General features: G+C 60.9%; 51 protein-coding genes (1 of these 51 cut by a window edge). 28 read left to right on the forward strand and 23 right to left on the reverse strand.

The features are described from left to right. From C5J26_RS16245 to C5J26_RS16290, 10 genes are all read left to right on the forward strand, one after another. On the forward strand, positions 1-520 hold the 3' portion of the coding sequence (locus C5J26_RS16245; protein ID WP_205412833.1) for an SARP family transcriptional regulator. Its footprint begins 1,433 nt before the window's first position; only the last 520 of its 1,953 coding nucleotides appear in the window; the start codon falls outside the window, past its left edge; its stop codon occupies positions 518-520. Positions 521-559: 39 nt separating this feature from the next. Further along, positions 560-1,585: a phosphatase PAP2 family protein gene (locus C5J26_RS16250; RefSeq protein ID WP_105402695.1), complete on the forward strand. Its 1,026-nt coding sequence runs from the start codon at positions 560-562 to the stop codon at positions 1,583-1,585. A 33-nt stretch (positions 1,586-1,618) separates the two neighbouring features. Further along, entirely contained in the window at positions 1,619-3,316 is a 1,698-nt protein-coding gene (locus C5J26_RS16255) for a S8 family serine peptidase (protein ID WP_245441185.1), read from the forward strand. Positions 3,317-3,586: 270 nt separating this feature from the next. After that, positions 3,587-5,035, forward strand: a complete 1,449-nt coding sequence (locus C5J26_RS16260) for an HEXXH motif-containing putative peptide modification protein (RefSeq protein ID WP_105402696.1) — start codon at positions 3,587-3,589, stop codon at positions 5,033-5,035. A gap of 64 nt (positions 5,036-5,099) precedes the next feature. After that, positions 5,100-5,816 (forward strand): ThiF family adenylyltransferase, encoded by a 717-nt coding sequence (locus tag C5J26_RS16265; protein WP_105402697.1) that lies wholly within the window; start codon positions 5,100-5,102, stop codon positions 5,814-5,816. Beyond that, the gene (locus C5J26_RS16270; protein ID WP_105402698.1) at positions 5,813-6,724 is read left to right on the forward strand and encodes a bifunctional 2-polyprenyl-6-hydroxyphenol methylase/3-demethylubiquinol 3-O-methyltransferase UbiG; all 912 of its coding nucleotides are present in this window, start codon (positions 5,813-5,815) and stop codon (positions 6,722-6,724) included. Before C5J26_RS16265 ends, C5J26_RS16270 begins: the two co-directional genes overlap by 4 nt. An 872-nt stretch (positions 6,725-7,596) precedes the next feature. After that, the gene (locus C5J26_RS16275; RefSeq protein WP_105402699.1) at positions 7,597-7,833 is read left to right on the forward strand and encodes a hypothetical protein; all 237 of its coding nucleotides are present in this window, start codon (positions 7,597-7,599) and stop codon (positions 7,831-7,833) included. Positions 7,834-7,926: 93 nt separating this feature from the next. Then, complete coding sequence (locus tag C5J26_RS16280) at positions 7,927-8,193, forward strand: hypothetical protein (RefSeq protein ID WP_105402700.1); 267 nt, start codon at positions 7,927-7,929, stop codon at positions 8,191-8,193. Positions 8,194-8,465: 272 nt separating this feature from the next. After that, entirely contained in the window at positions 8,466-8,699 is a 234-nt protein-coding gene (locus tag C5J26_RS16285) for an AbrB/MazE/SpoVT family DNA-binding domain-containing protein (protein ID WP_105402798.1), read from the forward strand. Continuing rightward, positions 8,696-9,100: a type II toxin-antitoxin system VapC family toxin gene (locus tag C5J26_RS16290; RefSeq protein WP_105402701.1), complete on the forward strand. Its 405-nt coding sequence runs from the start codon at positions 8,696-8,698 to the stop codon at positions 9,098-9,100. Before C5J26_RS16285 ends, C5J26_RS16290 begins: the two co-directional genes overlap by 4 nt. Positions 9,101-9,238: 138 nt before the next feature. Here C5J26_RS16290 and C5J26_RS16295 read toward each other — a convergent pair whose 3' ends face one another. Genes C5J26_RS16295 through C5J26_RS16315 form a run of 5 tightly spaced genes read right to left on the reverse strand, consistent with a single transcriptional unit; the run spans position 9,239 to position 14,303 of the window. Beyond that, on the reverse strand, positions 9,239-9,976 hold the full coding sequence (locus C5J26_RS16295) for an ABC transporter ATP-binding protein (RefSeq protein ID WP_105402702.1): 738 nt from the start codon (positions 9,974-9,976) through the stop codon (positions 9,239-9,241). Next, on the reverse strand, positions 9,973-10,818 hold the full coding sequence (locus C5J26_RS16300) for an ABC transporter ATP-binding protein (RefSeq protein WP_105402703.1): 846 nt from the start codon (positions 10,816-10,818) through the stop codon (positions 9,973-9,975). The genes C5J26_RS16295 and C5J26_RS16300 overlap by 4 nt, the downstream gene beginning before the upstream one ends. After that, positions 10,805-11,707 (reverse strand): ABC transporter permease, encoded by a 903-nt coding sequence (locus C5J26_RS16305; RefSeq protein ID WP_105402704.1) that lies wholly within the window; start codon positions 11,705-11,707, stop codon positions 10,805-10,807. The genes C5J26_RS16300 and C5J26_RS16305 overlap by 14 nt, the downstream gene beginning before the upstream one ends. Continuing rightward, positions 11,704-12,732: an ABC transporter permease gene (locus C5J26_RS16310; RefSeq protein ID WP_105402705.1), complete on the reverse strand. Its 1,029-nt coding sequence runs from the start codon at positions 12,730-12,732 to the stop codon at positions 11,704-11,706. The genes C5J26_RS16305 and C5J26_RS16310 overlap by 4 nt, the downstream gene beginning before the upstream one ends. A gap of 26 nt (positions 12,733-12,758) precedes the next feature. Next, positions 12,759-14,303, reverse strand: a complete 1,545-nt coding sequence (locus C5J26_RS16315; protein ID WP_371674241.1) for an ABC transporter substrate-binding protein — start codon at positions 14,301-14,303, stop codon at positions 12,759-12,761. A 385-nt stretch (positions 14,304-14,688) separates the two neighbouring features. Between C5J26_RS16315 and C5J26_RS16320 the strand changes: the two genes are divergently transcribed. Next, on the forward strand, positions 14,689-15,657 hold the full coding sequence (locus C5J26_RS16320; RefSeq protein ID WP_105402707.1) for a mannonate dehydratase: 969 nt from the start codon (positions 14,689-14,691) through the stop codon (positions 15,655-15,657). Between the two features lie 110 nt (positions 15,658-15,767). Here the strand turns inward: C5J26_RS16320 and C5J26_RS16325 are convergent, their stop codons facing one another. Both C5J26_RS16325 and C5J26_RS16330 read right to left on the reverse strand, forming a co-directional pair. Further along, a complete protein-coding gene (locus C5J26_RS16325) occupies positions 15,768-17,339 on the reverse strand; it encodes a sorbosone dehydrogenase family protein (protein ID WP_105402708.1) in 1,572 nt (523 codons plus the stop codon). Further along, entirely contained in the window at positions 17,339-17,776 is a 438-nt protein-coding gene (locus tag C5J26_RS16330; RefSeq protein WP_105402709.1) for a DUF2231 domain-containing protein, read from the reverse strand. Before C5J26_RS16330 ends, C5J26_RS16325 begins: the two co-directional genes overlap by 1 nt. A gap of 258 nt (positions 17,777-18,034) precedes the next feature. On the opposite strand from C5J26_RS16330, the gene C5J26_RS16335 reads away from it, so the two are divergent. From C5J26_RS16335 to C5J26_RS16350, 4 genes are all read left to right on the forward strand, one after another. Then, a complete protein-coding gene (locus C5J26_RS16335; protein WP_080955010.1) occupies positions 18,035-18,286 on the forward strand; it encodes a glycine zipper family protein in 252 nt (83 codons plus the stop codon). Between the two features lie 279 nt (positions 18,287-18,565). Then, positions 18,566-18,751, forward strand: a complete 186-nt coding sequence (locus tag C5J26_RS16340; RefSeq protein WP_205836934.1) for a hypothetical protein — start codon at positions 18,566-18,568, stop codon at positions 18,749-18,751. A gap of 37 nt (positions 18,752-18,788) precedes the next feature. Then, positions 18,789-18,986 carry a hypothetical protein gene (locus C5J26_RS16345; RefSeq protein ID WP_105402711.1) on the forward strand — a complete coding sequence of 66 codons (198 nt, stop codon included), beginning with the start codon at positions 18,789-18,791 and terminating at the stop codon, positions 18,984-18,986. 60 nt (positions 18,987-19,046) lie between these two features. Continuing rightward, positions 19,047-21,041 carry a protein-L-isoaspartate(D-aspartate) O-methyltransferase gene (locus C5J26_RS16350; protein WP_105402712.1) on the forward strand — a complete coding sequence of 665 codons (1,995 nt, stop codon included), beginning with the start codon at positions 19,047-19,049 and terminating at the stop codon, positions 21,039-21,041. 13 nt (positions 21,042-21,054) lie between these two features. Here the strand turns inward: C5J26_RS16350 and C5J26_RS16355 are convergent, their stop codons facing one another. From C5J26_RS16355 to C5J26_RS16375, 5 genes are all read right to left on the reverse strand, one after another. Continuing rightward, a complete protein-coding gene (locus C5J26_RS16355; protein ID WP_105402713.1) occupies positions 21,055-21,414 on the reverse strand; it encodes a hypothetical protein in 360 nt (119 codons plus the stop codon). A gap of 34 nt (positions 21,415-21,448) precedes the next feature. Continuing rightward, entirely contained in the window at positions 21,449-23,449 is a 2,001-nt protein-coding gene (gene fhuB, locus C5J26_RS16360; protein WP_105402714.1) for a Fe(3+)-hydroxamate ABC transporter permease FhuB, read from the reverse strand. Then, entirely contained in the window at positions 23,433-24,317 is an 885-nt protein-coding gene (locus C5J26_RS16365; RefSeq protein WP_105402715.1) for an ABC transporter substrate-binding protein, read from the reverse strand. The genes fhuB and C5J26_RS16365 overlap by 17 nt, the downstream gene beginning before the upstream one ends. A gap of 64 nt (positions 24,318-24,381) precedes the next feature. Then, the gene (locus tag C5J26_RS16370) at positions 24,382-26,535 is read right to left on the reverse strand and encodes a TonB-dependent siderophore receptor (RefSeq protein WP_172745875.1); all 2,154 of its coding nucleotides are present in this window, start codon (positions 26,533-26,535) and stop codon (positions 24,382-24,384) included. A 161-nt stretch (positions 26,536-26,696) separates the two neighbouring features. Further along, the gene (locus C5J26_RS16375) at positions 26,697-27,581 is read right to left on the reverse strand and encodes a helix-turn-helix domain-containing protein (RefSeq protein ID WP_105402716.1); all 885 of its coding nucleotides are present in this window, start codon (positions 27,579-27,581) and stop codon (positions 26,697-26,699) included. A 242-nt stretch (positions 27,582-27,823) separates the two neighbouring features. On the opposite strand from C5J26_RS16375, the gene C5J26_RS16380 reads away from it, so the two are divergent. Next, positions 27,824-28,639: an ATP-binding cassette domain-containing protein gene (locus C5J26_RS16380; protein WP_105402717.1), complete on the forward strand. Its 816-nt coding sequence runs from the start codon at positions 27,824-27,826 to the stop codon at positions 28,637-28,639. A 98-nt stretch (positions 28,640-28,737) separates the two neighbouring features. Here C5J26_RS16380 and C5J26_RS16385 read toward each other — a convergent pair whose 3' ends face one another. The 4 genes from C5J26_RS16385 to C5J26_RS16400 form a co-directional block, all read right to left on the reverse strand. Continuing rightward, a complete protein-coding gene (locus C5J26_RS16385; RefSeq protein WP_105402800.1) occupies positions 28,738-29,583 on the reverse strand; it encodes a MipA/OmpV family protein in 846 nt (281 codons plus the stop codon). Positions 29,584-29,988: 405 nt separating this feature from the next. Then, positions 29,989-30,876, reverse strand: coding sequence for a DUF3313 domain-containing protein (locus tag C5J26_RS16390; protein ID WP_371674092.1), 888 nt, complete (start codon positions 30,874-30,876; stop codon positions 29,989-29,991). Between the two features lie 100 nt (positions 30,877-30,976). Next, on the reverse strand, positions 30,977-32,308 hold the full coding sequence (locus tag C5J26_RS16395) for a HAMP domain-containing sensor histidine kinase (RefSeq protein ID WP_105402718.1): 1,332 nt from the start codon (positions 32,306-32,308) through the stop codon (positions 30,977-30,979). Then, positions 32,308-32,979, reverse strand: a complete 672-nt coding sequence (locus tag C5J26_RS16400; protein WP_105402719.1) for a response regulator transcription factor — start codon at positions 32,977-32,979, stop codon at positions 32,308-32,310. The genes C5J26_RS16395 and C5J26_RS16400 overlap by 1 nt, the downstream gene beginning before the upstream one ends. Before the next feature lie 202 nt (positions 32,980-33,181). Here C5J26_RS16400 and C5J26_RS16405 point away from each other — a divergent pair, with 202 nt between their 5' ends. Next, on the forward strand, positions 33,182-34,321 hold the full coding sequence (locus tag C5J26_RS16405) for an efflux RND transporter periplasmic adaptor subunit (RefSeq protein ID WP_245441186.1): 1,140 nt from the start codon (positions 33,182-33,184) through the stop codon (positions 34,319-34,321). Position 34,322: 1 nt separating this feature from the next. Continuing rightward, positions 34,323-37,463 (forward strand): efflux RND transporter permease subunit, encoded by a 3,141-nt coding sequence (locus C5J26_RS16410; protein ID WP_105402721.1) that lies wholly within the window; start codon positions 34,323-34,325, stop codon positions 37,461-37,463. Between the two features lie 226 nt (positions 37,464-37,689). Here the strand turns inward: C5J26_RS16410 and C5J26_RS16415 are convergent, their stop codons facing one another. Both C5J26_RS16415 and C5J26_RS16420 read right to left on the reverse strand, forming a co-directional pair. Then, positions 37,690-38,406, reverse strand: coding sequence for a response regulator transcription factor (locus C5J26_RS16415; RefSeq protein ID WP_105402722.1), 717 nt, complete (start codon positions 38,404-38,406; stop codon positions 37,690-37,692). Further along, a complete protein-coding gene (locus C5J26_RS16420) occupies positions 38,403-39,641 on the reverse strand; it encodes a GAF domain-containing sensor histidine kinase (protein WP_105402802.1) in 1,239 nt (412 codons plus the stop codon). Before C5J26_RS16420 ends, C5J26_RS16415 begins: the two co-directional genes overlap by 4 nt. 237 nt (positions 39,642-39,878) lie before the next feature. On the opposite strand from C5J26_RS16420, the gene C5J26_RS16425 reads away from it, so the two are divergent. The 5 genes from C5J26_RS16425 (at position 39,879) to C5J26_RS16445 (ending at position 45,276) form a co-directional block, all read left to right on the forward strand. After that, positions 39,879-40,895, forward strand: a complete 1,017-nt coding sequence (locus tag C5J26_RS16425) for an ABC transporter substrate-binding protein (RefSeq protein ID WP_105402723.1) — start codon at positions 39,879-39,881, stop codon at positions 40,893-40,895. Between the two features lie 93 nt (positions 40,896-40,988). Beyond that, positions 40,989-42,452, forward strand: a complete 1,464-nt coding sequence (locus tag C5J26_RS16430) for a sugar ABC transporter ATP-binding protein (protein ID WP_105402724.1) — start codon at positions 40,989-40,991, stop codon at positions 42,450-42,452. Further along, positions 42,449-43,390: an ABC transporter permease gene (locus C5J26_RS16435; protein ID WP_105402725.1), complete on the forward strand. Its 942-nt coding sequence runs from the start codon at positions 42,449-42,451 to the stop codon at positions 43,388-43,390. Before C5J26_RS16430 ends, C5J26_RS16435 begins: the two co-directional genes overlap by 4 nt. After that, positions 43,387-44,334 carry an ABC transporter permease gene (locus C5J26_RS16440; RefSeq protein WP_105402726.1) on the forward strand — a complete coding sequence of 316 codons (948 nt, stop codon included), beginning with the start codon at positions 43,387-43,389 and terminating at the stop codon, positions 44,332-44,334. Before C5J26_RS16435 ends, C5J26_RS16440 begins: the two co-directional genes overlap by 4 nt. A 24-nt stretch (positions 44,335-44,358) precedes the next feature. Beyond that, complete coding sequence (locus C5J26_RS16445) at positions 44,359-45,276, forward strand: SMP-30/gluconolactonase/LRE family protein (RefSeq protein ID WP_105402727.1); 918 nt, start codon at positions 44,359-44,361, stop codon at positions 45,274-45,276. A 9-nt stretch (positions 45,277-45,285) separates the two neighbouring features. Here C5J26_RS16445 and C5J26_RS16450 read toward each other — a convergent pair whose 3' ends face one another. Continuing rightward, a complete protein-coding gene (locus tag C5J26_RS16450; RefSeq protein ID WP_105402728.1) occupies positions 45,286-46,197 on the reverse strand; it encodes an NAD(P)/FAD-dependent oxidoreductase in 912 nt (303 codons plus the stop codon). A gap of 194 nt (positions 46,198-46,391) precedes the next feature. Here C5J26_RS16450 and malQ point away from each other — a divergent pair, with 194 nt between their 5' ends. Then, the gene (malQ, locus tag C5J26_RS16455; protein WP_172724482.1) at positions 46,392-48,287 is read left to right on the forward strand and encodes a 4-alpha-glucanotransferase; all 1,896 of its coding nucleotides are present in this window, start codon (positions 46,392-46,394) and stop codon (positions 48,285-48,287) included. Between the two features lie 121 nt (positions 48,288-48,408). On the opposite strand, the gene C5J26_RS16460 is transcribed toward malQ, so the two are convergent. Then, complete coding sequence (locus tag C5J26_RS16460) at positions 48,409-48,612, reverse strand: cold-shock protein (protein ID WP_037079265.1); 204 nt, start codon at positions 48,610-48,612, stop codon at positions 48,409-48,411. 300 nt (positions 48,613-48,912) lie between these two features. Here C5J26_RS16460 and pstS point away from each other — a divergent pair, with 300 nt between their 5' ends. The 3 genes from pstS (at position 48,913) to C5J26_RS16475 (ending at position 52,990) form a co-directional block, all read left to right on the forward strand. Continuing rightward, on the forward strand, positions 48,913-49,998 hold the full coding sequence (pstS, locus tag C5J26_RS16465) for a phosphate ABC transporter substrate-binding protein PstS (RefSeq protein ID WP_105402730.1): 1,086 nt from the start codon (positions 48,913-48,915) through the stop codon (positions 49,996-49,998). A gap of 100 nt (positions 49,999-50,098) precedes the next feature. Further along, complete coding sequence (locus C5J26_RS16470; RefSeq protein ID WP_105402731.1) at positions 50,099-51,832, forward strand: Na/Pi cotransporter family protein; 1,734 nt, start codon at positions 50,099-50,101, stop codon at positions 51,830-51,832. Between the two features lie 120 nt (positions 51,833-51,952). Beyond that, entirely contained in the window at positions 51,953-52,990 is a 1,038-nt protein-coding gene (locus C5J26_RS16475; protein ID WP_105402732.1) for a DUF808 domain-containing protein, read from the forward strand. Positions 52,991-53,023: 33 nt separating this feature from the next. Here the strand turns inward: C5J26_RS16475 and C5J26_RS16480 are convergent, their stop codons facing one another. Further along, positions 53,024-53,989, reverse strand: coding sequence for a magnesium and cobalt transport protein CorA (locus C5J26_RS16480; RefSeq protein WP_105402733.1), 966 nt, complete (start codon positions 53,987-53,989; stop codon positions 53,024-53,026). Between the two features lie 189 nt (positions 53,990-54,178). On the opposite strand from C5J26_RS16480, the gene C5J26_RS16485 reads away from it, so the two are divergent. Further along, on the forward strand, positions 54,179-54,481 hold the full coding sequence (locus C5J26_RS16485; protein ID WP_105402734.1) for a YkgJ family cysteine cluster protein: 303 nt from the start codon (positions 54,179-54,181) through the stop codon (positions 54,479-54,481). Between the two features lie 124 nt (positions 54,482-54,605). On the opposite strand, the gene C5J26_RS16490 is transcribed toward C5J26_RS16485, so the two are convergent. Continuing rightward, entirely contained in the window at positions 54,606-54,869 is a 264-nt protein-coding gene (locus C5J26_RS16490; protein WP_105402735.1) for a hypothetical protein, read from the reverse strand. A 174-nt stretch (positions 54,870-55,043) separates the two neighbouring features. Further along, positions 55,044-56,675: a chaperonin GroEL gene (gene groL / locus C5J26_RS16495; protein ID WP_105402736.1), complete on the reverse strand. Its 1,632-nt coding sequence runs from the start codon at positions 56,673-56,675 to the stop codon at positions 55,044-55,046. Positions 56,676-56,712 lie beyond the last annotated feature (37 nt).

Below are 56,712 nucleotides of genomic sequence, written 5' to 3' on the forward strand. Positions count from 1 at the left end.
CGTCTCGCTGGCGCTGGTCGGGCATGTGCATTCTTTCCTATTCCGGGAATACGACTACGCAGCCGGTCTGTTCGAGAAGTCGATCCGTCTGAACCCGGCCTTGCCGCTCGGTTGGGACCTCTATGCCATGCTGCACTGCTATGCGGGGCAGCCGGAGAAAGCCAGTGCAATGGCGCGGTGGGTGCAGGAACTCGGCGTCTACAGCCCTCATAAATACTATTTCGATACGACGAAATGCATCAGCGCCGGGTTGGCGGGAGACCACGTGGCGGCAATAGCGGCAGGCGAGGATGCCCTGCATTCCCGCCCGAACTTCAATAGCCTGTTGCGCTATCTCGCTTCCAGCCACGCTCACACGGGCAATTTGGAGGCTGCACATCAGTATGTGGAACGGCTTGATAAGGTTGAAAACGGGTTCTCCATAACCTCGTTTCGCGGCACGGGCTATCCATTGCTCAACACCGGCGGTGGAAAGCTGTTGCTCGACGGCCTGATCAAGGCTGGCGCCAGAATTCGCTAAGGCAACATTCACGATGATCTCATTTGGGGAGGTTGGGGTATGGTAGGGGAAGCAAATTTGGAAGAACAATCAAAGATTGTAGATTTTCTGAATTCTTATAAATTTAGAGTTGAACCGGATACGGTTCTCCCTTGCGAACCGAGGCCTGTCGAGGCCATTCCGGTGGCGGTGGAGCCGTCGCCCCCCGTTCCGCCTGCGCCTGCTCATTTGCCCGAGGAAGACCTATCCATAGACGAGCCTCCGTTGATGATGTCGACGATGGCGGCAGCTGCCTCGGTTCTCAACAAGGGCGTCGCCAACAAGTCGGTTCTCAACAAGGCCACGCTGAACAAGAACAAGAATAAGAACAAGAATAAGAATAAGAACAAAAACAAGTCGACGATGGATGGCGCGAGCCTCGGCGTGTCGCAACTCATCCCGGCGTTCGAATTGCGCCGATTGCACCAGCAGCCGTCGCGCAACGCGTTCACGGCCGCGCGGCGCTTTACATGGGAAATGCTCGACATCCCGCCACCACCCGGTCCGGATTACACCCGGCTGGAAGCGGCGGTGTTGCTGTCCATGCAGCGGCGCGATCGTGAGCGGGCGCGGCGATTGCCCGACATCCAGGCCGAAGCGACCATTTCCGTGTCGGAATTTACCCGCGCCTTGTACATCGAGGACATCGGCGGGTACGAACAGACCGAGGGCTTGTTTCAGGCGATCTTGACCGCCTGCGAATATGTCGGGCTTCTCTACAAGAGCCAGTTCAACAGGCTCCGGCCGAACCAGTTCGAATCCCTGTTGCGACCGCTTCTGCCCGTGCCGGTGCACGAATCCTATCCCAGCAACCATGCCTTCCAGTGTTTTTCGATTGTATTCGCTTTCTCGACGATCCTGCCCGAACATCCGGCAACGGACGAACTCGCCCGCATCGCGCAGAACGTCGCTGAAAATCGCGAATGGGCCGGATTGCATTATCCGAGCGACACGCAAGCCGGCCGGGACCTGGCGCGGCGTTTCGCTCCATACCTCCATGATGCGTTCGGGCCGCTTTTCCAGGCGGTCCACGACGAATGGGTTTGAGGCCGATTTTATTCTTTGGGGAGAACGAAGATCATGACGTCCGCCGACATGGAAGCGCCGCAGGCCGCGCCGATGAATTACTACTATCTCTGGCATCTGACGGCGTTGGGCGTCATCGATGCCGACTACGGTTCGCCGCCGATCGTACCGCCGTCCGAGAACGAGACTGCGGCGCGTCCCGTCCCCGACCCGGAGATCGGGGGAAGTGTCTGGGATACGATTGCGGCTGCCGGTCTTGTCCATCCCGCCCGCGTGGCGCTGATCGATGTCGGGATAGCGCCCGATCATCCGAATTTGGCGACCCGGCTTGACCGTGAAGCCTCGATCGACCTTACGAGCCATCGCTACGGTTCGCGCGTCGCCGAAATCCTCGATGCGACCACATCCTTCGACCGTGAGGAAAAGCAGGCCTTCTTCGCCGGGCTTGATATCGCGCCGTTGGGAAATCTCGGTCTATCCGACGATGATCGCGAATATCTCGACGACATTGTCGCGGAATATGCAGCCTCTCAGGGCGTCGTGCGACGGCTGTTCCACCCGGAGTCGCTTTTTGCTTCCCACGGCACCTGCTGTGCCGGCCTGATCGCCGGCGAACCGGCCGTGGCGACGCAGGACGGAGGTCCCTCGGCTCTCCCGGAGGACGTATTCTCCGGTGCTGGCGGCACGCCATGCCCGAGCGCCAATCGCAACGTTCTTCCCTATTTCGGCGTCGATCCCTTCTCCCGGGTGATCTCGATCAGGACGTCTTTCGAGGACGATGTCCTGCAGTTCATCGCCGCATTTCTCTACGCCTATCATCAGCGCGTCGATGTCATCGTCCTGCCACGCGGCCTGCCGGACCCGAAGCGCAGTCGGGTTATTCCGAAGAACGAACTGAAGGCCGATCTCGAACGCTGGAAAAATCAAATTGCTGCCGATCTGTTCGCCCGTATTTCGCTGGCCGAGCAGGGGGGCGCCGAGCTGGAGCCCAAAGCCCCGCAAAAGGGATCGAACCCTGATAGAGCGTGGCATATCCTCAAGCAGCTCATCGTCGCCATCAGCCATCACATTCCAATCGTTTGCGCTGCGGGAAACAGCGGCGAAAGTCAGTTGATCTATCCGGCCAACCTGGCTGCCGATGACAACGGGATAATCGCCGTCGGCGCGGTCACGGTCGAGGGTTACCGCTCGGGATACAGCAATTACGGAGAGGGACTTACGGTCGTCTCGCCATCCGATGACGGCGAAGTCTTCAATCGTCATCAGTTGCGCGTCGACCGCCTGTCCCCTTTCGCCGCCCAACATGACCATGAGGCATTCGGGCTGCGGGAATACAGGTATTCTCACTTCTCGCTGCTGACGACCGACCTTCCCGGCGCATTCGGTTACGACCGGGGCGCGGATCCATGGTCGTCCATGGTGCCGTCCGCAGCCAATCCCGGCATTGGTGGAGGCTACTACACCACGTTCGGGGGCACGTCGGGAGCCTCCGCACAGGTGGGGGGCATATGCGCCTTGATCCAGCGGGCCCATAAGACCAAGAACGGTGGCGATGCACGGCTCTCCGGCCCTTTGGTCAAGTCAATCCTCCAGTCCACGGCCCGGCTGGATGCGATGGTCGCGCCGGGAATACGCGCATTGACCGCCGACTGCATGAATGCGGATGGCGAAGATGCTCTCGATATGAGCTATTTCTTCGGGTTCGGCCTGCCCGATGTCCCGGCAGCCATCGCTGCCGTATTGTCTCCGTAAGGCCGATTCTCGGCAAAGGTCACCAGGATCGAAGCCCCCTAAAAAAGGGGGCTTTTTTGTCGGTTTAGCTTCCTTTTCACGGAAGTTTAACGCGGTGCTGGCGTGCCGATGACGGGTCCACAAGAAGCTCCTCTCAACGGAAGACTAGACGAGATCGTGGTTTCAAGCCGGAGGGCCGTCGGTACGGCCGGTTCTGGCGGCAACTAATCTTCCCTGAAGTGGCGCGCCTCATGATGAGGTTCGAAGCGTCCGGGGCGAGGAGAGCTTAAGATGTCTGCTTATCAGATCGAGCCGTTGGCGGATCAGGCCAGAGCCTTGCTCCAGCGCAATCCGCTCTTTTCAAAGCCCGGTTTCGTCAATGCGGCTGCAACGGGCAACATGCTGAAACAGCGACCCCGTTATGCCCGAATTCTTGCCGCCGCTTCCGAACTGCCGGGTTGCGGAGAAAGGGTCGAGGCATTGGCCCGTTATTTCCCAGGTCTTGCCGATGGCGGATATCATGATGCCGACGCGTTCCTGCCCACCACAGCCTTCCTGCCCGTGCGAAGCGACCCTTACCGGTCTCCCGCATTGGCGGCTTGGATGGACGAGCTTCAGCGCGGGCTGGAAAGCTACGTCGACGGCGCCAGTTCTGAGGTTGTGGACCACAGCCTGCAGCCTGATCTCGTGGCTGAAGACCTTGCTCTCGAGCGCCGTCCAGCCCGCCGGCTTGCCTGTGGTATCGGTCTCGTCCCGATCGACAGTCTGGACGCGAGCCGCACCATGCGCAAGCGCATCGCTCATTGCCGGCCGGCCGATCCCGGCTTCGAGCAGGCCCAGATGAGCGACCATGACCTGGACAGGATCGACGATCATCTCACCAAGGCAATCGAATTGATTTCGAGCGTCGATCCCGGTGGCTATCAACGGCTGACTGCGGGGCTTCACACACTTTATATCGGCATCCGGCGCGGTGCGATAAGCTCGTTCTCCAGCTCCGGCGACCTGCCGGGGAGTGCCGTCGTAGTCCTGTCGCAGGAAAAGTTGGACGCTGAAGACTATCCGGCGACTGCCGCCGAGCTTCTGCGCGAAGCGGGGCATGTCCTGCTGCGGCTGTATATGGCGGCCGCGCCGTTATCGCTGCCCGCTGAGCTCCGATACGTATCGCCATACACACACAGTTTACAGACGCTCGAAAGCATCCTGCATACGGCCTACGCCATTCCCTGGGAGTGCGCCGTCCGCATCGCATGCTTGCCTTTCAGAGCACCGCCTGAGCACCGAGCGCGGGAAGCAGCTTTTGTCATTGCGTATGCTGCCCGCCTGATACCGCTCATCGATATCGCCCGCGAGGGGGTCGAGCGTCTGGGCGGCGATGTTCTTCTCGACCTCCGGGACATCGCCGTCATTCCATCCTGGGGCGCCGCAATCCTGGCGCTCATCGACCGGCTTCTGGAGTGCGAGCCGCCGGCTCGGCGCAAGGCCTATTATGCCCAGCGCCTGTGTGTCGTGGATCGTCAGGCCTGGGATCTCGGGCAGGTGCTTTTGCGGGGGGAGCAGCCCATCGACCCGCGAATGGGCCGCCCGATGCTGCAGAGCAGCGGCGATGGTCTGAGCCTCTGGTACGATGGCCGGCTCCATGTGATCCGCAAAGCCGCCAGGCAGCCTCCCGACGAGTTGTCCATCCAAGATGTCGCGCTGGCGGGAACGTCAGTTTCGACGGTGATGGAGCATGCGTGATGGGTGGGCGCGGTTCCTGTGAATTCTCAGCAGTTCCCGACCGGTTCAAGCAAGGTAAACGATCATGAGAGCCTTCGAATATCATGCCGATCTCTTCGATGTCATTCACGACACGGATTTCATAATTGTCGGATGCGGAGGCCTCGGCTCCCAGATCGCCTCCCAGCTTGCAGCGCTCGGGGCTCGCAAATTCTTCCTGGTGGACGGCGACCGCATCGAAGAGAGCAGCCAAAGACAGATGAGCGGGGCGGCGGCGGAGGATACCGGTCGATCAAAGAGCGACCGGTTGGCAACCTATCTCGCCTCCCGCTTTTCCGCCGCGGTCGCAATCATGACCCAGTTCGCCGATGGGGCGGAAGCTGCCCGGCTCACTCTGGCCCGGACACGTAAACCTTTCCTGCTACTTGCAGAGGACGACGTTTGCCTGGCCGGCCAATTCCTGGCGGAATATCACGCGACGGCGCCGGAGCCTCCGCCTTACCTGCATGTCGGCCAGGTCGGACCGTTTTGTGTCGCCGGGCCACTGGTGGCGCAGCCGGGTGATGCCTGCCCTTTCTGCTGCTCGACATCGCCGGCATCGGTCGACACGGGGGTTGCAGCGCCGCCGTCGCCGGCCGATAACGCCCTGATCGCTTGTTTTGCGGTTTCGCAGATCACCATCGAACGCCTGACCCACCGCAGTTCATTGCGCGGCCATCGCTGGCTCTTCAATCCGGCCACGGGCCACGCCTCGCTCCATCCTGTTTCCAAGAACCTCGATTGCAAGGTGTGTCATCCATGAAGCCCCTCTCTTCCCAGGACTACTATTTCTCGATCGTCGCAGCTTTGAAACAGAAGAACGTACCGCCTGGCGGGGAAGCAATGATGGAGGCGATCCTTGCCGCCTTTCCCAGCGGCTCGCGGAAAATCGTCGACTTCGGCTGCAACACCGGCTGGATCAGCCGCAGGGTTGCACGGGCTTTTCCGCAAGCCGAAGTAATCGGTGTGGACGAAAATCCGGCGATAATCGAGGTCGCGCGAGAGGTCGCACGGCGGGAGGAGTCGGCGGCGATATTTTCCTGCGTCGACATTGCCGCGCTCCCGGACATCATATCGGAGGCAGATGTCATCATCTGCGGAGGAAGTGCTGCCTTTTTCGAGCGGCCGCTGGATCTCTACCGGATGGTGGCGAGATGTCTGAGGCCCGGCGGTCTCCTGATGGATTGCCACTATGTCTACGACGCCGATGCGCCTCCTTCTCTTCGCCAGGAGGAGAAAGAAACGTTCGGCCTGGGGTGGATTCCTGACGGACTGGACGACATCGTGTCCGTTCACGAAGACGCGGGATTGAGCGTCGGGAAAATCAAGCGGCTGCCTCGGTTCCATTTTGAAGACAGCGCTGCAGCCCGGCTGGCGCGCGATATCCTGCACACCGTTCCAAAGATGCAGGAACTGGCGGAGGCAATGGCGAAACGCCGCCGGCTGATCAGCAAGCTGGCGCATCACCGACACCCTTATCTGCTGGTCGCGCGCGCCGGCGAACAGATCGTCGCCGAAGGCGTGACGCACCGCAAACGCGCAGAAGTCCCGATGGCGTTCGAAGCGATCACGTCCAATCGCCATGCTTCCGTTCGTCGCCAGACCGTGGTCGGATGCAGCTTTTGGAGGGAGGCCGCAAGAGCGGTTGGCCTGCGAAGCGCATATTCATAAAACCGGGATCGACATAACCCAAATTGTCTCCCACGTTTTCCTGAAAACAGCAGGCGCCCTCAGACAACCTCCGTCGTGAAAGCCAAGCTTTTACGACGGCAATACTGCGATAAAATTTTCGGTTTTGGCCACGGTTGCGCCGTTAGTCACGTCGGGAGAGCCTCCGATCGAAGGTCCGGCGCACATTCCATTTCAGTCGTAGCGGCTCATTTCCCATGACATCCGGCTCTCCGGCGCCGCCTGACGCAATCACACTATCAAACCCCCTCACATTTTGCACGAGATGGTATCGGGAGGCCTTTAGGCATCACGAGAGATCATGATGTTGTCTTCGCGTATAATTGAAAAAGGTCCTGAGTTTATGTCATGTATGCGCCAAGCATGGTGTCATACAATGACAAAAGCTGTTTCGTAATGTTCGATATTGTTGCGATATTCTATCAGAATATCTTGCTTGGTTACGTGTTGTGCGGAATTATAGTTGACGATCCCTCTCCATTGTTTTCTCACCATGGTAATTTTTTACGGAAGTTTAACGCCGCGCTGGCGGGGCGATGACGGGTTCGAGAGAAAGTCTCATTACGAAAGACGGTGGAGAACACGGTCCGGCTGGCTGGCATTGGCCGTCCCCGGCAGCACTCAACCGATCGGCAGGGGAACGTTCACAAACGCTTCAAGCCGGTGGGCAGATCCTCATGCCTGCTTTCGTCTCCGAAGGATGAGCTCACGGGAGCTTCGGCAACACCGTTCAACGGGCCGAGAGGAGATCCTCCAGTCATTCGGAAATCGATGACAGCGACGGCTGTCTCGCCAGACTTAAAATCAAACACGACGTCCGCAAAAGCGGGTTTCGCCAAACAATGGAGTGAAAAATGACTGTGCCTATAGAGAAGATTGCCTTCCTCGTCGCCGCGGCGTGCATGGCTTCGTTTGCCGGACACGTCCTGGCCTATGACGGCCACCGGTTGACTTCGGGAAACGAGGCTTCGTTCGCCGCCCCGGCGGATGCCGCCAAAACCGAGGCAAAGGCCGATGCCACGCGTGACGTGGCGCAGGTCCGGACCCCGACCCGTCGCGACAACCGGCTTACCGGCGACGAACGGCAGTAGATCCCGGAAGCAAAGCGTCCAAACAGTTCATTCAAGACATCGATCGGCTGGGTCGCACCAGAAGCCGATCAGGCTAAACAAGGAACAACGACTATGAAAAACTCTGTCATCTCCACCATCCTCGCCACCCTGATGGTATCGACCTTTGCAGGCGGCAGTGCCTTTGCCCAGGACGGCGAATATTATGAGGGCGCCTCTCGCGACCGCGACCATCTGGGGGTCACGGCGGATTCACTGGGCATCCCCTCGGTCACCCGTTATGGCTATCCGCCGCTGAAGCGCGATCGGCGTCTCGATATTCCTTCGTCTCCGGTGATCGACAGCGGTGACTATTACGACGGCCAAATGCGCGCCCGGTAATACCGAAGGTTCGAGTATAGAGCGCCGGGATTTCCCGGCGCTTTTTCTGTCGCTGGTGGCTCGCATGGTTTTCCCGCACCGCTTCGCCACCCGATACGGCCGCAGAACTGTTCACTTCGAAGCCTTCGTCTATCTCTTTGCCCCGGTGATCTGGTTCGATGAAGTCCATCCGTCGCAGGCTCCAGCTCCAGTCGCCGAAAAGCCAGATGATGTTGATTTTCGTGCACGATGGTAATACCTTTGAGGCGTGCGGTATTACTAGGTCACGGAAAATGACGACAACAGTCACGGCAAAAGGGCAAGTCACGATTCCGAAGGCGGTTCGGGACCTGCTCGGAATCGTTCCCGGCAGCAAGGTCGATTTCCATCGAGCTGCCGATGGGAGCGTTGTGCTGACAAGGGCTGACAAGACGCAGCCGGCGAGCCGTTTTCAAAGACTTCGTGGTCATGCCGGAAAAGGGCTTGATACCGACGCCATCATGGCGATGACACGTGGCGAAGCGTGACGCTCGTTGACACAAATGTGCTGCTCGATCTTGTAACCAATGATCCGATCTGGGCGGACTGGTCGGTAGCGCAGCTGGAAGCTGCCAGCCTCGCGGGGCCGTTGTTGATCAACGAGGTAATCTACGCGGAACTCGCCGTTCGTTATAAACGCATCGAAGAACTTGATGCCTTCATCGAAGAAGCCGGCTTAGAGCTTACTTCGTTGCCGCGCGCGGCCTTGTTTCTCGCCGGAAAGGTATTCAGGCAATACCGCGGGGCCGGCGGTTCGCGCACTGGCGTGTTACCGGACTTTTTCATCGGTTCGCAGGCAGCTGTGTGGAAACTGCCCTTGCTGACCCGGGACATCGGCCGTTATCGGACCTACTTCCCGACAATTGAGCTGATCACGCCGGATTCCTGATGTCATATGAGGTAGGGAAAGATTTCCCCACTTTGGTCGTAGGATCGCAGGTCTGGCACCCTGAACTTGTCGCGCCGGTGCCAGTCGCGAAGCGAGCGACCTTCCTGTCCGAGAGGTCGCCGGTTGGGAGTGGATGGGCTACAAAAAGCTTGCGTCAAAAAGTTCGCGGGAATAGCTCGCGTGGGTCACGCCTGCCTGCAGATCCTGCCTAGTGAGTTCGTCGACAAATACGCCATTTTGCATGACGAGGACCCGATCACACATGTGGGAGATGACGGACAGATCGTGACTGACGAGGATGAACGTCAGATTGCGCTCCTCCCGCTGGTCTGCCAGCAGATTGAGTACCTCCGCCTGGATCGAGACATCGAGCGCCGAAGTCGGCTCGTCGAGAAGCAGGATCGGCGGCGACAGGATCAGCGCGCGTGCAATCGCCACGCGCTGACGCTGGCCGCCCGAAAGTTCATGCGGGAAACGGCTGGCGAAATGCGCCGGCAGGCCGACCTGTTGCAGCGCCTCGGCGACCCTTGTCCAACCGTCGCCAGCGCCCATCGACCTGATCGGCTCGGCGAGTGCGGTGCCGATGCGGTGGCGCGGATGCAGCGAGCCGTAGGGGTCCTGAAACACCATCTGGGCAAGCTTCAACTCGTCGCGTGTCCGCACCTTGCCGACCGGCTTGCCGTTAAACGATATCGATCCTGTCCATGCGCCCTCGAGGCCGGCAAGCGAGCGCAGCACCGTCGACTTGCCGCAACCGGATTCACCGACGATGCCGAGCGTTTCGCCGCGGCTTACGGCGAAGCTGACACCGCGTACGACGTGATTGCTTTTATCCTTGGAGCCATAGACGACATCGAGGTTTTCGACCTTGATCATGGGCTGGTCTCCACTTCGATGGACTTGCGATCGAGGACTTTCAGACGCCTGACGGGATGTTTGGGATCCGGCATCGCGGCTATCAGACCTCGGGTATAGGGATGCGCCGCATCTTCGAGCCTGCTCAGCGTTTCGACGACGCGGCCGGAATACATGACCAGAATGCGTTCGCAAAAAGCGGCGACCATGCGAATGTCGTGGCTGATGAGGATCAGGCCGGAGTTGTTCTCCCGCACCAGCTCATCAAGCAGCATCAGAACGTCCTTGCGTACGCTGACGTCGAGCGCAGACGTCGGTTCATCGGCGATCACGAGCTTGGGACGCGCCAGAAGCATCATCGCAATCATCACGCGCTGGCCCATGCCGCCGGATATCTGGTGCGGGTAAAGAGACAGGACGCGATCGGGATCGTTGATGCGCACTTTCGCCAGCATGTCGCGGGCGCGCGCAACGGCATCCTTGCCCCTGACGCCAAGATGCAGCTTTGCAGCCTCGGCAACCTGCTTTCCGATGGTCAGAACAGGGTTCAGCGAATAACGTGGATCCTGCATGATCAAGGCGATGTCTTTGCCGCGCAGGCCTCCCATCTGCCGTTCGGTCTTTTCCAGCAACGGGCTGCCGAGGAAATCCATCCGCTCGGCGGTCACGCCGGCGCGTTGCGGCAGGAGCCGCATGATGGCGCGGCCGGTGGTCGACTTGCCCGAACCGGATTCGCCGACGATGCCGATGCGCTCCCGTCCCACGTCAAAGCTGACATTGGAGACCGCCGGAATGGAGTTTCGGCCGAAACGGACGTTCAGGTCGCGAACGGACAGGACAGGCGTTTCATCAAGATCTGGCATGGCGCGGGTCCAATAGATCGCGAAGCGTGTCTCCGGCGATGTTGAAGGCAAGGCTGGTCAACAGAATGGCGAGGCCGGGCATCACCGCGACCCACCAATAATCGAGCATGAATTTTCGTCCGCTGGAAATCATCGCGCCCCATTCCGGCAGCGGCGGCTGCGCACCGAGGCCGAGGAAGCCGAGGGAAGCCGCCGTCAGGATGATGCCTGCCATGTTGAGCGTCAGCCGCACGATTACGGAGGGAATGCACATCGGAGCGATATAGAGAAACAGGATGCGCAAGGGTGAGGCGCCATAGAGCCGGGCGGCCGCCACGTAATCCGCATTGCGCACGACGAGCGCTTCCGCGCGTGCGAGCCGGGCGATCGGTGGCCAGGCCGTCAGCGAAATGGCGACGATCGCGGTTCCCAAACCCGCCCCGAGAGCAGCGGCGAAGGCGAGCGCCAGGATCAAGGACGGAAACGACAGGACTATATCGGTGGCACGCATCAGGATGGCATCGGTGCGTCCGCCGAAAAAGCCTGCGACGACCCCGATCACCAGGCCGATCGGCCCGACGATCACCGAGACCGACAGGACGGTCTGGATCGTGATGCGCGTGCCGTGAACGAGACGGCTGAAGATATCGCGCCCGAATTCGTCCGTGCCGGCGAGATGCGCGAGGCTCGGAGCCTGAAGCGCGTCGCTCAAAGTCTGGGCCGCGGGATCGTAAGGCGCGATCAGCGGCGCAAAGATCGCGACCACAACCAGGATGGCGAGAATGATGAAACCCATCATGCCAAGCGGTTCGTCGGCGAGCTTGTGCAGAATGCGGGAGGTCGAGTTCCATATCCTGGTACCGATTGCCGGCGGTCGGATGATGGCGTCGTCCTGGGCGATATTGCTCATCGTGCGGCCTCCCGGGTACGCGGATCAAGAAGCGCGTAGGCAATGTCTGCAACGAAATTCAGGAACATGAAGATGAAACCAACAATGATGGTCGCCGCGAGGATTGCGTTCATGTCACCGATCATGAGGGCATTGGTCATGTACTGACCGATGCCCGGCCATGAAAACACGATCTCCGTCACCACGGCGCCTTCCAGCAGGTTGCCGTAGGAGATCGCAAGCACCGTGATCAGCTGAACGGCGATATTGGGCAGGACATGGCTGATGACGGTGCGGACCGGACCGACGCCCTTGGCGCGCGCGGCGATGACATAGTCCTGATTGAGCTGTTCCAGCGTGAACGCGCGGGTCATGCGCGTGATATAGGCCATGGCCATATAGGCCAGGATGCACGCCGGCAGGATGATGTGCGACAGGGCGTTCCAGAATATATCGGTCTCGCCTTCGAGCAGACTGTCGACGAGCATCAGCCCGGTGGTCGGCTCGATCAGGCCTTCGTAGAAGACATCGACGCGGCCCGGCCCGCCGACCAGATTGAGGCCGGCATAGAAGATGACCAACCCGACGATACCGAACCAGAAGACCGGGATCGAATGTCCGACCAGCGCGAAGACGCGGGCGAACTTGTCGATCGCGCTATCCCTGAAAAGACCGGCCGCCAGGCCGAGAGGAACGCCGATTAGGGTGGAAATCAACACCGCGAGCGTTGCAAGTTCCAGCGTTGCCGGGAAAGCCTGGGACAGGTCCTTGGTGACTGCGTTGCCGGTCAGGATGGCCGTGCCCATATCGCCGTGCAGCAGTCCCCAGACATAGACGAAGAATTGCTGGTAGAGCGGCAAGTCGAGCCCAAGCCTGACGCGCATGGCCTCGTAGGCTTTCGGATCGGCGAGTTCGCCGACAATGGCCCCGACCGGATCGGTCGGCATGACGCGGCCGATCACGAAGGTGACGCACAACAGGATGAACAGGCTGACGATCAGATGGAGAAGTCGTCGTCCCAGCTCGCCTAACGAAAGTTCCTTCATGATCGGCTGCCTGACCTGACGTTAAGTTACTTATCGGCCTTCGTGACGCCTTCCAGACGTGTCGTCTGGCTCGGATGCCCGACATAGCCCTGCACACGGCTGGTCAGGACGATCGGTTCATAGCGTTCGAAGAGCGGCAGAACGGCAGGTTTCTGGGCAACGAACATTTCCTGCATCTGAACGTAAAGCGCTCCGCGCTTCTTCGCGTCCGGCTCCAGCGCAGCCTTGGCGGTGATGGCCGTCAGCTCAGGGATATCCCAGCCGGACCGCCATACGAAGTTGCCGGCATTGTTGGCCTTCAGCGAATTGTCCGGATTGCTCGAGAATTGCTCCATCGCGCCCAGGACATTCGGCATATAGGCCCCTGTCTGCGGGATCAGGAGATCGAAATCTCGGGCTCGGTGCGCGGCGATGATATCTGCACCATTGCCCTGCATGATATTGATCTTCACGCCGATCTGGCCGAGCGACGCCTGGATCGCGGTTGCAAGATCGATGCGCGGCGTCTGGGCAATGGTCTTGAGGTTCAGCGTGAAGCCGTCCTTGTAGCCGGCTTCCGCCAGCAAGGCCTTTGCCTTTGCCACGTCCAGCTTCCAGTCCGGGCTCGGAATGGCATATTCGAAGTTTTCCGGAACGGGAACGGTGCGCGCCCGGCCGTATGGCCCCATGATCGCCTTTTCCATGCCCTTGTAGTCAATGCCATAGGCAATCGCTTCGCGGACCTTCGGATTGGAAAGCGGTTCCTTGCCGGCGTTCATCGACAGGACATAGAACCCCCCTGTCGGGACGCGCTGGATTTGATAACCCTGCTTGCCGTTGAATGTCGCAAGGTCGGTCGCGGTCAGTGCGCTGGCGATGTCGATATCGCCACGCTCAAGCATCAGCCGCTCGACCTGGCTTTCCGGCACATGGCGAACGACGACGCGGCGCATCTTCGGCTGACCGGCGACGTAATTCTTGTTCGCGTCGAGGATGACGATCTCGTTCGGCGTCCACTTGTTCAGCGTGAAAGGACCCGAGCCTGCCGAATTGGTGCGCAACCACGCATTGCCCCAGTCGTCGTTGACGACATGGCTCTTCAGTTCCTTGCTGTCGACAACGCTCGCGATGACCATCGCCAGGCGATAGAGCAGGAGCTCCGACGTGACCTCGCCGGAAAGGTCTACACGCACAGTCTTCTCGTCCGGCGCCGTCACCAGCTTTTCAACGTTGCCGCCATTGTAGCCGACACGCTTGAGATTGGCGGCCGCGGCCTGGTCGAGCTTCAGGAGGCGGGTGATCGAGTATACCACGTCCGCGGAGGTGACCGGGTTGCCCGATGCGAATTCCGCCTTGCGCAGATGGAACGTGATCCCCTTGTCATCGATCTCCCATTTTTCGGCAAGTTGCGGGGAAATCTTTCCGGAACCGTCGGTCGAAACCAGGCGATCGTAGAGGTTCGCCATGATCTCATTGGCCTTGGCTTCCGTCGCCTGATGCGGATCCAGCGAGAGAACCTGGGCAAGCGAAGTCGCAATGACGAGCTGATTGGCCGGCGTCTCGGCAAAAGCCGCTGGCGTGCCGAAAGACATGACGGCAAAAGCCGCGCCAACAAGCAATCGGGTGCAAAGGTATTTCATTGTAACTCCTCCCAGAGTGAACCAAAGACATAGCCGGTTGTTCAAATGTTGTATGATGACTTAGCCAACTTTTCTGGGGATGGCAAGCTTGCCGCACGAGCTTTCCGCAAGCCTACATTTTACAGAGCGTGGTGAGTTAACGATAAACCTTTCTGATAATGCGTATTATCAACCGATTTTCTGCGGGAATCTCAAGAAAAATCGGGCGATCGCAGCTAGCTGTTTAGGTATAGTTCCGCCAGCCGATCTCCACGCTTGCCGCACGAAGATTCTCGACAGCCGGTAAAAAATCATATTAGGTCGTATGATATATGATACGCTTAGGGAGGATGTGAAAATGTATGTTGGCACACAAGTTGGCGCGAGAGATGATGACGACTACCGCGTTTTCGCCCAATTGGGATTGAAACACATCTGCGCAGATCCGCCCGGCGCGCCGTCGAGCTGGAAACTGGAAGATCTCGAACGTCATCGCGACAAGATTGAAAGCTTCGGGCTCATCCTCGACATGATCCAGCTTCCGCTTCCGTCGCAGCCCATCGAGAAGGCATCCTATCCGGACATCCTCCTCAAGGGTCCGGATCGCGACCGGCAGATCGATGCGGTATGCAGGCTGATCGAGGAAACCGCCAAGGCCGGAATCCCGTCGGTGAAATACAATCTCAACCTGATCGGCATCCCACGTACGGAGATGGAACTTGGGCGGGGCGGGTCACTGAACGAAGCCTTTCGATGGGACAAGGCCGACCAGCAGGCCGAGCCAGGCCTGGCGGGCGTGCTGTCCGAGGACGAAAACTGGGAGCGGATCGACTATTTTCTGGAACGTGTAGTGCCCATCGCAGAGAGCAACAAGGTGCGGCTTGCCTGCCATCCGCATGACCCTTACACCCCGCCCGGCTACAAGGGCGTTACCCGCGTGCTCGGCACCGTCGAGGGTCTGAAGAAGTTCGTGCTCATGCGCGAGAGCCCCTACCACGGCCTCAATTTTTGCCAGGGCTCGATCGGCGAGATGCTGGAGAACCCCGGGCAAGAGATCGACGATATCATCCGCTGGTTCGGGACACGCGGCAAGATTTTCAACGTCCATTTCCGCAATATCGCGGGCGGAAAACTCTCCTTCATGGAAACTTTTCCGGACGAGGGCGACATGGACATGGTGCGCTCTCTCAAAGTCTATAAAGAGGTCGACTATCGTTACATGATCATGCCCGATCACGTTCCCCGGATAAGCGGCCGCGATCCCACAGGCGTAGCCTTTGCGTTTTGCTACGGCTATATAGCAGCCTTGCTCGAAGCCATGAAATAGTGGCTTTGGCGATCACTCATACGCCACGTGGTTGATCGAAGCCGCCAGGCCGGCGGCTTCGATCCGAAGCGTTGCAGCAGGTTCCGTCCTTCATCTCGCCGCCTAGTTCGTCAAGGGCCCGTCGCGGGAGCGATCTGCATCTGGGCGGGCACGAGCTTATCCGGTTGGCCGGAAAGCGGCTTCTGACCGGTCAGTCGCTCGTCGGCAGACGTGGGAGGCCGCGCCGATTGCGTGGTCGACGCGGTGATTTCCGTTCCGATACCGGATACTCCGTCAGGAAGTCTGTCGGTCTTCGCCGGCGATGACAGTTGCTGATTGACAGATACCTGGTCCGTGCCAATCGGTTGCGGCGTGACCCGACCGTCGGATGACGCAACGCGCCAGACGGTATTGCCGGCGTCATCGGCGACGAGCAGCGCTCCGGTCCCATCGATCCCGACGCCGACCGGCCGTCCTTTCGCCTGATCACCCTGGATAAAGCCTGTGACGACATCCTGCGCCTTGCCAGATGGCTTGCCATTCTGGAACGGTACGAAGATGACTTTGTAGCCATTGAAGCTGTCCCGGTTCCAGCTGCCGTGCTCGCCGATGAAGGCGCCGTTGGCGTATGCAGTTGGCAGCGCGGAATTCATCGAGAACGTCAGTCCGAGCGCAGCGACATGACTGGACAGGGCGTAATCCGGCTGGACTGCTTTTTCGACCATGTCGGGACGTGGCGGATGAACGCGAGCGTCGACGTGGTTGCCGTAGTAGCTCCACGGCCAGCCGTAGAAGGCGCCGTCCTCCACCGAGGTCATGTAGTCGGGAACGAGGTTCGGGCCGAGCTCGTCGCGCTCGTTGACGACGGTCCAGAGCGCACCGGTTTCGGGATTGAAGGCGAGGCCGTTCGGGTTGCGCAAACCCGAGGCGAAAACGCGCGCGGCGCCGGTCCGCCGGTCGACCTGCCAGATCGCCGCACGGCCCTTTTCTGCTTCGAGCCCGTTCTCCACGATGTTGGAATTCGATCCGACGGAGACGTAAAGCGTCCGGCCGTCCGGGCTGAGGGCCAGATCTTTTGTCCAATGGTGATTGATCGGGCCGCCGGGCAGCGGCGTCAGCGTTTTCGGTTGCGCGGTGATCCCGTTCTGGCCGAGTTCGTAGGGGTAGGCAAGGATGGCGCTCGTCGTGGCGACATAAAGCGTGTTGTCTATCCAGGCGAGGCCGAAGGGAGAATCGAGCTTCTTCAGGAGGTCATGGCGTTCATCGACCGTGCCGTCGCGATTGGTGTCACGCAGCAGGGTGATGATATTGCTTTCTTTCTGTTCACCGCCGCCGCCGTGGGCGATCGACATGATCCAGTCGCGGATGAAATCCTTCGGCCGCGAGGTCGGCTCGCCGGCGGGGCCGCGGGACTGGACGACGAGCACGTCGCCATTTGGCAGGGTATGGACGGTGCGGGGATTGGCAAGGTCCTGGGCATAGGCCGTGACCTTCAGGCCATCGGGAATGGCAGGCGTCTCGCCGTCCTTCCAGCCGACCACTTCCGCGACCTTCAGATCAGGTATCAGGGAAGGAGAGGGGTCAGGCAGAACCGGGTTCGGGCCGATCTGCTGGGACAGATCGAATGTGGCTTCCTGCGCCGACGCGGCGAGCCCTAGGGAAAGCGACAGAACCGAAGTGCCGAGAATGAGGGATCTCATCATCATATCCTCCAGGCCAATCTGGCATATTTGCGGGCGGAAACGGCGGCAGCCACAAGGCAAAGCGCGAATGTAACGGCAGAGAGCGCCAGGCCATAAGGGACCACGGCGGTCCATCCGTCGCCGGCATGGACGAGGCTGTTGAGGACGGCAAGGGCGAGGATGATCAGGTAGAGAAGCGCCGACGGGAAAGCCGGCCGCAGTGGACGGGTGCGGGGCCGCGCGAGGTCGATGAGCCCAGCCAGGATTGCAATTACGCCGAACACCAGGCCGGCGCACAACAGCCATGCGGAGAAGTTCTGCCACATCAGGTTGTTGCTCTGCCAGAAGGCGATATCGGTTGCGAGCGCAAGTATGAAGCAGACGAAGGGGAATGGGACGAAAAGCGACTGGATCGGATAGGCGGCCGCGTCTCGATCATTGGAGGAAAGTACAGCCATGGCATGCTCCCAGAGGTAAGAGCGCAAAATATGCCATTTAACCCGCGGAGGCAGGGGATGGTTCCGTTCCGGTGTCGCAAAGCCTTGAAGCCAGCGGCATTCTTCGCCGGCAGAGCTGTCCCTCAATTGCCTTGGAACTTTCGGCATCAGACTTGGTTCGGAGACCTTAGCGCGACGTTCCAGCCAAAGCCGACACTCGTCGCGTCGCCATGCCCAACAAGCCAATCTATCAGTGAGAAAACTTGAACGGAGGTTCAAATGAAAAAGTTTTTCGTCATCGGATGTGTAGGGTTGTGCCTCACAGCTTGCACGTCGACTGAACGTGGGGCGGGAATCGGCGCTGCCACGGGTGCCGTCGTCGGCGGCGTAGCAACGGGTAACGTTCGCGGTGCCGCGGTTGGTGCGGCCGTGGGTGGCGTGTCCGGCGCCTTGATCGGGAATGTCGCGGGACAGCCCGGCCGCTGCTATTACCGCGACCGCGATGGGAACCGTTACGTCGATCGATGCTGAGTTCTTTCCGGCCTTCGTCGGCAGGGCTTGATGCCTCGACGATGCTCGCGAATAATACAACTCGCGCGGATTCGGGTTCACGTCCATGACCAACGGACGCGGCCTCAGTCGTTACTGAGACCGCCAACACTTTCAACGATTCCACATCCTAGCCATGCCGGCGATAGCCATTCGCTTTAGCCGTTGACGGCGGACTTGCAGACTATGGGGTAAGCCATGGCCTCCATTGAGAATATTGAAAACGAGCCGATCGGAGATCTGGTAGCCAGGATGGAGACCATGACCGATGAGGAGGTTTTCATCGCCATGCGTCAGCTGGAGCTGGCGAGCGAGGCAGCGCGGGACGAGGGCCGCGACGACATCCTTGCCGGAATTGCCTTGGTCGAGAGCGAGATCGAGCGGCGCTATCCGGGACAGGTTCTGGCACCGTATCGTGAATGGAAGCGGCGCGGGATTGTCCAGTAACCGAACCGCTCGGCAGTGCCGCCTGAGGAGATCAGCTATGGAAGAGAAGCAGGAGCGGCATGTGCCGCCTGAGCCGGGGACGGATGACGCAAGGTGCGCGGACACGGAGCGGAGCCGCAAGGAACGGGAGGCGGCAATGGAAAAGGCTGTCCGGGCGACGGAGAAGATTCTGCAGGACGAGAGACGATCTTCGAGCGACGCCCAGGGCGCGCCTCGATCGTCGCGCCCCTACTGAATGCGGCACCGTCGCCTGGCGGGAACGATCGAGAGGTGAGCAGAAGGGAAGGAGGCCTGGATGGTCGACTACCAGCGCATGCGCGATCACATGGCCGAGGTTCACATAAGGCGGCGTGGAATAAGGGATGAGCATGTCCTCAATGCGATGCGTGCCGTGCCGCGAGAGCGCTTCGTCGCCGAAGGTATGGCTGAATTCGCCTACGAGGATGCGCCTCTGCGCATAGAGGAGGGGCAGACTATTTCGCAGCCCTACATCGTCGCGGCGATGATCGAGGCGGCAGAGCTGCGGGCGGGCGATCGTGTGCTCGAGGTCGGAGCCGGTTCCGGCTACGCGGCCGCGGTGATGGGCCAGATCGCGGAGCACGTCTATGCGATCGAGCGCCACGAGGCCCTGGCCGCATCGGCAAAGCAGCGCCTGGCTGATCTCGACTATGACAATGTCGAGGTTCTTGCTGGCGACGGCACGCGAGGACTTCCCGAGCAAGCGCCGTTCGACGCAATTGTGGTGGCCGCGGGCGCTCCGGCGGTGCCGGAAGCGCTGAAGGATCAGCTCGCAATCGGCGGGCGGCTCGTGATCCCCGTGGGTGGGGAGTCTAGCCAGACGCTCTGCAAGGTTATCCGGCGCACGGCGACCAGCTATGAGCAATCGAATCTCGGGGCGGTGATGTTCGTGCCGCTGATCGGGGAGCAGGGCTGGGCCGAAGATGGCCGGCGCTCCGCGAGTAATCACAAGCCGGGCATTTCTCGCAAGCAGAGCCTGCCGGCAATGATTGCCGAGGCGGCCGAAGACCTCCCGGATTTCGACGATCCAGCATTCGGCCGCCTGTTCGACCGCTTTGGCGATCGACGCGTGGTTCTGCTGGGGGAAGCGAGCCACGGGACCGCCGAATTCTATCGAGCCCGTGCCGCGATCACGCGTCACCTGATCGTCCATCGGGGATACACGATTGTTGCGGTCGAGGCAGATTGGCCGGATGCGGCGAAAGTTGATCGATACGTCCGACACCGGTCCGCGTCCGAACGCGAAGAGCCTCCGTTCCAACGCTTCCCGACCTGGATGTGGCGCAACACGGACGTTCGGGCACTGACCGAATGGATGCGAAAGCACAATGCAGGTCTCGACGCCATGGAGGATCGGGCGGGCTTCTACGGGCTCGACATCTACAACATGTCCGCCTCGATCGGAGCCGTGCTTGACTATCTGGATCGGGTCGATCCGCAGGCGGCGGCTGTGGCGCGCGAGCGCTACGGCTGCCTGACGCCCTGGCAGCAGAACCCCGCGACCTATGGCCGGGCGGCGCTCAGCCGCGGTTATGCCGAATGCGAGCAGGCGGTGATCGAGCAATGCCAAGCGCTGCTGCGCAAGCGGCTCGACTATGCAAATAACGACGGCGACGCCTTCCTCGATGCCGCCCAGAACGCCCGGCTGATCGCGTCCGCCGAGCGCTACTACCGGATCATGTATTACGGCGGGGCGGAAAGCTGGAACCTGCGTGATACCCATATGTTTGAAACGCTGCGGCATCTTCTTGATGCCAAGGGGCCAGATGCCAAGGCGATCGTCTGGGCCCATAACAGTCACATCGGCGATGCCCGATCCACCGATATGGGCGCAATCCGTAACGAGCTCAATATCGGACAGCTCTGCCGGGAAGCTTTTGCAAGCGAGGCAGCACTTGTCGGTTTCGGCACCCATGCCGGCACGGTGGCCGCCGCGCACGACTGGGACGGAGACATGCAGGTCATGCGGGTCAATCCTTCCCGCCCGGACAGCTATGAGCGGCTGTGCCATGAGGCGGGTAAATCCCGGTTCCTGCTTGATCTTTCGCCTGCCAAGCACGAGCCGCTGAGACGCCGCCTCTCGGAGCCTCGGCTTGAGCGCTTCATCGGCGTTATCTACCGGCCCGACACGGAGCTGTGGAGCCACTACAGCCAGGCAATCCTTCCCGAGCAATTCGATGCCTATGTCTGGTTCAACGAGTCCCAGGCGGTGACGCCGCTCGGACCGGAGCACCATCGCGGCATGCCGGAAACCTATCCCTTTGGCGAATAGGCTACGGTGCTATTCAGTTGAAGGAACGAGACGTGGCAAGCAAGCCGGCCGCCTCGGCGAGTTTTTCAGGATCCTTGAGGCCGCGGCAGTAAAGGTCGTACACGATAGGTGCGACTGAATCGGCGCTGCGTTCTGATTTTTCGGCTGCAACAATGACAGCGTGCCGGAGGAGGGAAATGTCTCCCATCGTCATTGCACGCGCCGGAAAAGGATTGTGATATGTCATATCGGCCTCCTTGAAGCGGCGAATTCTAATCCCCGCGAAGCGCTTTTTCCACAGATAATGAACGCCGGCGGCCTTCTGTGCGGTGCCGTACAAACCTTCACCCAGTCGGGAATCAAAATAGCCGAGGGCACAGGGCTCGCCAAACATCGACGGCTGCCGGACGGCGTGGAGCGTTCGGCCATTACGGGGAGCGTTGCTTTAACCCAAGCAGCCAGAGAAGATAAGGTCCGCCGATCAGCGCCGCGAAGAGGCCGACCGGGACCTGATAGGGATAGATGACGACCCGCGACAGCCAGTCGGCCATCATCAGTACGCCTGCGCCGATGACGATTGCCGCTGCAAGCTGGCATCGCAGGTTCTGGAAGCCGATGAGCCGCGCGAGATGCGGGGCGATCAGTCCTGTCAGGCTCAAGGGCCCAACGAGGAAGGACGAGATCGCCGTCATCAATGCCGCAAGGATCGCGAGCACGAGGCGTGACGGCAGGACGCGAAGGCCGACGCTGCGGGAAAGGCTAGTCCCGAGCGGCAGGATGGCGAGCCAGCGGATCATGAAGAAGAGCGGCGCCGTCAACACCACGAGCGCGATCATCGCCGTCCAGGCTTCGAAGATACCGGCTCGATTGGTGGATCCGGCCATCCAGGAGAGCAGGGTATAGCTGCGCATGTCGCCCTGGGCGAGCACCATGCTGACGATCGCCATGCAGAAAGCGCTGATGGCGATGCCGGCGAGCAGCAGTCGTTCGGCCGAAAAACCGGAGCGGCCGGCGATCGCGATCATCACCAGGAAGACGGCGAGCGAGCCGAGCGCCATGCTGAGAAGCATGATGGCAGGCGATGGGATGCTGAACAGGAAGAGAGCAACCGTCAGCCCGGCACCGCCGCCGCTCGAAACACCGAGCACCTCGGGACTGGCGATCGGATTGCCGGTCACGCGCTGCATGATGAAGCCGGCCGCACCGAGCATGGCGCCGGCACCGCCGGCTGCCAGGATACGCGGCAGACGAAACGGCAGAAGCTCGGAAAAGAGCGGGCCGATTGCAACGCTCCAGCCGTGATCGGTCGGGCCTAGCGCAAGTACGAGGACGAAGATGATGGAAAGCGCCAAGGCAAGGAGCGACAGTGCGCCAGCAGGATTTCGAAGCTGTCGATAGGCAGCGTCGGCCGTTGCGGTCATGGCAGAAAATCCGTGGACGCGGGGCAGCAGCAGGAGAAGCAACGGCCCGCCGAGCAGTGCGGTTGCGGCACCCGCCGGTACCAGATCGGAAAAACCCGGTCCCAGCAATTGGGTCAGGCAATCGGACAGGAAAAGCACCGCGGCTCCCGTGAGAGGCGCGGCCATCATCACCTGTCCGGTGGTTCGCGCGCCGCAGAACCTGGCCATGGCGGGTGCTGCGAGCCCCAGGAAGCCGATGATGCCGACTGTTGCCGTGACGGAGGCGGACAGCCAGACGGCGAGAACGAGGATCGAAAACCGGACACCATGCAGCGCGACGCCGAGGCTTTTGGCACTGGAATCGTCGAGCGCTAGGACATTCAGCGGCCGCAGCAGCAGTGCTGCGGCGAGGATGCCCGCCGCCGACCGCGGCGCCAGCGAAGTGACACCACTCCAGTCCTGCTGGTTGAGCGCGCCCGCACCCCAGATATGGATCGACATGGCATATTCGCCGCGCGCCAGGATCAGCATCACGCTGAGCGAGGCCGCGATCAGGCTGACGATCATGCCGGAGAGCGCCACCGTGACCGGATCGAGCCTGCGCCGCCAGCTCAGCGCCAGCACGATCGCCACCGCGGTAAAGCCGCCGGCAAAGGCGAGCAGTTCGCGGGAAATGCCGGTCAGAAGCGGCAGAAAACTAAGGCCGAGCGTCAGCGCCAGTTGTGCCCCCGAGGCGATGCCGAGAGTTGAGGCATCGGCGATCGGGTTGCGCAATACCCGTTGCAGCAGCGCACCGGAAAGACCGAGCGCTGCCCCGGCGATCAGCGCAATCGCGGCACGAGGCAGAAGGCTGTTCCACAGCAGGATCGCATCGAGCGCAGCCGCGGTCGTCGTCGCCCCGGGAACGTGCGGGCGAAACGCCAGAAGCAGAGCGAAGGAGACAACGCAGGCGATGCCGAGCACGGCTGCAGGAAGAACGTGGGGAAGGCCTTCGCGCATGGGCATCGGGAGACTAGCCGTTGCGGGCATGGGAAAATCCTTCCGCCAGGAAATCGGCAAAACGACGTGCGGCCGGCAGTGCCCCATAGGGATTGATCGATCCGACCGTCAGCACGCGATTTTCCCGCACCGCAGGCAGGGCCTTCCAGAAAGCGCTTTCGGTCAGTGTCGCAAAGGCATCCTCCGGATGCGGAGGAATGAGGACGATCCATGCCTCGGGCATGGAGGCCAGCGTCTCGATGCCCATCGGCGCCATGGCCGAATAACTGGTGGCGCCCGTCCAGGCATTGGCCAGCCCGACGCGTTTCAAGACCTCGCCGAACATGCTGTCGGAACCGAAGACGCGGTAATGGCGCGCATCGCCGAGGTTGATCGGCAGGACAGGGCGGCCGTCACCTCCGGCAAGGAGGTTCTTGTAGCGATCGAGCCGGGCAGCGAGCTCCTCGACCATCCTATTGGCCGCGGGCAGCTGCAGCCGCTCGCCGATCGACAGCACGGCCTGTTCTGCAAGGAGGTACGGGCTTTCGCCGGGTTTGTAGATAGAATGGTTTTCGACCGGCGCGATACGGCGCATCAGCGGATCGGCCCAGGCATAGAAATTCGAGTTGAGGATAAGGTCCGGGCGGGCAAAGCGCAGCACCTCGAAATTCGGCGTGCCGCGCAGGCCGAGATCGGCAACGCTGTCCGGGACATCGGGCTTGATCGCAACCTGGCGGAACTGCCGAAGCTCGGTCGCCGCCACGACATTGGCGCCGATCGCAAGCAGCGTTTCGAGAAGCGCCCAGTCGAGCGTTGCAACCCGCGGCCCTGTTTCCTGCGCCCGCAGAGTGCGCGCCGCCGCCAAGGCGGCTGCGGCTGAAAGCATGGTTCTGCGGGTAAATTGCGGCACTCTCGGCATGTCTCCAAAGGCACAGGAAGGCCACAGCCGGGCCTTCCTGAAAGACTTGTTTCAGATCGTCAAACTACCAGACCTTGCTGATCTTCAAGTTGACGGTGCGGGCCTCGCCGTAGCCGCAGAAATACTCCGTGTTGCAGCCTGCGACATAGTCCTTGTCGAGCAGGTTGGTGACGTTGAGGGACGCCTTCCAATCGTTCTTCTCGCAGCGGATCGCCGCGTCGAAGACCGTCGCATCCGGAACGCGCAGGGTGTTCGCATTGTCCGCCCAGGATTTGCCGCGATAGCGGGCGCCGGCGCCGAAGCTGAGTCCTTCCAAAGGTCCTTCCGTGACGGTGTAGTCGAGCCAGAGAGAACTCAGAACGTCAGGCACGACGTTTGGTGTATTGCCGACGAGCGTGGGATCGTCCTTGGTGATCTCGATATCCGTATACGACGCCGCCGCGATGACCTTCCAGTTCTCGTCCAGATTGAACTTGCCTTCTACTTCGACGCCCCGGGAGCGGACTTCGCCAAGCTGGCTGGTTATCCCGCCGGCTGTGATCGTGTAGTTCTTTTTCGTGATGTCGAAAACGGAGGCCGTCAGGCTGCCGTCGAGCCAGGTAGGCTCGTACTTCAAGCCTGCCTCGAACTGGTGGCCTTCCTCGGGTTTCGGCGCCGCGCGGCCCGTCAGGCCGACGATCGGGCTGAAGAACGTAGCGGCGCTGACATAGGGCGTCAGGCCGTTGTCGAACTCGTATGCCAGGCCCGCGCGGCCGCTCCAGGCACGGTCGTTGCTGGAATAGTTCTCCGTTCCTCCCGGCATGAGGTCATCGATCTCGTTGTGGACATAGTCGTAGCGGCCGTTGAAAGTTGCGATCCAGCCATCGCCGAACTTGATCTGGTCCTGCGCGTAAACGCCGACTTGGTTGATCGTGTAGACCTGGTTGAGGTTGCGGGCGAGAGTGATCGGCGAGCCATAGACCGGATTGTTGGGATCGAACGGATCCGGGAAGGACGGGAAGGGGGTTGCGAACTGGTCTGTATGCAGCCGATAGTAGCGGTAGTCCAAGCCAGCCATGATCTTATGCGAGGCGCTCCCGAAATCGAACTCGTTTTCGATCCGGTTGTCGACATTGAAGGCATTGGCGGTCGACGTAATGTCTTCGCCGTACCGGTCTACCACGCCATCCGTCGGGTCGAAGTCGAATGGATAGACATATTTCTCATGCTTGAACAAATGGCTGTAACGCAGGTTCTGAGTGAATTTCCAACCGCCTTCGAATTCGTGTTCGAATTCGTAGCCGACCATTTTCTGGACGACCGTGCCGTTATCGAAATCCGGTTCGCCGAGGAACATGTCGCGCGGTATCTTGCCGTAGCCGGCGTTGACGACTGTGCCGCCGTAAGGCAGCAGACCGTTGGTCGTGTGGACTTGGTCGAGGCCGCTTAAATAGGTCCAGACCGTCAGGCTGGTGCCTGCATCCGGCGAGAAGGTGAACTGCGGCATGATGAAACCGCGCAGGTCCTCGCTGTAGTCGGTATAGTTGTCGCCACCGGCGATCTTGCCGGTCAGGCGATAGCTGAAGGTGCCGTCCGGGGTGATCTTGTCGGAAATATCGAAACCGAAGAAGGCGTTGCCATTCGTGTTGATGCCGGTCTCGGTGTAGTAGTAGGGCTCGTCGGTCGGGCGTTTGCGGATCAGGTTGACGACGCCGCCGGCATTGGCCCCACCGAGCAGGACGGAGGCCGGGCCCTTGAGGACCTCGACGCGTTCCAGCATGAACGGATCGATGTGGAAGCCGCCATAGGCATGACTGGTGAGCGCGAGGCTGTCGAAGAAAACGCCCGTCTGCGACGCATTGAAACCGCGAACATAGATCCAGTCGGTGTCGGGGTCCGAGCCGTAGGGCTGGCCGAACACGCCCGGCGTATAGAGGAGCACCTGGTCGATCTTGCTGACGGCGCCGCGGTCGTTCATCTCTTCCCGGCCGATGACCGACACGGACTGCGGGATTTCCTTGAGCGGCGTATCGGTCTTGGACCCGGTCGTCGACTGCCTCGCGACATAACCCTTGACCGGGCCGGTTCCGTCGCCTTCGCCCTCACCGCGAATGACGATCGGCGCCAAGGTCGTATCGGCGTCCTGGGCATGAGCCGCCCACGCGCTGCAAAGGGCGACAAACGCCACACCTGCACCCAGGCCGAGCCTTGCCCCCAAGGTTGTTTTTCTCTTGTTCATTCCATGCCCCACTCACACGAACTTTTCGCCGCTCTCCGGAAGCGGCGCTACAATAAGGTGAGCAGTTAACTCATATTTAAAGTTTGGGCTTGGTTCGATCGGCGACAATTGGACGTTTTTGGGCAATTTCTGAAGGAGTGAGCAAATATTTGCGAAGTGCATCACGACTGCCTGGCCTTGCGCCAGCGGGCCGGGGTGATCCCCACATGTTTGCGGAAGACCTTGGTAAAATGCGCCTGGTCCGAGAAACCGGTTTCGGCGGCAACTTCGGTCAAGGCACAGGCGTCCGACGCCAGCAAGGCTTTTGCGCGTTCCAGCCGGGCATTCATCTGCCAGTCGTGGGGGGCCATTCCAGTCGATGCCTTGAACGAATGGCTGAAATGCGATGGCGACAGTCCCGTCAGGTCAGCGAGTTCCTGCAGGCGGATATTGCGCATGCAGTTTTCAGTGATGAAATCCGTGGCGCGCCGCAGCTGCGCTACGGCCAGCGTTCCTCGCCGCCGGGGCGGTACCTTTGCCATCTTCAGGACATCGATGACCAGCGCCAGGGCGAGCCCGTCCCCATAGAGATCATGCAGCGGCTCCGGGTTGGAAATCTCGGCGGCGATCAGTCCGGCCAGCGCCATGACGCGCTGGTCGGAGAACAACAATTGGGGATCCTTGAGCTTTTTGGGGTTGATGTCTTCCATCAACCGGCGGCCGAGGATGTCCGCGTCGAAATGGATATCGAGGTGGCGCACATATTGAACGTCGGCAATGTCCAGCCAAAGGTCCATGTCGGCGGGAATGTAGGAGATCGGGCTCTGATTGCTGTCCTGTGGCGCGCCGCGGGATTTCGGGGAGAGCTTTACGACAGGGCGCCCGCGGCCGCGCTGGTCGAGCAGGATGAACAGTCGCGGGTCCCGCGCCACGTAGTGACCGCCCGCATAGGCGGCGCATTCCACCTCCCAGAGGTCGGCGGTGATGCCGTTCCAGTAACGGCGCCTCAGCCCCCCGATGACCGAAAAACCCTCGATCCTGTTCTGCATCCGCGGTTGAAAGATCATGCAGCTACCCGAATAAATAAACTTGCATATTTTTATCAACTTTAATGCAGCGTATCAATCCCGCGGGCGTTGCGGATGCTGCACCATCCCGATCTGCGGAACACAGGGGCAAATACACACACACCGGGCGGCCGGCAACGCGACCAACGGCACGGCAAAGGAGGTCGGTTGACCGGAGCGTCCGATTCGAAGAAACATGAGTTTAGTTTTCCGGTTTGAAAGACGATGTACGGATGGTACCCATGCCACTGAACCCAAACGAGCGTGAGATCGCCAAGGCAAATCTCCCTCTCCTGTCATTAAAGGAGGCGAGCTTTGCGATCGAAGGCCGCGTCCTCTTACATCCGCTGACGCTCGATCTTCGGGCAGGCAGGTCGATCGCTCTGATCGGTCACAATGGCTCCGGCAAATCGACGATGTTGAAATTGATCGGCCGGCAGCAGGCGCTGAGCGCGGGCACTATCCAGTTCGAGGGCAAGCCGCTTGAAGCCTGGAGTGCGCGCGAATTCGCCCGCCGGCTCGCCTATCTGCCGCAGCGGACGCCAGCAGCGCCCGGCATGCTGGTCAAGGAACTGGTGGCGCTCGGCCGGTATCCATGGCACGGCGCGCTCGGCCGGTTCAGCGCCACCGACAAGCAGAAGGTGGAGGAGGCTATCGAGCTCTCCGGTATCGGCTCTTTTGCAGAACGCATGGTGGACAGCCTGTCGGGCGGCGAACGCCAGCGGGCCTGGCTTGCCATGCTGGTGGCACAGGATGCCGCCTGCCTTCTGCTCGACGAACCCATCTCCGCGCTCGATATCGGCCATCAGTTGGAAGTCCTGTCCTTGACGCACGACCTTTGCCGCGAAAAGGGCATCACCATCATCACCGTGCTGCACGACGTCAACATGGCCGCCCGCTTCTGCGATGAGATCGTCGCGCTGCATTCCGGCCGGCTGATTGCCCATGGCACCCCGCAAGAGGTCATGACGACCGAGGAACTGGTTCGCATCTACGACGTCCGGATGGATATCCTATGCCAGCCCTCAAGCGGCCGGCTGGTGGCGCTGGCCCAGTAATTTCAAGTATACAGTCAGCCAGTGGGGTTTCGTTAGGCGGTAACCCCACTACGGAATAGCGGCAGCCGTCATGGCTGCCGCAGGATCTCACTCGTTTTCTAGAACCTGTATCCTACTCCCAGCATTGCGAAGGGTTGAACGTCGTCCTTGACGATCGGGCTGTCCTTGGCATCCCCGAGCAGGAAGCCGGCCCCGCCGGCGCCTGTGACGCTCCAGTTCTCGGTCATCATATAGGTGATGGAACCCTTGAGATCGACGCGCTTGATCCCCGCCTTCGCTTCGTATGCCCCCAGGCCGGACCGAGCTGACTGGATCGAAGTCACCCCGAAATACGACTCCATGTGCTTGTCGTCGGCCCATGTGCCGGACACATCGGCGGAGAAGATGAACCGTTCGTAGCGATGGGAAACCTTCGCGCCGAAAGTGCCGGTCAGTCCCTCGCTGCCGCCTATGGTCTTGTCCAACTTGGCGTAGACGCCGAATGGGCCGACCTCATAGCTGACGATCCCTCCGATGACGCCGCCCATGTCGATGTCGCCCAGACCACGCAGGTAGTCCGAGTCGTCCTCCTTGCGGCCCATCTCGACACCACCGGTCACGCCGATCCTGAAGCCGTTTGTTTCGAAAAGATCGACGGTGAGGCCACTGGTATCGAGATGCACGCGCTCCCCAAACTGGGCGGAGACGAGCGGAAACGGCTGCACCTCGAATTCGTCGGATCCTTCGTATTCGGGCAGGTAAACCGCCCCGACGCCGATCGTTACCTTCCAGTCATGCAGTTTGCCGCGAATGCCGCCGTAGCGCGCGGTATCGAACTGCTGGGGAGGGGCAATCGCCGCGTCGGTTGCTTCAAGGTCAGCCGCGAGTGCCGTGACCGGCAAGAGTGCCGAGGCTGCGGCCAACGCCGCGATCGAGATTTTTATCGTCCACCGTCGCTGAATGATGTCGAAAGCCCCAACTCCGCTTAAGACCGTATTGCGGTGCCGGTCTTCCGGATGATGTTGATCGTGCTGGCTCACCAAATTAACTCCTGATTATAAAAGCTAAAGAAACCGGGGTATGGTTTCGGGGAGAAGTTGCGGTTGAAGAATTGCCGCAGCATTACAAGGTCGAGATGAAAACCAGCCGGCACTGTCGGTGCGGCAGGGCGAAGCGATAGCGGCAAATCCTGCTGCCAATGCCGGCGAGCAGCGGACGAACGGAGCAAGGCTTTGGGGGTGCCGGCCCGTGCTCCGTCCGTCCATGCCGCCTTACGGAGCGGGCCGGTCGCTGGAGGCTCCGACCGCCGTTCCTCCGTAAAAAGTGCAACGGCTACGCTGACGCGCATGCCGGGCCACTCGGATGATATGTCAGTGCGTAATGGCCGCTTTCGGCTTCTTGTCGGTCCAGTCCGGCGGCGCGCCATACTTGGCCGCCACGGCTCCCACCAATCCAGGCGCCCGCCCGAAGGCGTCGCACGCCGGGTATTTGGGTTTTCCGCCGAGCCAGGATCGCATCCGCTGCCCTGAAGGAAGGGCGATGTTCAATCCTTTCGGCTCCTTGCCGGAAATGAGCACGCGCGAAAAGTCGGACGCGAACCTGGAGGCGAGGCCATAGGCGTCCCCGACTTCGGAAACGCGGGGCTTGTCCTGGATCGAATTTGCGCCGCGGGCCCACACCATCGCCGCGCTCTGAATGCCGTCGCCGTCGACAGCCTCCGCTTCGACGGCCAATCCCCCGAGGCCGAAAGGCAATCGCGGCATGCTGACGGGCAGGACAAAGCCGGTGCCGACGGTGACGGCGGTCGCGACCCCAGCCGCGGCCCTGTTCGTCGGTACGATATCGGTGACGACGGACCGTATTGTCAGATCCGCCGGTTGGCCGGCCGGCACCATCTGGTACTTGTCGCTAAGCGCGACGCAGAGCGCCCGGTCCAGAACGTTCGACACCAGCGAGCGGTCGGCTTCCGTTTTAATGCGGGATGCGGCACTGAAAGAGAAGGTTGTCGGCACGATGCTGACCGTCTTGACCGTGGCCAGATGTCGCCCATCGACATAGAGGCGTTTCTTGGCCAGCGTTCCCTTCGGCGCGCCAAGATTGCTGTAGGAAGTCAGGGTGCCTGCCTCCTTCAGCGGCACCGAGGTGCATCCCGCCACCGCCAGGGTTAGAGGCAGGGCGAAACATAGAGATCTGAAAGCTAACGTGGATGGAGATCCTGCAAATCGGAGAAATGGTTCAATTGATGGATTGCTGCGCACGCCGTCGGGCCTCCGTCATGGGTGTACCAGGTTGACAGTGCGGGGGAAGGATTGCCGCAGCATTACAGAGGATTGGGATGGGCGAACATGGTGTCGTCTGTCAGAGTTCGATTGCAACCTGGGTTCCGATTGTGCCGCTTTGAAGGCTGACCCGCCCCTGATGGTTTGCGACGATCTGTTTCACCAGGCTCAAACCAAGGCCTGCGCCTCTGCTTTTTGGGGTGACGCGGTAGAAGGGTTCGAAAACCAGTTCCTGATGTTCGGCGGGTATGCCTGCCCCTTCGTCGGCCACGGTGATCCGCCCGCCGGCCGAGACCGAGATGGTGATCATTCCCCTGTTGCCGCCGTGGTCGATCGCATTGCGGACCAGATTGCTGATCGCTCTTGGCAGAGCGGAAGGGCTGCCGCGCCGCTCAACGCTTTCCACCTCGCGCTGGAAGGAAATCTGGTAGCCCGCAGCGATCGCCTGGGGCGCGAGGTCGGCAACCACCGTCCGTGCAATCTCCACGAGATCGACCGCTTCATGGAGCTCGCTCGCCTGGTCGTTGCGCTCAAAGTCGAGGAGCTGTTCGGCGGTCTCGGCCAAACGCGCAACGTCGTTCAACAATCGCCTGCGTTCCTGGCCCTCGGACGTCCCATCGATCCGCGTTTGCATGATGGCGATCGGTGTTCGGAGCTCATGCGCCGCGTCGATCAGGAAGCGCTGGCGTTTCTTCAATTCGTTCTCAAGCCGCTCGAGCGTACCGTTGAATGCGATCACCAACGGAGCAACTTCTTTGGGAATACCTGCCACCGGCAGCCGTTTTCCATGCTGGCGGGGTTGGATCTGCGATGCTTTGTCGGCGACATCGCTCACCCTCGCAAGCGCGCGGCCGACGATTCGCGGGACGGCGAGGAAGATCGCAGGCAAGGCGACCGCAAGCAGGGAGACATAGATCGGGTAGGCCCTTGTTAGAAGGGCGAAGACCGGCGAACCTTTGTCAGCCACGCCGCCAAACAGAATCCGAATCTCGCCGACGGCCGCCTCGGCATTGTCAATCGTCGCGGCCTCCTTTGTCGCAGAGGATCCCCGTATGTCCGCGTCGTCGAACAGATGGACCAGATGGGCGAGTTCAGCATAAGCTGGAGGGATGGTGCCATAGGACACCGACGCACCATCTATCGTGGCGACCACATACCAAAGAGAGTTGTTCTGCTCCTTGAGCGCCCTTAGCCTCGGCGTTTCTCGTAGCTCCAAACGTCCTTGGCTGTCGCGTGTCGCGGCCGCGGCTATCGCAGAACCGATCTTCTCCTCCATGGCAATGTTAGGCGACATGATCGTAGCAGCCCATATACAAAGCCCGAGGATCACCGCAGCAACAACAGCGATAATGACCAGGCTGAGTTGCCAACTCAGCTTCCACCAAAGCGAACGGGTAGCCTTGTCGTGCATCATTCCTCCTTCAGGAGATATCCGACACCGCGGATATTGTGGATCGTGATACCGGCGCCGGCATCCAGCAGTCGTTTGCGCAATCTTGAAATATGCGCATCGAGCGCGTTCGACTGAATTTCTTCTTCATAATTGTAGACCGCAGCCTCAAGGGTCGATCGAAGGACGGTTTTGTCTTTCCGCTTGGCCAACGCCACCAGGACGAGAAGTTCGCGCCTCGGCAGATCGAGCGGGATCGATTCGACGGTCACGCTCAAATGCAGCGGATCGATCACCATTCGGCCCACCGAGATCTGAAGTTCCGTCAGACTTGGCGGCCGTCGCAGAACCGCCCGCAACCGGGCCATCAGCTCGTCGACAAGAAACGGCTTGCCGAGATAATCGTCCGCCCCGAGATCCAACCCTTCGACCCGCTCCAACGGCTCGTTGCGCGCCGTCAGCACAATGATCGGTGTGTCGGTGCCCGTCCGCCTCAGCATCGGAATGAAGGTCAGCCCTTCGCCATCAGGCAGACGCCGATCCAGGAGAATCGCGTCGTAGCTATTCTGGCGCGTCAATTCGAAAGCGTCCGCAAGATGCGTGGTGTGATCAGTGACGATGCCGCGTTTGCTCAGCGCCCCTGAAAGAGCGTCGGCCAGCTCTTTCTCGTCCTCTATCAATAGAAGTCTCATCGTCCCTTGGCTCTCCTGTCCGGTCCTTCTCCGCCGCGAAGATTGCGGCAGCATTACGGGGGACAAAGGAACCATCAGGTAATGCTGCTGCAATTGTAGAAGCCTAGCAACCGGAGCCATCCAGTCGCGAAAACGCGAGGCGCCGCCCGCAGGTGGCCGTGCTTTACATCCAAGGAATGTCGCTATGGCTTTGAAATGGACGATGAGATTGACCAAGGCGGGGATGCTTCTGGGAGGCGTCTACCTCGCTGTCGTGTTTATCGATCCCGCACGCGGAACGGTCGATGCGAATGAGCGGGTGAAAGAGGTCGTCGCGGCGGTCGCGGCGAACCAGCTCGATAGACCGCTGGAACTGGCCCCTTCGGAGATCGCTGACATCAGGCCCATGTCGATGGCGGAACGGCTGCGCGTCAGCGGGGACCTCGAGCCGATCAATCGCGCCGTCCTGCACGCCAAGGATGGAGGCAGGATCATCGAGGTTCGCGCCGTTGCGGGACAGGGCGTCAAGGCAGGGGACGTGCTGGCACGTTTCGAGACGGACGATCTCCAATCGATCCTCAAGCAGCGTGAAGGGGATCGCGATGTCGCGGCAGCGGAGATGCTGCTCGCCATGCAGTCGCTCAACAGGATCGAACAACTCGCGGATAAGAACATCGCGAGCCAGGAGCAGCTCGACAAAGCACGAAGCGAGGTGGCCGCCGCGACCGCCAGACTGAAAAGCCTTTCAGCCCAGGCGGATATCGCACGCACCGCTTTGCGGGACGCCGAAGTTCTGGCGCCGTTCGATGGGGTGATCTCAAACCGGGCGATCAATCAGGGCTCCCGCGTCGGCGCCGGCGCAGAACTTTTCACGATCGTCGATACGAGCGTTCTGGAAGCAAAAGTCCTGGTCTCCACGCGCGACGTTCACCGTATTGCCATCGCCCAACGGGCAGAACTGCACATCGACGGGCTTGACGGGCAAACGGTCATCGGACGCGTGGATCGTATCAGTCCGGTCGCCGACCGCGGCACGCGCTTCATCCCGGTCTATATCCGGCTCTCCAACAGTGGCGCCCATCTGAGGGGCGGATCGTTCGCGACAGGCTCAATCCTGGTCCGGCAAAACGAAGACGCGATCATCATACCGGCGATCTCGCTGCGTAAGGACGAGACGGGAGACTATGTCCTCAAGCTGAAAAAAGGCCGTCTCGTCCGCCAGCCCGTGACTGTCGGATCGGGATGGGGCGGGAGTGACAGCCTGGAGATTTCCGAAGGCCTGGCTTACGGCGACGCGATCGTGACCGTACCGCTGCCCGAGTTGCGACCGGACGTCACCGTCACGATCCCGAAGGCGGGCTGACATGTTTCTCACCCGCATTTCGATCGCTCATCCCGTCTTCGCCACCATGATGATGGTGGTGCTGCTTGTGCTGGGCGCGTTTTCTTACGAGCGCCTCGGCGTCGACCAATTTCCGAATGTCGACGTTCCGGTTGTCGTGGTCACGACGACCTACCCGGGTGCGACGCCCGAAACCATCGAGACGGAGGTGACCAGGCCGGTCGAGGAGGCGCTCAATACGATCAGCGGCCTCGATGAGATCACGTCGACCTCCTACGAAGGACGGTCGGTCGTCATCGCCCAGTTCAAGCTGGAGGTGGAGAGCACGACGGCAGCACAGGACGTCCGCGACAAGATAGCAGCCCTCGAAGCAGACCTCCCGGAGGAAGCCGACAAGCCTGTCGTGGCGCGGTTCAATCCATCGGACGAACCGATACTTTCGGTGGCGATCAGTTCGCCCTCCCTCGAAATGCCGGAACTCACCACCATCGCCGACCAGCGCGTGTTGCGCCAACTGACGACGATAGCCGGGGTGGGGCAGGCGACGCTGATCGGCGGTCAGAAACGGCAGGTCGACATCAGCATCGACGAGACGCGAATGCGCGCGTTGGGCATCGGCATCGACGAGATCATCGAGGCCCTCCGGACCACCAACCGGAACAGGTCCGCCGGAAACGTGATCGGCGGTATTACGGACCGTACCATTCAGGTGCAGGGACGGATTGCGGAGCCGAAGGACTTTCTGGATATGATCGTTGCCCGCCGCGGCGACGGGGCTGTCTATCTCCGCGATGTTGCCACCGTAAGGGATGGCGCGGCGGATCCGGAAAGCCGGGCGATCTATAACGGCGAAACAGCGCTCGCCGTCGCTATCGTCAAGGTCCGGGATGCCAATACCGTGCAGGTGGTGAGCGATGTGCGCAAGCGGCTCGCTCAGCTGAACGCCGAACTGGGCGCCCAAAACGTTCGGCTTCAAATCATCACGGATGCCTCGACCCCCATTCAGGAATCGCTCGGCCAGGTGCAATCGACACTGATCGAGGGAGCGGCATTGTCGGTCGCCATCGTTTTCCTGTTCCTCAACTCATGGCGAAGCACCGTGATCACCGGGTTGACGCTTCCGATCGCCATGATTGGCACGCTCGCAGTCATCGATTTTCTCGGCTTCACGCTCAATATGCTCAGCCTGCTGGCGTTGACGCTCTCGATCGGCATTCTTGTCGATGACGCGATCGTGGTGCGCGAGAACATCATGCGCCATCTGCACATGGGCAAGTCGCATTTGAAGGCGGCTCTCGATGGCACCAACGAAATCGGGCTCGCCGTGACGGCGACGACCGCCACGATCGTCGCCGTCTTCCTGCCCGTCGCGTTCATGGAAGGCATGGTTGGCCGTTTCTTCTACGAATTCGGCGTCACAGTTTCCGCTGCCGTGCTGATCTCGCTGTTCGTCGCCTTCACCCTCGACCCGATGCTTTCCAGTGTCTGGCATGATCCCGATGCCGAGCCCGGCGCAAGGCGCGGACCGGTCGGACGGCTGATTGCGCGCTTCGATGCCGGGTTCGAAAGGCTCGCCTCGCGCTATCGAGGGATCATCCGCTGGACGCTGCGACATCGTTTGGTCACGCTCGGCCTGACTGGCGGCATCTTCGTCGGCAGCATTTTGATGGTGCCGCTGATGGGTGTCGAATTCGTTCCCAATGCGGACGAAGGTCGATTCCAGATCAACGTGACGACGCCGGCCGGTTCTTCGTTGGACTACACGCGCACCAAGGTCGGGCAGATCGAGAAGGCGCTGCATGAGTTTCCGGAAGTTGCTTCGATCTACTCGACAATCAATACCGGCAGCGCCATGGGCAAACACAAAGCCGCCATTCTCGTCAGCCTCGTGCCGCTGGAGCAGCGCAAACGGGCGCCCGCCGCCATCGCGGGTCCCGTCCGGGAACGTCTCTCCGTCATACCGGGGATCAAGATCGCCATCGTCCAGGAGGGCCTGGGCGGAGGCGCCAGTCCGATCCAACTGAGCGTCCTGGGTGACGATCAGCGGGTACTGGAAAAGATCGCGGCGGATCTGACCACCGGCATGCGCGGGATGCCCGGCATGGTGGACATCAATTCGAGCGCTGGCGAGGAAAATTCCATCCTGTCCGTCCGGCTCAAGCGCGAGCAGGCGAGCGATCTGGGCATCGGTATCGCCGAACTGGCCGGAATGCTCTCGCCGCTGATCGGCGGCGAAGACGTTTCCACCTGGACCGATAGGCGCGGAGAAACCTACGACGTTGTCGCCCGCCTTCCCCGCGACCAGCGCACCAACGCTGCCGCTATCGGCGAGTTGATGATCAAGGTCCCGGGTGATGACGCAAGCGGCAGCCCACGCATGGTCCGGCTGGATCAGGTCGCGGACATTGCGGTCGTCCCGGCGGCCTCCGAGATCCGTCGTCTCGACATGTCCAGGGAGATCCTGATTTCGGCGGACATATCCGGCCGAGCCGCGGGGGATGTCACAGCCGAACTGGAGGCCATGGTAGCCAAGCAAGATTTGCCGACTGGCTACCGGATAAAATTCGGCGGCGATTCCGAGGACATCCAGGACGCGACAGGCGGGATGTTCAAGGCGCTGACCATGGCGGTGATCTTCATCTATGTCGTGTTGGCGTCGCAGTTTGGAAGCTTCACACAGCCGATCGCCATCATGGCTGCACTTCCCCTGTCGCTGGTCGGCGTGCTCCTTGGCCTCATGGTCGCGGGAAGTACCATCAACATGTTCTCGATGATCGGCTTCATCATGCTGATGGGGCTCGTGACCAAGAACGGCATCCTGCTGGTCGACTTCGCCAACCGCGAGCGCCGGCAGGGTTCGACCCTCAGCGAGGCGCTCGTCAATGCAGGCGCCGTACGGTTCCGCCCGATCATCATGACATCGCTCGCGATGATCGCCGGGATGATCCCGCTCGCGCTGGCAGCCGGTGGCGGCGGCGCACAACGGGCGCCGATGGCCCATGCCGTCATCGGCGGCCTTGTCAGTTCTACGCTCCTGACCCTGATTGTGGTGCCCGTCATCCTCTCCTACATCGACAGTCTGACGCTTTGGATTGCGGGGAGGGTGCGGACGCATGCGGCCAGCGAAAACGAATTTCACTCGCCGAAATCGGCACAGCCATGACCCGCAAAACCGTGTTCCGCCTCTTCGGCAGGTTTCTTCTATCCGCCATCATGATGGCGGCCCTTCTTGGAGGGCCGCTTGTCCTCCTGCTTTTTCTCTCGAGGCGGTTCACCATGTAGAGAGTTCACGCCTGGTCGTGCAGGAGCAAACGTGCCGATCCGCTCACGACGCGGAATCGGTTGATCGCAGAACTGCCGTGCTGTGATAGACAATTCAGCCCCGATGCCTAATTCCCGCGCGCGCTGCGCAATTCCCGCTCGCCCCTTTCGAGCGCGCTGGCATTCAGTACCTTGCGGAGCAGGGCGACGGCGACCGCGCGCATGCGAAGATTGTACCAGCCCTCTGGCCCATTGCCGGGCTCCTCGTAGAGGTCCAGTTTTTCATAGAGCTGCTGAAGGCGGTTCTGGACGCTTCGCAACGAGAGCTTTTTCCGCTGGGCTATCGCCTTGTCGGTCAGGCCGAGCGCCACATCCACCAGGATTTCGTATTCCGCGTCGCTCAGGCCATGCGCAGTACCGAGGCTTTTCTGCTGGATGCCCCGGACCTCGCGGTCGATAACGCATTGCGATTCAATGAAGACGCCGCGCAATGCGAGCTTCAACCGTTCGTCGGAGGTGGATTTCAGCACGTATCCGTATGTCGCACCTTCCGGAACGATACGCGCCACGCCACGCACATAGGCCTCATCGGAATAGTTCGACCAGAACAGGATCTTGGTATCCGGCCGTTCGCGCCAGATGGTGCGGGCCGCCTCGATGCCGTTACGCTCGCTCATCTGCAGGTCCATGACCACGTGCTCGGCCTGGGATTGGCGCGCCTGCACCTCACCGGCATGGCCGTTTTCCGCCTCCAGGACCGTGTCGCATTCCGGCAATGCTGCCCGCACCGCTTCGTGCAGGTAGGACCGGTGCAGCGGATCGTCCTCAATGATCAAGACTTTCATGCCAACCTCTCCGCAACATGCCGGCGTTCCATCGACAGCAGGACCTTGGCGGTCGTGCCACACCCGCCGGGATTGGCGCCGATCTCGAATTTTGCCGAGATCAGCCGCGCTCGCGTCTTCATATTGCCTATCCCGTGCCCCGCCTTGTCGCGGGCGTTGCGCAGGCCGCTCCCGTCGTCGCTGATCTCGATCGACAGCGCGTCGCCCTGGATACGCAGATGCACCAGGATCGTCTTCGGTTGCCCATGACGGATCGCGTTGTTGACCGCCTCCTGGACAATGCGGAACAGCGCGGTCGCCACGGTCCTGTCGAGGTCGAGCAATGCTCCACCCGTCTCGTCGACCATCCGCCAGGCGACGGGCAGGCCGCTTTCGCGTACCGAGCGTTCCAGGTGGTTCTCGATCGCCTCCGCCACGCCGAAAAGCTGCAGCACGGTCGGCTTGGCCTCCTCGATGATCTGGCGAAGGTCGTGCATGCACTGCTGGAGGGTGCGGCAGAGCGGTTCGAGAGCATCCCCATGCAAGTCCGGAAGTCCTGAAAGCCGCTCCATGCGCCGCGCGAGCCGTGTCAGGTCGGCGAGCGTCTGGTCGTGAAGGTCCATGCCGATCCGCTGCCGTTCGGCCTCCAGCGCCTCGGTCAGCTTTAGCGCACCCAGCCGCAATCCCTCTTCGCGGGCGCGGGCCTCCGTCTCGACGATCGCCGAGCGTTTGGCCTGTTCGGCAGCCCTCAGCGCAAAGAAATAAGGTGCCAAAAGGTCGGCGATCGAGCGGGCGTTCTCGACGTCCTCCATCGAGTACTTGTCGTGCTGATGGCTGGAGCAGCTCAGGGCACCGATGATATCACCCTGGACCTTGAGCGGCACATGTAGCCGGCTTCTCAGGGACAGTTCGATTATCGGGCTCGAAAACGCGCCGTCGAAATGAAAGCGCGGATCGGCACAAGCATCCGGTGAAAGCAGGAAATCCACCTCGCCGGACAGGAGCGTACGGATCGGGCTGCCGGTCAGCAGCGCCGGGGGTTGCTGGCTCCAGGCGGTCGCAAGCCCGCTCTCGTAGGCGATGTGGTATTTCCCGTCCAGCATCTTGATGCATACGTCGAGATGATCGTGCGGAATGATATGGCTGATCTCAGCCGCCACCGCCTGGATGATCGAATTGAAATCGAGCTGGCCTGCCAGCAGCCGGGAAATTCCGAGATAGCGGTCAAATAACGCATTTGGCGCCGGATTGAGCATGACGGACATCCTCCAGTCCTCCAATTATTAGACGCCTCGCTGCTGCTCTTGTCTTGCGGGAACCCGCAAATTTTGCGCGAATACCCGCAGAGAGGTTGCTTGTATGCGCCTATACAACATCTGATTTCTCCTCCATGCTCGCTTTACTGAGCAAACGGGGCTCAGCGCAATCACTATCTTCGGACAACCGTTGAGGAGCGGCCCGAAGAACCCGTCGAGAACTCTAGGGAGGAAATCATGATCATCAGGAAGATGCTTTTCGCATCTGTCGCTATCGCATGCGTTGCCGGGCCGGTCTCCGCCCTGGCCGATACTTCGGGCAAAAAGATCGCCCTTTCCAACAATTATGCCGGCAATTCCTGGCGTCAGGCCATGCTGACAAGCTGGGACAAGATCACCAAGGAAGCCGTCTCCAAGAAGATCGTCGCTGCCGCCGATCCGTTCACGACGGCCGAGAACCAGGCGACCGAGCAGGCCGCCCAGATCCAGAACATGATCCTGCAGGGCTATGACGCGATCGTCATCAACGCAGCGTCGCCGACCGCGCTCAATGGCGCCGTCAAGGAAGCCTGTAACGCCGGCATCACCGTCGTGTCCTTCGACGGCATCGTGACCGAGCCGTGCGCCTGGCGCATCGCGGTGGATTTCAAGGCGATGGGCGAAAGCCAGGTCGAATATCTCGCCAAGAAGCTGCCGAAGGGTGGGAACCTGCTCGAGATTCGCGGTCTTGCAGGGGTTTCGGTCGATGACGAAATCCATGCGGGCATCCAGGCTGGCGTCCGGAAAAACCCGCAGTTCAAGGTCGTCGGTGCCGTCAACGGCGACTGGGCGCAGGACGTCGCGCAGCGCGCTGTCGCTGGCATCCTTCCGAGCCTTCCGGAAATCACCGCCGTCGTAACCCAGGGCGGCGACGGTTATGGCGCGGCCCAGGCGTTCGCTGCCGCCAATCGTCCCACTCCAACCATCGTCATGGGCAACCGCGAGGACGAACTCGTCTGGTGGAAACAGCAGAAGGACAAGAACGGCTACGAGACGATGTCCGTCTCCATCGCTCCCGGCGTTTCGACGCTCGCCTTCTGGGTGGCCCAGCAGATCCTCGATGGCAAGCAGGTCAAGAAGGACCTTGTCGTGCCCTTCCTGCGCATCGACCAGGGCAATCTCGAAACCAATCTCGCCGGCACCCAGAAGGGTGGCGTCGCCAACGTCGAGTATTCGCTGGAAGACGCCCAGAAAGTCATCAGCGCAGCCAAGTAAGCTGATCCTCCCCAAGACAGGATGCGGCGCCGTTGCGCGCCGTGTCCCGATCCGTGCCCGACCGCCTCCCGAACTGTCGACGACGTGTTTCGCATGAATGAAGTGACAACAAGACAAGAGGTCGTTGCCGCCCGCGGCATCAAGGTAACCTTCGGCGCCGTGAAGGCACTGGACGGCGCCGACCTTGTCATCCATGCCGGCGAATGCGTCGGATTGGTCGGACATAACGGCGCCGGCAAATCCACGATCGTCAACGTCATCAACGGCGGCTTGAACCCGCATGCTGGCGAAATCAGCTATGGCGGCGTCAGCACCCAGCACGGCATTTCGACCGCGCGAGCCAATGGCGTTCGCTGCGTCTTCCAGGAACTGTCGCTTTGCCCCAACCTAACCGTCAATGAGAACGCCCGCATCATGCACGCGGAACTCGCCGGCTGGAACTGGCGCAGCAGGGCGGGCACCCTCGTCAGACTGCAATTGCAGGATATTTTCCCCGGCCACGGCATCGACTGCGACAGCACGGTCGATGACCTTTCGATCGCCGAGCGACAGATGGTCGAGATCGCCGTCAGTTTCGCCGGGCTGAACCGGAAGCCGAAACTCGTCATTCTCGACGAACCGACATCCTCGCTCGACGCAGGGCTGGCAGCGCAGCTGATGGCCTATATCCGGAGGTTCGTCGGCAAGGGAGGTGCGGTCCTGTTGATCTCGCACATCCTTGGCGAAATCCTCTCCACCTCGGACCGCATCGTGGTGATGAAGGATGGCCGGGTCGTCGCCGACCGCTCCGCCTCGGAGTTCAGCAAACGCAGCCTCGTCGAAGCGATGGGCAATGTGGCGCGAGAAAAGGAGTGGCAGCGCATGGGCGACAAGCGCAGCGGCGCGCCGGTGCTTGCCATGCCACCGCGACGGGGTCACGGTCTTGCCTTCGAAGCCCATCGCGGCGAGATGATCGGCCTTGCCGGTCTCGGAGGCCATGGCCAGACGGAAACGCTTCTCGACCTCTATCTTTCCCGCAACGGCAACTGGTGGCCGGCCCGCCGCAAGGAGATCGCCTTCGTCGCCGGCGACCGCAGCCTGAACGGCATATTCCCGCTCTGGAGCATCCTGAAGAACCTCAGCGTCGCCTCGCTCGGCGATTTTTCCTCCCGGACCATCGTCGACCATGACCGCGAAGGCGCGCTCGGCGACGGCTGGAAGAAGCGCATCGAGATCCGCACGCCGGAAATGAAAAACCGCATCCTGTCGCTCTCCGGCGGCAACCAGCAGAAAGTGCTGTTCGCCCGCGCATTGGCGACGAGCGCGAGGATCGTGCTGATGGACGATCCGATGCGCGGCGTCGATGTCGGCACCAAGCAGGAAGTGTATGACATCCTCCGCTCTGAAGCGGCAGGCGGCCGCACCTTCATCTGGTATTCGACGGAAATGGACGAGATACGTCTGTGCGACCGGGTCTATGTCTTCCGGGAAGGAGCGATCGTCGCCGAGCTCGCAGGCGACGAGATCACCGAGAAGAATGTGCTTGAAGCCTCCTTCAGCGGAGGCGAAGCGGCATGAGGATATCCACCGGCACGATCCGCCTTGTCATCCCTGCCGCGTCGCTGGCACTGCTGCTCGCCGCCGTCTTCTACATGCAGCCGCGCGCCATGAGCTATACCGGCCTGAACCTGCTCTTCAATCTCGCCGTGCCGATCGCACTCGCGACGGTGGCGCAGATGCTTATCATGGCGGTCAACGACCTCGACCTGTCGATGGGCGCCTTCGTCAGCTTCTGCGCCTGCGTGACGGCGACGTTCCTGCAGGCCTCCCCGGCGATCGGAGTGCTGATTTTCCTTGGCGCTATTGCGGCCTACGCCGTGATCGGCGTTGTCATCCACGTTCGAGAACTGCCCTCGATCGTCGTGACCCTCGGCATGAGCTTCGTCTGGGGTGGGCTTGCGGTCCTCATGCTGCCGTCTCCGGGCGGCGAAGCTCCGGGCTGGGCTCGCTGGCTGATGACCTCCCGGCCACCCTTTGTGCCGATGGCGATCGTTGCCAGCATCGTCATCGCGCTGGTCACCCATTTCGTCATCATGCGCTCCTCCGTCGGGGTGCTGATCCGCGGCGTCGGCGGAAACGTCCGCTCGGTCGAACGCGCCGGTTGGTCGGTCATCCGCATCCGTGCGGGAACCTATGCGCTGGCCGGTTTCTTCGCTGTGCTGTCCGGCATCGCGCTCGTCGGCCTCACGACTTCGGCTGACGCCAATATCGCTCTGCGCTATACGTTGCTGTCGATCGCGGGTGTCATCCTCGGCGGCGGCGAGTTCGTCGGCGGCAAGGTCTCGCCGATCGGCGCCGTCATCGGGGCGTTGACCTTGACGCTCGCCGGTTCGTTCCTGTCCTTCATGCGCATTCCCCCCGACTGGCAGATCGGCGCTCAGGGAGCGATCCTCATCGTCGTGCTGGGGCTGCGCCTCCTCCTCAACCGGCTGGAAAAGCGGGAGAAGAGCCGATGAACGGCGCACGCCTTCTCTTCTCCAAACCCTGGATCTGGTCTTTCGCGGCCACGATTGCCGTATGGATCGTCACCGTCCTCTTCACCGGCGGAGCAAGCTCGCTCGGCCTGTCGCAGGCGGCTCTCACTTTCGCGGCCTTCTCCGTCATCGTCGGGCTTGGCCAGATGTTCGTCATCACGCTCGGCCCCGGCAATATCGACCTCTCCGTGCCTGCCACGATGACGCTTTCGGGCACGCTGGCGCTAAAGCTGATGGACGTTGAGGACGGCATGATCGTCGTCGGCCTGCTGGTTTCGATCCTGCTAGGCTTCGGGATCGGTATCGGCAACTACGTGCTTATCAAGCTGCTGCGCATTCCGCCGATCATCGCGACGCTGTCCATGAGCTTCATCATCCAGTCGACGGCGATCTGGACGAACCGCGGCCTGCGCATCAAGCCCCCGGAGATATTGGCGATCTTCACCACATCCAACCTGTTCGGCGTCCCCAACATCGCCATCGTCGCGCTCATCCTCTCCGTCATCGCCTGGGTGCTGCTCGAAAAGACGATCTATGGCCGGTGGATCTCGGCGATCGGCCAAAGCACGTTTGCTGCCCGCATGACGGGAATCCCGGTCGATGGCACGCGGCTCGTCACCTACATTCTTTGCGCCGTCCTCGCCTCGATCTGCGGCTACTTGCTTGCGAGCTTCTCCGGAGGTGCTGCACTCAATATGGGTTCCGAATACCTGCTCACGTCGATTGCCGTCGTCGTGATTGGCGGTACTGCCGTCGCGGGCGGCAATTCCAACATTCCGGGCATATGGGGCGCCTCGCTCTTCATGTTCCTTGTCGTGTCGATGCTCAACACCTATGGCTTCGGCGCCGGGTTCCGCCTCATCCTCACCGGCCTCATCATCATCGCCGTCATTCTCATCGCCGGCGGCCGTCAAGCCAACCGATGAACAACTCCAATCGGACACATTCCCATGCCGCAGAAAACCTCCATCTACGAGATTCACGACGAGGCCTTCCGGCAGCTGATCGTCGGCAGCGCAGCACTCGAGGAACTTTATTCCGACTGCCGCTGGGCTGAGGGACCGGTCTGGTTCGCGGACCTGAATTGCCTGATCTGGAGCGACATCCCGAACCAGCGCATGATGCGCTGGGCGCCGGACGGCGGTGTTTCGGTGTTCCGCTCGCCATCGAATTTCGTCAACGGCAATACGCGCGACCGTCAGGGCCGGCTGGTTTCCTGTGAGCACGGCGGCAGACGCGTGACACGTACCGAGATCGACGGTTCGATCACTATTCTGGCCGACCGCTACCAGGGCAAGCGCCTAAACTCGCCGAACGACGTCGTCGTGCGCTCGGACGGCAGCGTCTGGTTCACCGATCCGACCTACGGCATCAAGTCCGATTACGAAGGTTACCGGGCCGAGCCGGAGCAGGATACACGCAACGTCTACCGCCTTGATCCGGTGAGCGGCGACCTTGAGGCGGCCGTCACCGATTTCGGGCAGCCGAACGGCCTTGCCTTCTCACCGGACGAAACAAGACTCTATGTCGCCGACTCCGCCTCCAGCCACGACATCAAGGCGCCGCGGCACATCCGGGTGTTCGATGTCGTCGACGGCAGGCGTCTTTCCAATGACCGGATTTTCTGCAGCCTGGACAATGGCCTGCCGGATGGTTTCCGTGTCGATATGAAGGGAAATGTCTGGACGAGCGCCGGCGATGGCGTGCATTGCTTCTCGCCCGACGGAGTGCTGCTCGGCAAGATCCTCGTGCCGCAGACGGTTGCGAACCTCACCTTCGGCGGCCCGCGCAGGAACCGGCTTTTCATCACCGCCACCAAATCGCTCTATTCCGTATTCGTGGCGACCAACGGCGCGGCATTGGGCTGATTGCGCCGGTCAGGAACGGAATAAGGGATTTTGCACGGACAGGTCGTTCCGGATAGCTGTCGCAGCGACAGAAGCCTGACCCATGGCATGGCTGATCTGATCCAGGCCCTGCACGACGTCTCCGGCTGCGTAGAGGCCGCTCACGGTGGTTCGCTGATGGCGGTCCACCTCAACACACCCTTCTTCGCTACAGTCCGCCCCCAGCGATCTCGCAAGGCCCGAGCGCACCTCGGTGCCCAATGCCGGATAGACGGCCGAATAGCTCAGCGCTCCGGCCGGGACTTCGACGGTGATTGAATCGGCGTGCAAAGCGTAAGCTTTGACGGGGCCGGTCACTATCTTGATGCCGTGCCGCATCAGGACCTCCGTCTGGTTTTCCGACAGGTTATGACGATCATCAAGCGAGATCAGGGAAACATCCGTGGTATAGCTCCGGAGAAACAGCGCCTCCCTGAAACCGTGTTCGCCGGTTCCGATAACTCCGACGGCCTGATCCGTGACCTCGAAACCATCGCAAACAGGGCAATAGCGAATGAAGCCTTTGGCTAGGGCCTCATCGTGCATGTGAACGGGCATAGGCGGTCTGTGATTGATGACACCTGTTGCCAGAAGAGCCGTTTTAGCCTCGATGACCTGACTTTTGCTTGAGACGACAAAGCCGTCTGTGCTCTTCTCCAAAGCTAGGACTTCCGTCGAGAGAAACTCTGCGCCATAGCGCGTAGCCTGACTTCGCATCCGTTCGACCAGCTCCCATCCGGATATCCCGTCCGGATAACCGGCGTGGTTGCGGGTCATCGGGATCGTGACCGCTCGTCCGCGCCGATCATCGAGCACGATCACCTTGAGATGGAAACGGGCAAGATAGATGGCGGCGGTCAGCCCCGCCGGACCACCGCCGATGACCGCGCAATCATAAAACATCAAGGATGCTCAAGCACTCACCCATCGGCGTTTTCCAGTTCCGCGGCACGGGCCAGCCCGTTATTCGCTCGCCCGCCGGAACACCTGGGCGCCGCGATAGTTCCATGGCTCTTGCTTCGTGATCTGCACGAGAGCTGGGAGAAAGGGAACGCGATGGATCAGATCGAGGGATCATGGCATTGGAAGTCAGTCCGATGAGAAGAGGCGGATCGAAGGCCCCGAAGGAACAGGATGAGCTCGCGAACCAATACGGGGTGGAGGCAAAACGGCCCTCGCCAAGCGGCGAGGAGGTGCCGGTCTCGGAGACCGGTCGGCACAAAATCCTGTCGGCATTGAAGGCGCTTCCGGCTACCCAGTCCCGTGAGCTCGTTTCCCATCTCCCGAAATGCTTCCTCCCGGATTTCGCGCGCACCGATCGCGTCTGGGGGCTGTCGTGCCAGCTTTACGAACTGAGGTCGGGACGGAACTGGGGGATCGGCGATTTCGCCGACCTCCGGTCGGTCGTCGGTCTGGCAAGGGCCTGGGGGGCCGACTTTGTCGGCCTCAATCCTCTCCACGCCCCTTTCCTTGCCGCACCCGACCGATGCAGCCCCTATGAGCCTTCCAACCGTCGTTTCCTCAATCCGCTCTATATCGCCGTTGACGGGGTCGAGGGTTTTGCCGCGTCCCGGCAAGTGCAGGACGAGATCGCGCAATTACGGCTCCTGCCCTTGGTGAATTACCGACGGGTGGCGCGCATGAAGCTCGATGTTCTGCGCAAAATCTGGCGGAGTTCGCGGGATTTGCGAAGTGAAAAGAGCGCCGCCGCTCGCGAATTCTCGGAGTTCCGTCGCGACGGCGGCGACGATCTCCGCCTTCATGCGCTGTTCGAAGCCATTTCCGAGGCCCAGGTCGTTTCGGGCGGAGAGGCGGGCTGGCACCGCTGGCCGGAACAATACCGTGATCCGAAAAGCGAGGCCGTGTCGCGCTTCGAAGAAGAACACGCTGACGAGGTCGCGTTTCACATATGGCTTCAATGGCTGGCGCATCGGCAGCTCTCGGAGGCTGCCGATCACGCGCAGGAACTGGGGATGCGTATAGGGCTGTACCTCGATGTCGCGGTTGGCGAAGCGCTCGATGGCTCCGGGACCTGGAGCAACCGCCAGATTTATGTCCAGGGAGCGAGCATCGGCAGCCCACCGGACCCGATGGCCGCCGGTGGGCAGGACTGGCAGCTGGCGGCGTTTCATCCCTCGGCGATTGCCGAAGGCGAGCCGTCACCGTTCGAAAAGCTGATGTCCGCGGTCATGCGATATGCCGGTGCTGTCCGCATCGATCACGCCGCCGCCCTGCGCCGGCTATTTCTGGTGCCCGCGGAGGACGGACCCGACCAGGGAGCCTATGTCGGCTACCCTCAGCGGTCGTTGATCGCCACTCTGGCGGCGTTGTCTGAGAGATACCGTTGCGTGGTGATCGGAGAGGACCTCGGTAACCTGCCGAAGGGGTTGCAAGCCCAATTGACAGCGGCGAATATTCTCTCTTATCGGATAATCTCCTACGAGCAGACGAAGAGTGGGTTCAAGCTGCCCGAGGATTATCCGTCCCTTGCGCTTGCCTGTGTGTCGACCCATGATCACCAGACATTTGCCGGATGGTGGAAGGCGGTAGACGTCGAGATGCGCATCAGCCACGGGCTCGTTTCCGGCGATGCTGGCCGCCAGCAGATCAGGGACCGGAAGCGGGAACGACGACAGGTTCTGCGGGCATTCAAGACGGCCGGACTCCCAGTCGCGTCGATGAGCGAAACGACGGCACGCGAGAATGACATTCCGGCACTGGCGGTCATGGCGCACCGCTTCATCGCCAAGACGCCTTCGTTGCTCGTGGCCGTGCGATTGGCCGATGTGACGGACGAAAAACAGCCCACCAACGTGCCAGGGACCAGTGACACCTACCCGAACTGGACACCCAAACTATCGATAACCGTCGAGGAACTGGCCGGGCTGGCCGATACCTATCCCATCATCGTCGCGGTCGGCGAGGAACGTCGCCCTACACGCGCAGGTCGATCCGGCCAGGTACAGGTGCGTACGCAATCGATCCGGAGATGAGGGGAAGGCAATCACGACGAACGGTGGGAGAGGCCGGCGGCTGTCATTTGATGCGCCGGCATCTCACTGGTTTCGCCTTTTCGGCTCGACCCCGTTTTGTAGTTTAAACGCGCATTGCCGATTAAAGGGCGCTGACGTTTTCGGCTTTTGATTTTCCGGTCTTGCGGTCCTGGCCTAGCTCATAGCTTACCTTTTGTCCCTCTCTCAAAGATCCGCCTCGTTCCAGTGCAGAGACATGCACAAACACATCGGCTCCACCATTCTCGGGCGTGATGAAGCCAAACCCTTTGTCTTCGTTGAAAAATTTGACAGTACCGGTAGGCATGAAGGCTCCTGATTTTTTGCACGGCCGTTGCCGCAAGCGGGAGCCTATAGCGCATTCTTCCCGCTTTCAAGGCGTGAGCGCCTTCGTTGTTAGGTAGAGGGGCTTTGTTGCGCGCTTGGCGGCCAGGCCGAGCTCGTCGGATGTGAGCCGTCATCAGGATGTTAACAAAGGTAAATACCTAAATTCCCGGGATATCTTTTCGGATGGTGCATGGGGCGGGGCAACTCGCTGCGGAATGATTATGTCCGGCCGTCGGGCCATTCGGTTGGATGCAGATAACGGCCATGAGGGAAATAACCGATGGAACGTTTCTTTCGACAGATGCGGGGACTGAGTGCGGCCGCCGCCCATCTTTGCGGGCTCATCGCCATCGCTCTGGTGCTTTGCCCAACAGTGGTCACGGCCGATCCGATCCGCGGGGCTGGATCGACCTTTGCTGCGCCAATCATCGCCAGATGGGCCGAGAACTACGAGAAGGCGCGCATGGACGACGGCGATTTCAGTTCGCCGGACTGGACCGTCGACTACGAGCTGGTGGGCTCCCTGGCCGGCCTGATGCGCCTCGACCAGCCGGAACTCGATTTTGCTGCGTCGGATGTGCCTGTTTCGCATGAGGAGCTGGCAAAGCATGGTCGTCAGCAGTTCCCGATCGTGCTCGGCAGCGTGGCTGTCGCCGTCAATCTCGACGGGATCGAGAAAAGCGGGATCAACCTTACCGGACCTGTTCTTGCCGACATCTATCTGGGAAAGATCAAGTCCTGGGCCGATCCTGCGATCAAGGCCGCAAACCCCAATATCGCGTTTCCCGACTTGGCGATCAGCGCCGTCACGCGCAAGGACGGCTCGGGTACCACCTTTATCTTCACGGAGTATCTGTCGTCCGTCAGCCCGGAATGGAAGGCGACCCATGGTGCGGATACCCTGATCAAGTGGCCCGTCGGAGCCTCCGTTGAGGGCACCCAGGATCTCATACGCGCCGTGCAGGCGACCAAGGGCGCCATCGCTTATGCCGATTTCGGTCAGGTGAAACGGGCAAATCTCCCCTACGCGGCCATCGGCAACAAGGCGGGCAAGTTCGTGACGCCGGGGCCGGAAGGTGTGCGGGCCGCCGCCAGCGCGGCCTCCTGGGATGAAGCGAAAGATTTCGCCGTGTCGTTGACCGACCAGCCGGCGGAGGGCGCCTATCCGATCGCCGGGGCAACGTTCGCAGTCGTTTCCAGGAAAATAGGACCGAACAGGTTCGGGCGGGTTCAAGACTTCTTCCGCCTCGCATTCGAGAACGGTGGCAAGGACGCCGAGGCGCTGGGCTACGTGCCCGTGACGCCGCAAATGGTCAGCCAGATCGTCAAGTACTGGCTGAAGAAGGACACTGCCGCCAGCCAATAGGCTGGTGCTTTCGTAGCCAGGTTTTTCACTCCGGGCTCCGGCCGGTTGCGAAAGGCCTCATTGCATCGTGCCGCCACGGCGTCAAAAGGGGTTAGGCGTTATGAATATTGATATCTTTAAGGATATCCTGGTTCCCGTCATCGGCGGCCTAGGCATTTTCATGCTTGGTCTCGAGTTCATGTCGAACGGCATCCAGGCACTCTCCGTCAACAAGATGCGGGCGTTCCTCGCCAAGGCTGCGGGGACGCCGATCAAGGGCGTAATTGCCGGCACGGTCATCACCGGCGTCATTCAATCCTCCACGGCCATGACTGTCATGGTCGTCGGCCTTGTGAATGCGGGCGTCGTCGGCCTGCGGCCGGCCATCAGTGTCATCATGGGTGCCAACATCGGCACGACCCTTGGAAACGGCCTGATCGCCCTGCCGCTTGGTCCCCTCGGTCTGATCTTCGCCGGCACGTTCTCGCTGGTCTATTGTTTTGCCAAGAGCGAGAAGGTGCGCAACATCGCACTGGCCTGCATGGGTTTCGCGCTGATCTTTTATGGCCTCAATCTGATGACAGGTGGCCTTCGTCCTCTGCGCAACATACCCGAGGTCATGGCCGTTCTGTCGACGTTGACGGCGGACTCCTATTATAACCTGATCAAATGCGTGCTGATCGCCGCCGGCGTCACCGCGATGATCCATTCCTCGTCCGCGACGATCGGGATCGTCATGGGTCTCGGCGCGGCCGGCGTCCTCGATTGGACGACGGCGGTTGCCTTCTCATTGGGTGCCGATCTGGGGACCACGATCACCTCGTGGATCGCCTCCCTCAATCTTTCGAAGAATGCCAAACGCGCCGCCTATGCGCATATGTCCTTCAACATTATCGGCGTCTGCATCACCGTACCGTTGTTCTTCGTCTCGATCGATGTGCTGGCATGGGCGATGCAATGGTTCGGTGGCGATCCGGGTGTCGCCGTCGTCATCGAGGGCAAGGAAACGTTTCCGCTGGTTCCCGTGGCCGTCGGTCTCTATTCAACGTTCTTCAACGTCTTCAACACGGCGCTGCTGTTTCCCTTCGTCGGCGTATTCGACCGGATCCTGTCGCGGATCGGCCGCACAGATTCCGGGGATGCGGAGGATTACTCGACACCGAAATTCCTCGACCGCAAGCTTGCCGGCAACTTTGCCCTTGCGGTTCCGGCAGTGCAGAAGGAAACCGCTCGGCATCTTCAGGCCGGCGCCATGTTCCTGGACATCGCCCGTTCCGCCAAGTCGGCACCGTCCGATCCGGGCGAACACTATCTCGCCACCGATATCCTCAGCCGCGATATTCGCGATTATACCGCTTCGCTGATGAAGGAGGACTTGCCCTACGAGCAGCTCGATCTCGTGGCAAGCCTGATCGAGGAGGCGGATTTTACCGCGGCCCTGACGGAATCGATGCATCAGGTCGCCCGGCGGGTAAGGCGTGAAAAGTTCAGCAGCCAGGCCCAGGCGATCGTCGATGTCGCGTTGAACAAGCTGGGGACTGCCCTGCAGGAAATCATGCCCGATCACGGCGTCGCCCGTCCGGATATGCCCGCCGGCCATGTCAGCCTTCCCGATGTCGAGGAACTGCGTGCCCGCACGCTGGCGCTCGGACCCAATGCCGGCGCTGCGGAACGCGGCACCATCCTCGCGCTGCTCGGTTCGATCGAACGGGCGCAGATCCTGATCCACCGGATCGATGCGGAGCGCAAGTCTGTGAACCGGCAAAGCATCCTGTCGCGCGTGCCGCGCAAGCGAGACGAACAGGCTCGTCCCGTCAGCAACGAGGGCGGGTTCAGTCCGATGCCGGCCGAGTAACGGACATTGCCGTCGAGATCTGCACGTGGCATCTTCGCGATAGAAGATGCCACGTCCTCGCGTTAAGGGATGACGGCTACCCGTTGCCGCTGCGCAATCTCTTAACCCACGGAGGCTCGAATGAGCGTTGGCTTGATCGCCCTTCTTGACGATGTCGCGGCCTTGGCGAAAATGGCCGCCGCATCGCTCGACGATATCGCCGGACAGGCGGCCAAGGCCGGTGCGAAAGCGGCAGGCGTCGTCATCGACGATGCGGCGGTCACGCCCCGCTATGTGACCGGATTTTCGGCGGAACGCGAATTGCCGATCATCGGCAAGATCGCGCTCGGTTCGCTGAAGAACAAGCTTCTGATCCTGCTCCCCGCCGCGCTCGTCTTAAGCCTGGCGGCACCCCAGGCCATCACGCCGCTGCTGATGATCGGTGGACTCTACCTCTGTTACGAGGGTGTGGAGAAAATCTACGAAATGCTGCTGCCGCATGCTGCTCACACCCATGAAACGGCCCTTGAAACGGCAAGTTTCGGCGCCCAGTCGCTCGAAGACGAGAAGGTTGCCGGCGCGATCAAGACGGATTTCATCCTGTCGGCCGAAATCATGGCCATTACGCTCGCCGCGGTGCCGTCAGGCAGCGTCATCACGCAGGCCTTTATCCTTGCGGCCGTGGGATTGAGCATAACGGCCATGGTTTATGGTGGCGTGGGGTTGATCGTGAAGGCCGACGATCTGGGCCTGATGATGGCGCGTGCGCAGACGGCGCCGCCCGTGGGGCCGTTCGTGCGCGCCATCGGACGAGGGCTTGTCACCGGCATGCCGTATTTCCTGAAAATGCTGGGTATCGTGGGAACGGCCGCGATGATCTGGGTCGGCGGCGGCATCATCGTCCACGGCCTTGAGGCTTATGGTCTCGCTGGCCTTGCACATCTGATCCATGATGCCGGGGAGGTGACCGCGCATGCGATCCCCGTTCTGCCCTCCGTGCTGCGCTGGATCGTCGAGGCGGCAGGAGCGGGCATCGTCGGTATCGTCCTCGGCTTTATCACGATCCCGGTCGCAGGCTACGTTATCTCGCCGATGTGGCGCTATTTCAAATCGCTCCTACCGCGTCGCCGGCGCAAGGAGGCATTGGCGGACCAGAAGAAAGTTCATCGGCAGCAATGATCGATAGGTGGACGGCGCGGCATCGTGAAGGCGTCAGATCCAGCGAGCGCGCTTGAACCGGATGAAAAGCGCGATGCACATGACGGCGATGACTGCCAAAACGACGAAATAGCCGTAGCTGGTTTTCAGCTCCGGCATATTGTCGAAATTCATGCCGTAGATGCCGGCGATCGCCGTCGGAACCGCGAGAATGGCGGCCCAGGCCGCCAGTTGCCGCGTGATCGTGCCTTGTCTTTGCTGTTCCAGCAGATTGCTCGCCTCGAAAACCGACGTGATCACGTCGCGCAAGCTTGCGACCATCGTTTCGACGCGGTGCATGTGCTGCAGTGCGTCCCGGAAATAGGGCTTGGCTTCCCTGTCAAGCGACGGCAAATCGAGGTGATAGAGCTTTCCGCAAAGGTCGAGCATTGCGTCCAGCACCCGCTGAAACAGGATGATTTCCCGCCGCAGCTTGAAAATGCGCTTGATCTGGTTGCGGTCCAGAAACGCATCGAGCATCTTTCTTTCCATGTCGAGCACGGAATCCTCGATCGTGCGCACAATGGGAAGATAGCCGTCGATAATGAAATCGAGAATGGCGTGCAGGATATAGTCGGTGCCATGGCATAGCGTCTGCGGCGATGTTTCCAGCCTGCCGCGCAGCTCTTGATGTCCGCGCTCCGAGCCATTGCGGACCGTTATGATATAGCGCTTGCCGACGAAAATCGCTGTTTCCCCATAGGTGATATGGTCGGCTTCCAGCTGCGCCGTCTTCGCGATGACGAACAACTGATCGTCATAGACGCTGAGCTTCGGCATCTGCAGCGGACTGAGCGCGTCGGCGATCGAGAGTTCGTGCAGGCCAAAACGGCTTTGCAGCATCAAAAGGTCGTCGCGGGTGGGCTTGTGCAGGCCGATCCACACGAATTCGTTGTCCATTGCCGGGATCGCCGCCTCGTCGAACGGCACGGCCTCGACTCGCCGGCCGTCGCGATAGAGAAAAGATGCGGCGACGCTCATGCAGCCTCCTGGATTACCATGATCATGCGGCGCCCTTCGGGGCATGCCTTGCGCTGTGATACCCGCAATCTCACGACCTTTTTGTGACTATGCGACACCGACCGCCGGGTTTGCCGGATCGTGGTCAGGTATCATCACGTGTGGCGCACCTTTGTGGAGTTTCGGTCGGCGCCGTGATATGAGACGGTGATGACCTTATCGAACGATTTTGATTGCCAGTCATGCGGTGCGTGCTGTTCGTTTTCCGCCGATTGGCCACGATTTTCCATGGAAAGCGAAGCCGCCCTCGATCTGTTGCCGGCACGTTTCGTCGCTGCGGATGAAGGAGGAATGCGTTGTGAAGGATCCCGTTGTTCTGCATTGTCAGGGCAGGTCGGCGTCGGCACATCCTGCATGGTCTACGAGATCAGGCCTGACGTTTGTCGCGAATGCCTTCCGGGAGACGATGCCTGCTTGATGGCGCGTGACGCTTTCGCATTGAATTCCGCGTAGAGTTCGCTGACATTTCTGTCCCGCCCCTGGCGATCGGATGCAGACTATTCACCGCGTCTCAGGTGGTTCACCGGTCGATCCCCCGAGGCGTAGGGATACGGATCGGTCCTGAATCGCCAAAAACCTACATCTGCGACATGTCATCCAGCAGGTTCTGTGCCAGTTCGCTGATGGCGGTTTCCGCTTCCTCCAGGTTCCAGCCGACGTTTTCGGCGCGTTTTGCAAGGCCGGCCAACACTGGCGGCAGATTGCCGCCAGCCGTCGCCACGATATCGTCCGGCGTCAGTCCCTTTGCAAGCTGAAGAAAGACTTGCTCAAGGGCTTCCTGGCAACCGATATCCCTGTCCGGATAGGGTTCGGAACTGCGCGGCCTGTTCAATACAACCATTTGACCCTCATCTTATGCTGCAGCCTGAGCGGCTGGCAGATACTGCGGCCCAGGCCGCGTCCGCCGCCACCAGGGCGGCCCATCGATATTTTTCTGCCTATACGAACGAAGGGCCCCGATCGATCGGAGCCCTTCATAGCAGAAGACGTGATCGAGTTCCCGATGGGAACCCGTTTACATCATGCCGCCCATGCCGCCCATGTCAGGCATGCCGCCAGCAGCATCCTTCTTGGGCAGGTCGGCAATCATGGCTTCCGTCGTCACCAGCAGGCCGGCAACCGAAGCCGCGTTCTGCAGGGCCGTGCGAACGACCTTGACCGGATCGACGATGCCCATGGTGATCATGTCGCCAAATTCGCCGGTCTGGGCGTTATAACCGAAGTTGTCGGTATCGCTTTCCAGGATCTTGCCGACCACGATCGAGCCTTCGCCACCGGCATTCTCGGCAATCTGGCGAACCAGGGACTGCAAGGCCTTGCGGATGATGCTGATCCCGGCATTCTGATCGTCATTCTCGCCCTTGATGTCGAGAACGATCGAGGCGCGAAGCAGGGCCGTGCCGCCGCCAGGCACGATTCCTTCTTCGACCGCTGCACGCGTTGCATTGAGGGCGTCGTCGATGCGGTCCTTCTTTTCCTTGACTTCGATTTCCGTCGAGCCGCCGACGCGGATCACGGCAACGCCGCCAGCGAGCTTGGCCAGACGTTCCTGCAGCTTCTCACGGTCGTAGTCGGAAGTGGTTTCCTCGATCTGAGCCTTGATCTGGGCGATGCGCCCGTCAATATCCGCCTTGGTGCCTGCACCATCGACGACGGTGGTGTTCTCCTTGGTAATCGAGACCTTCTTGGCGCGGCCGAGCATCTCGAGCGTGACGTTCTCGAGCTTGATGCCGAGGTCTTCGGAGATCACGGTGCCGCCGGTCAGGATCGCAAGATCCTCCAGCATGGCCTTGCGGCGGTCGCCGAAGCCCGGAGCCTTGACGGCAGCGATCTTGAGGCCGCCACGCAGCTTGTTGACGACGAGCGTCGCAAGGGCTTCGCCTTCGACGTCCTCGGAAATGATCAGCAACGGCTTGCCGCTCTGGACGACGGCTTCCAGGATAGGAAGCATGGCCTGCAGGTTGGAGAGCTTCTTTTCGTGCAGCAGCACGTAGGCATCTTCCAGCTCAGCCACCATCTTTTCGGCATTGGTGACGAAGTAGGGCGACAGGTAGCCGCGGTCGAACTGCATGCCTTCGACGACTTCGAGTTCGGTTTCGGCGGTCTTGGCTTCTTCGACGGTAATCACGCCTTCGTTGCCGACCTTCTGCATCGCGTCGGCGATATACTGGCCTATTTCCTTCTCGCCATTGGCCGAGATGGTGCCGACCTGGGCAATCTCTTCCGAGGTGTTGATCTTCTTGGCCTTGGCAAGCAGGTCCTTCACGACGGCGGTAACGGCGAGGTCGATGCCGCGCTTCAGGTCCATCGGGTTCATGCCGGCTGCAACGGCCTTGCCGCCTTCGCGAACGATCGCCTGGGCAAGAACGGTCGCGGTCGTGGTGCCGTCGCCGGCGATGTCGTTGGTCTTCGAAGCAACTTCGCGGACCATCTGGGCACCCATGTTCTCGAACTTGTCGTCAAGTTCGATCTCCTTGGCGACGGTAACGCCGTCCTTGGTGATCCGCGGTGCGCCGTAGGATTTGTCGATCACGACGTTGCGGCCCTTCGGACCGAGCGTCACCTTCACTGCGTCGGCGAGAATATCGACGCCGCGCAGCAGCTTCTCGCGTGCATCACGGCCGAATTTGATCTGTTTGGCAGACATGGAAAAACTCCCGGGCCGTTGGCCCCATGGTCTTCGT

It is taken from the genome of Neorhizobium sp. T7_12 (assembly GCF_002968535.1).
GTDB lineage: Bacteria > Pseudomonadota > Alphaproteobacteria > Rhizobiales > Rhizobiaceae > Neorhizobium > Neorhizobium tomejilense.

Coding starts and splice junctions, on each gene's coding strand:
- C5J26_RS16300 (WP_105402703.1), bottom strand. CDS start 10,818: ATGCCAGATCTTGATGAAACGCCTGTCCTGTCCGTTCGCGACCTGAAC.
- fhuB (WP_105402714.1), bottom strand. CDS start 23,449: ATGCCCGCAACGGCTAGTCTCCCGATGCCCATGCGCGAAGGCCTTCCC.
- C5J26_RS16460 (WP_037079265.1), bottom strand. CDS start 48,612: ATGCCTACCGGTACTGTCAAATTTTTCAACGAAGACAAAGGGTTTGGC.
- C5J26_RS16320 (WP_105402707.1), top strand. CDS start 14,689: ATGTATGTTGGCACACAAGTTGGCGCGAGAGATGATGACGACTACCGC.
- C5J26_RS16435 (WP_105402725.1), top strand. CDS start 42,449: ATGAGGATATCCACCGGCACGATCCGCCTTGTCATCCCTGCCGCGTCG.
- C5J26_RS16410 (WP_105402721.1), top strand. CDS start 34,323: ATGTTTCTCACCCGCATTTCGATCGCTCATCCCGTCTTCGCCACCATG.
- C5J26_RS16305 (WP_105402704.1), bottom strand. CDS start 11,707: ATGAGCAATATCGCCCAGGACGACGCCATCATCCGACCGCCGGCAATC.
- C5J26_RS16325 (WP_105402708.1), bottom strand. CDS start 17,339: ATGATGAGATCCCTCATTCTCGGCACTTCGGTTCTGTCGCTTTCCCTA.
- pstS (WP_105402730.1), top strand. CDS start 48,913: ATGGAACGTTTCTTTCGACAGATGCGGGGACTGAGTGCGGCCGCCGCC.
- C5J26_RS16405 (WP_245441186.1), top strand. CDS start 33,182: ATGAGATTGACCAAGGCGGGGATGCTTCTGGGAGGCGTCTACCTCGCT.
- C5J26_RS16270 (WP_105402698.1), top strand. CDS start 5,813: ATGAAGCCCCTCTCTTCCCAGGACTACTATTTCTCGATCGTCGCAGCT.
- C5J26_RS16310 (WP_105402705.1), bottom strand. CDS start 12,732: ATGAAGGAACTTTCGTTAGGCGAGCTGGGACGACGACTTCTCCATCTG.
- C5J26_RS16345 (WP_105402711.1), top strand. CDS start 18,789: ATGGAAGAGAAGCAGGAGCGGCATGTGCCGCCTGAGCCGGGGACGGAT.
- C5J26_RS16265 (WP_105402697.1), top strand. CDS start 5,100: ATGAGAGCCTTCGAATATCATGCCGATCTCTTCGATGTCATTCACGAC.
- C5J26_RS16425 (WP_105402723.1), top strand. CDS start 39,879: ATGATCATCAGGAAGATGCTTTTCGCATCTGTCGCTATCGCATGCGTT.
- C5J26_RS16470 (WP_105402731.1), top strand. CDS start 50,099: ATGAATATTGATATCTTTAAGGATATCCTGGTTCCCGTCATCGGCGGC.
- C5J26_RS16330 (WP_105402709.1), bottom strand. CDS start 17,776: ATGGCTGTACTTTCCTCCAATGATCGAGACGCGGCCGCCTATCCGATC.
- C5J26_RS16480 (WP_105402733.1), bottom strand. CDS start 53,989: ATGAGCGTCGCCGCATCTTTTCTCTATCGCGACGGCCGGCGAGTCGAG.
- C5J26_RS16485 (WP_105402734.1), top strand. CDS start 54,179: ATGACCTTATCGAACGATTTTGATTGCCAGTCATGCGGTGCGTGCTGT.
- C5J26_RS16400 (WP_105402719.1), bottom strand. CDS start 32,979: ATGAGACTTCTATTGATAGAGGACGAGAAAGAGCTGGCCGACGCTCTT.
- C5J26_RS16295 (WP_105402702.1), bottom strand. CDS start 9,976: ATGATCAAGGTCGAAAACCTCGATGTCGTCTATGGCTCCAAGGATAAA.
- C5J26_RS16335 (WP_080955010.1), top strand. CDS start 18,035: ATGAAAAAGTTTTTCGTCATCGGATGTGTAGGGTTGTGCCTCACAGCT.
- C5J26_RS16475 (WP_105402732.1), top strand. CDS start 51,953: ATGAGCGTTGGCTTGATCGCCCTTCTTGACGATGTCGCGGCCTTGGCG.
- groL (WP_105402736.1), bottom strand. CDS start 56,675: ATGTCTGCCAAACAGATCAAATTCGGCCGTGATGCACGCGAGAAGCTG.
- C5J26_RS16275 (WP_105402699.1), top strand. CDS start 7,597: ATGACTGTGCCTATAGAGAAGATTGCCTTCCTCGTCGCCGCGGCGTGC.
- C5J26_RS16440 (WP_105402726.1), top strand. CDS start 43,387: ATGAACGGCGCACGCCTTCTCTTCTCCAAACCCTGGATCTGGTCTTTC.
- C5J26_RS16280 (WP_105402700.1), top strand. CDS start 7,927: ATGAAAAACTCTGTCATCTCCACCATCCTCGCCACCCTGATGGTATCG.
- C5J26_RS16375 (WP_105402716.1), bottom strand. CDS start 27,581: ATGATCTTTCAACCGCGGATGCAGAACAGGATCGAGGGTTTTTCGGTC.
- malQ (WP_172724482.1), top strand. CDS start 46,392: ATGAGAAGAGGCGGATCGAAGGCCCCGAAGGAACAGGATGAGCTCGCG.
- C5J26_RS16370 (WP_172745875.1), bottom strand. CDS start 26,535: ATGAACAAGAGAAAAACAACCTTGGGGGCAAGGCTCGGCCTGGGTGCA.
- C5J26_RS16445 (WP_105402727.1), top strand. CDS start 44,359: ATGCCGCAGAAAACCTCCATCTACGAGATTCACGACGAGGCCTTCCGG.
- C5J26_RS16260 (WP_105402696.1), top strand. CDS start 3,587: ATGTCTGCTTATCAGATCGAGCCGTTGGCGGATCAGGCCAGAGCCTTG.
- C5J26_RS16250 (WP_105402695.1), top strand. CDS start 560: ATGGTAGGGGAAGCAAATTTGGAAGAACAATCAAAGATTGTAGATTTT.
- C5J26_RS16395 (WP_105402718.1), bottom strand. CDS start 32,308: ATGCACGACAAGGCTACCCGTTCGCTTTGGTGGAAGCTGAGTTGGCAA.
- C5J26_RS16490 (WP_105402735.1), bottom strand. CDS start 54,869: ATGGTTGTATTGAACAGGCCGCGCAGTTCCGAACCCTATCCGGACAGG.
- C5J26_RS16255 (WP_245441185.1), top strand. CDS start 1,619: ATGACGTCCGCCGACATGGAAGCGCCGCAGGCCGCGCCGATGAATTAC.
- C5J26_RS16340 (WP_205836934.1), top strand. CDS start 18,566: ATGACCGATGAGGAGGTTTTCATCGCCATGCGTCAGCTGGAGCTGGCG.
- C5J26_RS16350 (WP_105402712.1), top strand. CDS start 19,047: ATGGTCGACTACCAGCGCATGCGCGATCACATGGCCGAGGTTCACATA.
- C5J26_RS16450 (WP_105402728.1), bottom strand. CDS start 46,197: ATGTTTTATGATTGCGCGGTCATCGGCGGTGGTCCGGCGGGGCTGACC.
- C5J26_RS16285 (WP_105402798.1), top strand. CDS start 8,466: ATGACGACAACAGTCACGGCAAAAGGGCAAGTCACGATTCCGAAGGCG.
- C5J26_RS16380 (WP_105402717.1), top strand. CDS start 27,824: ATGCCACTGAACCCAAACGAGCGTGAGATCGCCAAGGCAAATCTCCCT.
- C5J26_RS16415 (WP_105402722.1), bottom strand. CDS start 38,406: ATGAAAGTCTTGATCATTGAGGACGATCCGCTGCACCGGTCCTACCTG.
- C5J26_RS16365 (WP_105402715.1), bottom strand. CDS start 24,317: ATGCCGAGAGTGCCGCAATTTACCCGCAGAACCATGCTTTCAGCCGCA.
- C5J26_RS16315 (WP_371674241.1), bottom strand. CDS start 14,303: ATGTCTTTCGGCACGCCAGCGGCTTTTGCCGAGACGCCGGCCAATCAG.
- C5J26_RS16355 (WP_105402713.1), bottom strand. CDS start 21,414: ATGTTTGGCGAGCCCTGTGCCCTCGGCTATTTTGATTCCCGACTGGGT.
- C5J26_RS16430 (WP_105402724.1), top strand. CDS start 40,989: ATGAATGAAGTGACAACAAGACAAGAGGTCGTTGCCGCCCGCGGCATC.
- C5J26_RS16420 (WP_105402802.1), bottom strand. CDS start 39,641: ATGCTCAATCCGGCGCCAAATGCGTTATTTGACCGCTATCTCGGAATT.